The sequence below is a fragment of the Streptomyces sp. NPDC002573 genome, from assembly GCF_042889625.1.
Taxonomy (GTDB): domain Bacteria; phylum Actinomycetota; class Actinomycetes; order Streptomycetales; family Streptomycetaceae; genus Streptomyces; species Streptomyces gibsoniae.
The window spans coordinates 57,672-115,342 of sequence record NZ_JBIARC010000003.1 but is presented as its reverse complement, the minus strand read 5'-3'; the positions used below and the strand labels follow the sequence as shown (position 1 = coordinate 115,342).

Here is a 57,671-nt window from a genome sequence, read left to right as displayed (position 1 = left end):
TCCCGGCCGTCGCCGCCGCGGCGGCCCTCGGTATCGGCATGGCACAAGGAGCGCTGGCCGCGTCGTTCTTCATCTCGGACCAGAAGTTCCAGCTCGCCGCGGACCGGCTGGCCGGCCGTGGCGTGAGCATCTACCCCGTTGTCGACGTGACTCGGAGCGGCACGCTGGTGCCGGTGGTGGTCCTGGGGTTCAACCATGCGGACGTCAAGAGACTGTGTGTGTCCGCGGTGATTCCGATCCCGGTGCTGGGCCCCTACACCCTGATGCTCACCAGTTCCGACCAGCAGACCGTGGAGGCGTCGAACCTGTTCATCGACACGACCTCCGTGAGAGCCGATCAGGTGAATTCACGCGACATCGACCTCGGTGTGGCGGCGGGTGCCATCCGGAAGGGGCCGATCAATCCGGGCGACAGGAACTCGCGGTTCTTCGATCCCAACGTTTTCGCTTCGCAGGTGAACGCGGCCGTCCTGACGAACGTGCGGGTGATCTCGGTCGCGTCCACCGCCGGCACGCTGAGCGTCCCGGGCTTCTACCTGCAGATCGAGCAGGGCAGTCACCAGTGTTTCTGACCCGCCCCTTCCCACGGTCGGCGCACGCGCCGTGGCGCTCAACCGCCGTATGCCTCCGTGAGCCCTCACCACAGGGAGCGACGTGTTCCTGGAACCTATCCACAAACGCCTGACACGCCGCGTGACCGCTGCCGAAGCGTGGTACGGATTCGGCGAGTGGCGGGGGGAACGGCCCTTCTGGGCAGGGCTGTTCACGTTCGTGGCGGGGCTGCCCATCATGTACTTCCCCTATACGCATCTGAATCTGCAGGGCATCGCGCTGGCCCTGTCGACCACGTCGGGGGCGGCGTCCCTGATCATCGGGGTGCTGCTCGTGGTCCTGGGCGTCTCCCTGTGGTTCCAGCAGCATGTGCGCGTGTTCGCCGGGATCGCCGCCCTGCTGCTCTCCCTCGCCTCGTTCCCCCTCGCGAACTTCGGGGGCCTGTTCATCGGCCTGTCCTGCGGCCTGATCGGCGGATCCCTGGCCTGCGCCTGGATCCCGCCCGAGGACGCCGTCGAGCCGCTGTCCCGGGAGGACGTGCGTACCGGGGGATGACCTCGCGTTCGCCGGGCGCTCGTCTCAGGCGCCCGCCGCGACCGCCACGCCCGGCACGAGCAGGACGACGCCGGTGACCACCCCGAGCCCCCGGGCACGGCCGGCCTGGTCACCAGCGCGCGCCCCCGATGGACCAGCCAGGTGAACAGGAGATACCAGCAGGCGTTGACCAGCGCCCACACCCAGCCCAGAGCGGCGCTGGACAGAAAGACCGGGCCGGACGCCGTGACGAACTGCGGCAGTATCGACACGGCGAACACACCCGCCTTGGGGTTGCCGAGACTTGTGCCGAGCCCCATGACGAAGCCACCCGGAAAACCGGTGCGAGTCCTCCCCTCACCCGTCGGTGACTCGGCGTCCCCGGCGGCCGGGCCGGATGAGGCGGCCGGGCGTGCGGCCATCAGGGTCCGCACCCCGAGCGCCACCAGCACGACGCCGCCCAGGATCCGTACGGTGGCGTACGCCCGGGGACTCGCCAGCAGGACCGCCGACCGGCCGCCGCGGCCATGGACCGGAGCAGCAGCCCGGCCGCGTTGCCGGCGATCGTGCCGCGTGCCGTGCGCAGTCCGCCCGCCAGCACCTGACGGATCATGACGGCCTGGCCGGCGCCCGGGAGCATGGCCAGGAGCCAGGTGGTGACCAGGAACGCGGGCAGATGGCGGGGCACAGGGCGGCCCTCCGGGGGTGGGTTCGTCGGGAACCCCCTCAGACTCGCCCGATCAGATGATGTAAGAGAAGTTAAGGACTCAGGGTGCCGTATTAAGCTGATTTCATGCTGGTGGATCCCGCGCAATTGGGCCACCTCGCCCGACAGCAGTTCGACCGGGCCGCGAGCACGGCGGGGTTCACCCCCGACGTCCGCTTCGAGACCGAGTCCTACGACGTCGCCCAGGCCCTCGTGGGCGCGGGCAGCGGGGTGGCCCTGGTTTCGCGTCTGGCCCTGACGCATGTCCCGGGCACGACCCACCGCGAGTTGGTCGGGCCGGGGCTCCACCGCGACATCCACGCGGTGACCCGGGCCGATCCGGCGCTCACCCCGCTGGTGGAGGTGTTCCTCGGGCTGCTGCGCGACGTCGCGCGCGAACGGACCGCCACCTGGCAGGAGACTCCTGCGGACGGCTGACGCCCCGCCGTCCGAGGCGGGCGGCGCCCCGCTCGGGGCGGATGTCCCTGTTCCGTAAGGGGTTCGGGCATTCCGAGGTGGCGTCGCGGCGGCTGGGATGGGGGCATGGAACAGCGTTTCTCTCCACCCGTGTTCAGAGGCAGGCTGCACGACGCCCGCACGGCGACCGTGATCGGCCGGTGGCTGGGTCTGGCGTTCGCGGTGTGCTTCGTCACCGGCCTGGTCAGCCATGTCCTGCAGCATCCGCCGTCCTGGGCCGCCGACGAGCTGCCGAGCCGCCCGGCGTGGGGCTACCGGCTCACCCAGGGACTCCATGTCGCCTCCGGCATCGCCGCGATCCCGCTGCTGCTCGCCAAGTTGTGGACGGTGTATCCGCGCCTGTTCGCATGGCCGCCCGTACGGTCGCTCCGTCATGCGCTGGAGCGGCTGTCGGTGGGCGTGCTGGTCGCGGCGGCCGTGTTCGAGGTGGCCACCGGGCTGCTGAACACCGTGCAGTGGTACCCCTGGTCGTTCTCGTTCGTGCCGGTGCACTACGCGACGGCGTGGCTGATCATCGGGGCGCTGGTGCTGCACCTGGCGGTCAAGGCTCCGGAGATCCGGGCCCATTGGACCGGGCGGTCGCCCGGGACGCTGGCCCTGCCCGAGCAGGACGCCGTCGACCGGCGCTCGTTGCTGGCCGGCGTCGGTGCGGCGGTCGGTGCGGTCACACTGACTACGGTGGGCCAGTCCTTCACCCCGCTGAAGGATCTCGATCTGCTCGCGCCCCGTCATCCGGACCACGGCCCGCAGGGCCTGCCGGTCAACCGGACCGCCGCCGCGGCCGGGGTCGGCCGGGTCCCCGCCGAGCGCTACCGGCTGGTGGTCTCCGGCCCGCGCCCCTACGTCCTCACACTGGACGAGCTGCGGGCCCTGCCGCAGCACGAGGTGGAGTTGCCGATCGCCTGCGTGGAGGGCTGGAGCAGGTCGGCCCGCTGGACGGGCGTGCGGATCAGGGATCTGCTGGAGCTGGCGGGTGCCCCGCCGCACGCGCGGGTGCGGGTGGAGTCGCTGCAACTCCGGGGCGGCTACCGGGTGTCGGAGATGGGGCACGAGTACGCCCGTGACCCGCTGACCCTGCTCGCGCTGCGTCTGAACGGGCGGGAACTCACCCCCGACCACGGCTACCCGGCCCGTGTCATCGCCCCCGACCGGCCCGGTGTGCTCCAGACCAAGTGGGTCGGGCGGCTGGAGGTGCTGTCATGAAGGTGATGCGGATCCTGGCGGGCCTGGCGGGTGCGGCGCTCATGGGTGTCGGTGTGTCCCTGCTGTCGGACGCGGGCGACCTGACAGGGGTACTGCTCTGGCTCGGCGGAGCCCTGTTGCTCCATGACGCGGTGATCGCCCCACTGGTGCTGGTCGTCGGGCTGCTGCTGGTGCGCGGCGCCGGGCGGGGTCCGGTGCGCGGGGCGCTGGTGGTCGCGGGCGCGTTGACCGTGGTGGCGCTGCCGGTGCTGCTGCGTCCCGGCCCCACCGCAAACTCCTCCGTGCTGCCGCTGGATTACCCGCGCAACTGGCTGCTCGCCCTCGGGGCCGTGGCGACGGTGACGGCGCTGCTGACGGCCGCTCGTGGGTTTGTCCGTCGCCGACGGCCGCCCTCTCCTTGAAGTCCGTCGTGAGGGTCGTCGGTCAGGGCCGTGACGGGGAACGCCCCCGGGCGACGTCCTCGGCGAGCGGAAGGCTTACGAACCCCTGACGTCCGGGCGCCGAACGGTCCGCCGCCGGGTGTGCGGCTCTACGGTCGGTGACATGTTGATCCTGGTCACCGGAGGCGCGGGCTTCATCGGCTCGCACATCGTCAGTTCCCTCATGAGCGCCGGGCACACGGTGCGCGTCCTCGACGCCGTGCTGCCAGCCGCCCACCGCAGCGCGCCGTCCCTGCCCCCAGGGGCCGAATGGCGGCACGCGGACGTCCGTGACGCGCAGGCCGTGGCCGACGCCCTGCGCGGAGTGGACGCGGTGTGCCACCAGGCCGCCATGGTCGGACTGGGCAAGGACTTCGCCGACGCCCCCGACTATGTGAGCTGCAACGACCTGGGCACCGCGGTGCTCCTGGCCGGCATGGCGGCGGCCGGGGTGCGCCGACTGGGGCTGGCCGGCTCCATGGTGGTGTACGGCGAGGGGCGCTACACCTGCCCGGCCCACGGCCCGGTCCGGCCGGGGCCCCGCCGGGTGGCGGACCTGGACGCGGGACGTTTCGAACCACCCTGCCCGCACTGCGGTGAACCGCTCGCCGCCGGGCTGGTGGACGAGGAGGCGCCCGTCGACCCGCGCAACGTGTACGCCACCACCAAGCTCGCCCAGGAGCACCTTGCCGCCGCCTGGGCACGGGCCACGGGCGGGCGGGTGGCGGTGCTCCGCTACCACAACGTGTACGGGCCCGGAATGCCGCGCGACACCCCCTACGCGGGCGTCGCCTCGCTCTTCCGTTCCGCGCTGGAGCGCGGCGAGGCCCCGCGTGTCTTCGAGGACGGCGGCCAGCGGCGGGACTTCGTGCACGTACGGGACGTCGCCTCCGCCAACCTCGTGGCGCTGGACGCGGTGGACGGGCTGCCGGAGGGGACCCTGCGGGCGTACAACGTGGGCAGCGGTGAGCCCCACACGGTGGGGGAGATGGCAGCTGCGCTGGCCGGGGCGTACGGCGGACCGCCGCCGGTTGTCACGGGGGAGTACCGGCTCGGCGACGTCCGCCACATCACGGCCTCCGCGGACCGGCTCCGCGCCGAACTGGGCTGGAAGCCGCAGGTCGCCTTCGCTGAGGGAATGGCGGAGTTCGCGGGGGCGCCGCTGCGCGACGGCTGACGTTCCGCTGTCGCGTGCGACCCTCAGCTCGCCGCCGGCAGGCGGACCTCGAAGCGGCAGCCGCCCGGGACGTTGCGTACGGCGGCCTGGCCGCGGTGGGCCTCCACGATGCCGCGCACGATGGCCAGGCCGAGCCCGGCGCCGGCGGGCGGGGTACGGGCGTGGGTGCCGCGCCAGCCGGTGTCGAAGACGCGGGGCAGGTCCTCGGGCGGGATGCCGCCGCAGCCGTCGGTGACCGAGAGCACGACGCTGTCGGCATCCCGGCGCGCGGAGACGGCGACCGTGCTGTCGGCGGGAGTGCGACGGATGGCGTTGACGAGCAGATTGGCCAGGACACGGGACATCTCCCGGCCGTCGACCTCGACCGGCACGGGCTCGACCCCGTCGTCGACGAGCCGTACCTTGTGCTCCCTGGCCAGCGCGTCGGCGCCCGCTATGGCGTCGCCGACGAGGTCGTAGACCGACATCCGGGTGGGCGACAGGGCGAGGACGCCGGCCTGGATGCGGGAGAGCTCGAACAGATCGCTGACCATGTCGCTCATGCGTTCGACCTCGGCGCCGATACGCGTGTGGTAGACGGCGGGATCCTCGACCATGCCGTCCTCCAGGGCCTCGGTCATCGCCCGCAGCCCGGCCAGTGGGGTGCGCAGGTCGTGGGAGATCCAGGCGACCAGTTCACGGCGCGAGGCCTCCAGGGCCCGCTCCCGCTCCCGGGAGGCGGTGAGCTTGGCGCTGGTGGCGGCGAGCTGACGGCTCAGCTCGGCGAGTTCGGCGGTGGGGGCGGCGCTGGGCGGGGTGAAGCTCCCCTCGTCGCCGAGGGCCCGGGTGGCCTCGGCCAGGGCCCGGCTGCCCCTGACGACGCTGCGGCCCAGGACGAGCGCGACCACCAGGGAGACGACCGCCGCCATGGCGCACACGGTCGTCACGACCCACAGATCGTGGTCGGACAGGAGCATCGCCCAGGCCACCAGAAGGGTGCCGCCGAGCATCGCCGCGATCGTGACGGCCGCGACGACGGCCAGCGACAGCGCGACCGAGCGGCGGCGCAGCAGTCGCAGCACGACCGCGCCGCCCAGGCCGGCGGCCACCGCGCCGATCAACGCGTACAGGGCGATGAGCAGCGTGTCACCGAGCATGTCCGGCTCCGTTCTCGTCGGGGCCGTTCGGCCGGGGAGGGTCGAAGCGGTAGCCGACTCCCCACACGGTGCTGATCAGATGGGGGTGCGCCGGGTCGTCCTCGATCTTCTCGCGCAGACGCCGCACATGAACGGTGACGGTCGACAGGTCGCCGAACTCCCAGCCCCACACCTGGCGCATGAGGTCCTCGCGGGTCGTCGCCCGGCCCGGGTGGCGCAGGAAGAACTCCAGCAGATCGAACTCCCGGATGGTGAGGGCGAGTTCCGCCCCGTCGCGGGTGGCGCGCCGGGCGACGGGGTCCAGGGCGAGCGGGCCGGCCCGCAGCCAGGACTCCGCGGGTTCGGTACGGGCCGCCACCGGTGTTCCGGCGCGGCGCAGGACGGACTCCACGCGCAGCACGAGTTCGCGGGGGCTGAACGGCTTGGTGACGTAGTCGTCGGCGCCGACCTCCAGGCCGAGGATGCGGTCCTCCTCGTCGCCCCGCGCGGTCAGCATGATCACGGGCAGGGGGCCGTCCTCGCGGATGCGCCTGCAGACCTCCAGACCGTCCATGCCGGGCAGCATCAGATCCAGTACGACCAGGTCGGGCGGCCGGGCGACGGCGAGGGCCACGGCGGCGGGGCCGTCGGCTGCCAGCTCGACGGCGAAGCCCGCCCGGTCCAGATAGCCGGCGACGACCTCCGAGACGGTCGGGTCGTCGTCCACGACGAGTACGCGTTTCACGCCCCCGAGTCTCGCACCACCGTTCGGCCGGCCGTCGGGAGCCGCGGGCGACGTCAGAGATCCGTAAGACGGGGAGCGGGCGAGCGATCCGTGCGCAGGGCGGACGTCAGCGATCCGTAAGGTCGCCAATTCCCTTTTGCCCGTTGTGCGTTCGTAGGGTGAGTGGGGTGATCGAGACATCCCTCCCCTCTCCCTCCGTGCCTCCGCCGGTCGACGTCGTGCTGCCCTGCCTCGACGAGGCCGAGGCCCTGCCCTGGGTGCTGGACCGGATCCCGCCGGGCTGGCGCGCGATCGTCGTCGACAACGGCTCGACCGACGGCTCGGCGGACGTGGCCCGCTCCCTCGGGGCCCTTGTGGTCCGGGAGCCGCACCGCGGCTTCGGTGCCGCCTGCCACGCCGGGCTGGCCGCCGCCACGGCCGACGTGGTCTGCTTCTGCGACTGCGACGCCTCCCTCGACCCCGCGCTGCTGCCGGCCCTCACGGGGCCGGTCCTCGACGGCTCCGCCGACCTGGTCCTCGGCCGGCGGCGGCCCACCACCCTCGGCGCCTGGCCCCTGCACGCCCGGCTGGCCAACCTGGAGCTGGCCCGGCTGATCCGAAGGCGCACCGGACTGCGCCTGCGCGACCTCGGCCCGATGCGTGCCGGCCGCCGCGAGGCGCTGCTCGCCCTGGACCTGACCGACCGGCGGTCCGGCTATCCGTTGCAGATGGTGGTCCGCGCCGCCGACGCCGGCTGGCGCGTCCGGGAGACGGACGTGCCCTACCACCCGCGCACCGGCCGTTCCAAGGTGACCGGCACCTGGCGCGGCACCTGGCAGGCGGTACGGGACATGAGCGCCGTCCTCACCGAATCGCCCACCGCGGACGCGGCGCGGAGAACCACCGCCGGACCCGCGGACATCGCGCGCGTCACCGGCGCCACCGGAGCCGGACGATGAGCGCCCGGGGCACGGCCACAGGACCGGCCACGCTGCTGGTCATCGCCAAGGAGCCCGTACCCGGGCGGGTCAAGACCCGGCTCACCCCGCCGTACACGCCGCAGCAGGCGGCCGAGCTGGCCGAGGCCGCCCTCGCCGACACCCTCCACACGGTGCTCCGGACCGCCGCCAGGCGCCGTGTCCTCGTGCTGGACGGCGTTCCCGGCTCCTGGCTGCCCCCGGGGTTCGACGTCGTACCCCAGGCACCGGGCGGCCTGGACGAGCGGATCGCGGCCGCCTTCGCCCACTGCGCCGACGGTCCCGCGCTCCTGATCGGCATGGACACTCCCCAGCTGAATCCCGGTCTTCTCGCCGATGTCGGCCGGGACGGCCACGACGCCTGGTTCGGACCGGCCGCCGACGGCGGGTTCTGGGCGCTGGGCCTGGCCGATCCGGCACGGGCCGGGGCCCTGGTGCGGGGCGTGCCCATGTCCACCGACCGTACCGGCGCGATCCAGCGAGACCGTCTCACGGCGGCAGGGCTGTCGGTGGGCGATCTGCCGGTGCTGCGTGACGTGGACACCGCCGCCGACGCGGCCGAGGCCGCCGTCCGTTGCGCACCCGGCTCCCGCTTCGCAACCACTGTGGACCGCCTGACGGAGGTCGTACGGTGAGCGCCACGGCAACCGGCGCGGCGTCCCGCACGGAGTCCACCGCCGCCCAGTGGCCGGGGCCGGCCCCGGCGGGCCCCCTGACCCCCCGATCCCTGACTCCCCAACCCTTGATTCCGCAGCCCGCCCCGCCCCGCACAGCCACCCCCGACACCACCCGGCTCGCCCCGGTGCCGCCGGGTGAACCTTGGACGGACGACCCCTACGCCCACGCCCTGCGCACGGGCCGCGGCCCGCTGTATCTGCGCCGCATGTGCCAGGGCACGCGGCAGGAACTGCTGCTCCTGGACGTGGAGCGCTGGTGCACCGCGCCCGACGCCGCGGACACGAGCGTGCTCCGCCGCTGCACCGGCCCGGTGCTGGACGTCGGCTGCGGTCCCGGACGCCTGGTCGCCGCCCTGGCCGCCCGTGGCCTGCCGGCGCTGGGCGTGGACGTCAGCCCGGCCGCCGTCGCCCGGACCCGGAGCCTCGGCGGATCCGCGCTGCGGCGATCCGTCTTCGATCGCCTGCCGAAGGAGGGCCGGTGGGACACCGTCCTGCTGATGGACGGCAACGTCGGCATCGGCGGGGACCCGGCCGTGCTGCTGGCCCGGCTGCGTGATCTGGTCCGTCCCGGCGGGCGGCTGCTGGCCGAGGCGGCCCCGCAGGACGTGGACGAACGTCTCACCGTCCGCGTCGAGGACGCCCACGGCCGCCACGGCCGTCCCTTCGCCTGGGCCCGCCTCGGCACCACGGCGCTCGCGCGTGCCGCCGAGGCCACGGGCTGGATCCTCACCGGCCGCTGGACGGCCGACGGCCGCCCCTTCGTGGAACTCCACCGCCCCGGACCTGGCCACCCGGACGCAGGTCCCACGGCCGCGGAAGGGCCCGACCACCGATGAGCGACACCGCCCCCGCACTCCCGCGCGACGCCCTGACATCCGCGCGGCACCCGCTCCCCGGACCCGCCGCACCTTCGAACCGCGGGGCGGTCCGGATCCGTGTCGGCGTCACCGTGGTCCTCCTCGCCGCGCTCACCGCGGTGGTCGTCGGCACCCTCCGCGCCGGCGACAACATCGGCGCCCCCGGCCCCCTGCTCACCGGTTACGGCGTCGCCTGGACCCTGTTCGCCGCCGCGGTGTGGACCGTGCGGAAGGTTCCGGCACGTGCCGCGACCGGGCTCGTGCTGGCCGGTGCGGCAGCCGTGGTGCTCGCCGGGCTCGCCGCGCCGCCCCGCACCAGCGACGACATGTACCGCTACGCCTGGGACGGCCGGGTTCAGGCGGCCGGTGTCTCCCCCTACGCCCACCCGCCCGCGGCACCCGAACTGGCTCCGCTGCGCGACGACTGGCTGTTCCCCACCCGGGCGGCGTGCGAGGGCTGGGGACTCCATCGGACCGACAGCGGTCTGTGCGTCCGTATCAACCGTCCCACCGTCCCCACCATTTACCCCCCGGTCGCCGAGGGCTGGTTCCTCGCCGTCCATGCCGTCTCTCCGCCGGACAGTCGCCACAAGCCGCTTCAAGTCGGCGGCGCGGCACTCGCGTTCGGCACCACCGTGGCCCTGCTCGCGGTACAGCGCCGGCGCGGGGACCCGCAACGGGCCCCGGCCCGGGCCGCGTTGTGGGCCTGGTGCCCGGCTGTGCCCTTCGAAGCGGTCGACAACGCCCATGTCGACACCCTCGGCGTGCTGCTCACCGTCCTGGCGCTCGGCACCGCGACCGCCGGTGCCCGCCGTGGCGCGCTGCTGGGTGCCGCGATCGCCGTGAAGCTGCTGCCGGTCCTGGCGCTGCCCGGAGCCCTGTCCGGGCAGCGGGGCCCGGCACGGATCCTGCGGCTGGGTGCGGCTGCCGTCGTGGCGGTCGCCCTCACGTACGTGCCCTACGTGGCGATGTCGGGCACGGGCGTCCTCGGCTATCTGCCCGGCTACCTCCACGAGGAGGGCTACGAACCCGGGGACGTACGCCGCTTCGCGCTGCTGCGGCTCCTGCTGCCGGACGCCGCCGCCGAAGTGACGGCGGCCCTGCTGCTCGCGCTGGTCGCCCTGTACGTGTGGGGCCGCAGCGACCCGAACCGGCCCTGGAGCGGTGCCCTGCTGCTCACGGGCACCGCGCTGCTCCTGTTCTCGCCGAACTACCCCTGGTACTCCCTGCTCGTCATCGCCCTCGTGGCGCTGGACGGGCGCTGGGAATGGCTGACCGTCACCCTGGCCGGCACCGCCCTCTATCTCGCCGGCCGGCTGCTGCCCGGCTTCCCGCTCCAGGCTTGGGCATACGGGGTGGCCGCCGTGGCCGTCACGGCCGGTGCCTGTCTGCGCTCCGGCCGGGCCCGGCGCCTGCCGACGCCAGGCCGCGGCCAGCCTTGGCTCACGGCCCGGACGCAGGCCGCCGGGAGGCGGTCATGACTCGGGGGCCGCGGTGGTCACGGTGGCCTTGGCCGAGTGCAGTGCGCGCAGGATGCGGGCCAGATCGGCGGGCGCGGCGGCGAGGCGGACCGGCCGGCCCGCATCGTCGAGTTCGGCGATGTGCCAGCTCGTGGGGACGGTGTCGCCCTCGTCGCCCCGGGGGCGCCGCACCGTCCCGGCGGTGAGCCGCTCCGCCGGTATCCGTTTCGCCGCGAACCGGCCCGGGCCGGGGTGGGGCGTCACGGCGGGCGGCTCGCCGGCTCCGAGGACGATGTGGGTGCCGAAACGGCGCGGGTTGTAGTCGGTGTGCTCCAGGAAGCGGGCGGCGAGGAAGACCGCCGTCTCCTGATCGCCGGATCCACCCGTCGGTTCCGTCGCTCCGGTGTCCTCGGCCGCCTCGGGTGGACGGATCCGGGTGACGTGCCAGGCCCAGGCGAACAGGCCCAGCGTGACCAGTGCGCCCCCGGCCGCCCAGGTGATCGTCGCGGGGGAGGAGAGCAGGGTCGTGGGGTGCAGGTAGCAGAGCGGCAGCAGCCACAGCGCGGTACCGACGAGTGCGCCCGCGAACGGAAGGGCCGACGGGAGGACTTCGTCGTCGGGCGGCCGCCGTCCGCGCAGGCGCAGCAGGAGCAGGGCGCCGGGGTAGCCTGCGGCGAGTGCCGACACGGCCGCGATGACGGCCATCTCGCCGCCCGTGGTCATGTGCTCGTGCCATACATAATGCGCTCCGGCGACCTCCGTCACCTGACCGCGCCAGACGGTCAGTTCGGCCTTGTCACCCGCCTCGAACGCCTCGGCGGCCTCGTAGGAGACCTCGAGCCGCTCGATCGGGCGACGGTCGGCGAAGTACACCCAGCTCCTCTGCTTGGGCGGGCGGGCCCCGGTCCGGGCGATCACGGCCCGCAGGGTGGTCAGGCAGTCCTCCCCGGCCCCTCGGCTGCGCGCGGTTCGCTCGGCGGGCGCCCCGGTGGCACACGGGACGGCCGACCGCCACGCCTGCTCGTCCGACGCGGTGCTCGGCACGAACCACGCGGCGAGTCCCGCGCCCGCGAGCAGCAGCACGCACAGGACCGAGGACCCGGCCCAGCCACGCCCGGCGGTGCGCTCCGAGACGACCAGGACGCGGCCCGGCTCCGGAGCCCCGTGACGGCGGTGCAGCGCGCGCAGCGCCTCCAACTGCGCGTCGAAGTCCGGGTCGTCGGCCGACCGGCTCTTCGGCAGGGGCAGCAGCCGCTTGTGTCCGTCATGCAGCACCAGGACCACGCGACGGGTCTCCTGGGATCGGGAGGTGTGCGCGTACTTCAGGCGTACCCGCAGATCGGCGATGTCGTGCCACGGCACGCTCCGGCGGCCCAGCAGCGTCCGCACGCGCAGCCCGGAGCTGTCGGCGCTCACCTGGGCCGTGACCCCGTACAGCGACGCGAGGCCCCCGAGCGCGAGCAGCAGACCGAGGGCCGCCCCCGCGTCGAGGACCGTGCCCCGCTGGGCCACGCGCACCGCCGCCAGGATCGCACCTGCCGCCCCGAGTCCGGCGAAGAACCACCGGACGCGTCTCCCCCGGGGGCGGCAGACGACTTCCAGGACATCTCTCATGCGCGGAATCCTGTCACTGCGGTGGTTCCCGCATCCGTACGGGGTGTGACGGCTTCCCGGCCGGAATCGCCGTCGGACCATGGAGGACGAGGCGTGGGCCGCCGTCCGCGGTCCGGGGAGCGTTCCGGCCGCGTGGAGGTCGTCACACCGGGGACGAAGATGCATACGTGAGCGCCCATGGCGGGCAGATGATGGACCGGCCGGTCGCGGTCCGGGCGCGGGCCCGGTCCGGCGCCGGTGCAGAGACACCAACGCTCGCCAGGCGCCTGATCCGGCGCACCCATCAGAAGGGACCGTTGATGTTCCGCAAGGTACTTGTCGCGAACCGGGGTGAGATCGCCGTCCGTGCGTTCCGCGCGGCCTATGAACTGGGCGCCGGGACCGTGGCGGTGTTCCCGTACGAGGATCGCGGCTCGCTGCACCGGCTCAAGGCCGACGAGGCCTATGAGATCGGGCAGAAGGGCCACCCGGTGCGCGCCTATCTGTCGGTCGAGGAGATCGTGGCGGCGGCCCGCCGGGCGGGGGCGGACGCCGTGTATCCCGGGTACGGGTTTCTGTCGGAGAACCCGGATCTGGCCCGGGCCTGCGAGGAGGCCGGCATCACGTTCATCGGTCCGAGCGCCGATGTCCTGGAGCTGACCGGCAACAAGGCCCGCGCCGTCGCAGCGGCGCGTGCCGCCGGGGTGCCGGTGCTCGGCTCCTCGCGTCCCTCCACGGATGTCGGCGAACTGCTCGCGGCAGCCGAGGAGGTCGGGTTCCCGCTGTTCGTGAAGGCGGTCGCCGGCGGTGGCGGGCGCGGTATGCGACGGGTGGAGGAGCCCGAGAAGCTCCGGGAGGCCATCGAAGCGGCGTCCCGTGAGGCCGAGTCCGCGTTCGGGGACGCGACCGTGTTCCTGGAGAAGGCCGTTGTGGACCCGCGCCATATCGAGGTGCAGATCCTCGCCGACGGCCAGGGCGACGTCATCCACCTCTACGAGCGCGACTGCTCGGTACAGCGGCGGCACCAGAAGGTCGTCGAACTGGCCCCCGCTCCCGGCCTCGACCCGGTGCTGCGGGACCGCATCTGCGCCGACGCCGTCGCCTTCGCCCGCACCATCGGCTACCGCAACGCCGGCACCGTCGAGTTCCTGGTCGACCGTGACGGCCGGCATGTCTTCATCGAGATGAACCCGCGCATCCAGGTCGAGCACACGGTGACCGAGGAGGTCACCGATGTCGACCTGGTCCAGGCGCAGTTGCGCATCGCCTCGGGGCAGTCGCTGGCCGACCTCGGCCTGTCCCAGGACACGGTCTACGTCCGCGGCGCGGCCCTGCAGTGCCGGATCACGAGTGAGAACCCGGCCAACGGGTTCCGCCCCGACACGGGAACGATCAGCGCCTACCGCTCGCCCGGCGGCTCCGGCATCCGGCTCGACGGCGGCATCGCGTTCGTCGGCTCCGAGATCAGCGCCCACTTCGACTCGATGCTGGTGAAGCTGACCTGCCGGGGCCGTGACTTCGCCACCGCGGTGCACCGCGCCCGCCGCGCGGTCGCCGAGTTCCGGATCCGCGGTGTGGCCACCAACATCCCGTTCCTGCAGGCGGTGCTGGACGACCCCGACTTCCGGGAGGGCCGGGTCACCACCTCGTTCATCGAGGAACGCCCGCATCTGCTCACCGCCCGCCACTCCGCGGACCGGGGCACCCGGCTGCTGACCTATCTCGCCGACGTCACCGTCAACAAGCCGCACGGCGCGCGCCCCCGCCTGGTCGACCCCACGACCAAGCTGCCGCACGTCCCCTCCGGCACGCTCCCGCCCGTGGGTTCGAAGCAGCGGCTGACCGAACTCGGCCCGGAGGGGTTCGCCCGGGCGCTGCGTGAGTCGCCCACCGTCGCCGTCACCGACACCACCTTCCGCGACGCCCACCAGTCCCTGCTCGCCACGCGCGTGCGCACCAAGGACCTGCTGGCCGCCGCCCCCGTGGTGGCGCACACCCTCCCCGAGCTGCTGTCCCTGGAATGCTGGGGCGGCGCCACCTACGACGTGGCCCTGCGCTTCCTGGCCGAGGACCCCTGGGAGCGGCTGGCCCTGCTGCGTGAGGCGGTGCCCAACATCTGTCTGCAGATGCTGCTGCGCGGCCGCAACACCGTCGGCTACACCCCCTATCCGACCGAGGTCACCGACGCCTTCGTCGAGGAAGCCGCCCGCACCGGCATCGACGTCTTCCGCATCTTCGACGCGCTCAACGACGTCACGCAGATGCGTCCCGCGATCGACGCCGTACGGGCCACCGGCACGGCCGTGGCCGAGGTCGCCCTGTGCTACACCGCCGATCTGTCCGACCCGGCCGAGAAGCTCTACACCCTGGACTACTACCTCAAGCTCGCCGAGGAGATCGTCGAAGCGGGGGCGCACGTCCTGGCGATCAAGGACATGGCCGGGCTGCTGCGGGCGCCCGCGGCCGCACGACTGGTGACGGCGCTGCGCCGGGAGTTCGACCTGCCGGTCCATCTGCACACCCACGACACGGCCGGCGGGCAACTGGCCACCTATCTGGCCGCGATCGGCGCGGGCGCCGACGCCGTGGACGGGGCGGTCGCCTCCATGGCGGGCACGACCTCCCAGCCGTCCCTGTCCGCGATCATCGCCGCGACCGACCACTCCGAGCGGCCCACCGGGCTGAGCCTGCGGGCGGCCTGCGATCTGGAGCCGTACTGGGAGACCGTACGCCGTATCTACGCCCCCTTCGAGGCCGGTCTGGCCGCGCCCACCGGGCGGGTCTACGACCATGAGATCCCCGGCGGACAACTGTCCAACCTGCGTGTCCAGGCGCGTGAGTTGGGCCTTGGTGACCAGTTCGAGGAGATCGAGGCGATGTACGCGGCCGCCGACCGTATCCTCGGCCGTCTGGTGAAGGTCACCCCGTCGTCCAAGGTGGTCGGCGATCTCGCGCTGCACCTCGTCGGCGCGGGTGTCACCCCGGCCCAGTTCGCGGCGGAGCCGGGCGCGTACGACATCCCCGCCTCGGTGATCGGATTCCTGCGCGGCGAGCTGGGCGACCCGCCCGGCGGCTGGCCGGAGCCCTTCCGCGGCAAGGCCCTCAAGGGCCGGGCCGAGGCCAAGCCGGTCGCGGAACTGACCGAGGAGGACCGCGAGGGCCTGGAGAAGGACCGCAGGACCACGCTCAACCGGCTGCTGTTCCCCGGACCGGCCAAGGAGTTCGAGGCACACCGCGACGCCTACGGGGACACCGGTGTCCTGCCCAGCAAGGACTTCTTCTACGGGCTGCGGCCGGGCGAGGAGCACTCGGTCGACCTCGAACCCGGTGTGCGCCTGCTCATCGCCCTGGAGGCGATCGGTGAGGCGGACGAGCGCGGCATGCGCACGGTGATGGCCACGCTCAACGGCCAGCTCCGGCCGGTCCAGGTCCGTGACCGCTCGGTCGCCTCGGATCTGCCGCCCGCGGAGAAGGCCGACAAGTCCGACCCCCGGCATGTCGCCGCACCGTTCGCCGGGGTGGTCACCCTGGCCGTGCAGCCGGGCGCCCAGGTGGAGGCGGGCGCGACGGTGGCGACGATCGAGGCGATGAAGATGGAGGCCGCCATCACCGCGCCCGTCGCCGGAACGGTGGGCCGCCTGGCCGTCGACTCCGTACAGCAGGTGGAGGGCGGCGATCTGCTGATGGTCATCGGCTAGTCCGGCACGTCCCCGGTTCCCCGCCGGGCCAGGAAGGCCGCGCGGGGGACCGGCCCGTCCCTTCCGACCGCGGCGCCGGACGGCGCGGTCTCGCAGCCGCCGGTGGAAGCCCCCGCCGATGGGTGCCATCGTGGAACGCGAGCCGGAACCGGCTGGGCAGCGGGACCGGAGTGCTGTACCCGCAGTGGACAGTGCACTACGCGGAAGCGGTACGAACCAGATGATTGTCGCGGTCGTGTTCGCCGTGCTGGCCGCCTGCAGCAACGCGGTCGGAACGGTGCTGCAGCGACGTGCCGCGGTGGCGGCGCCCGACTCCACGGCGCGGTTCGGGCTCGTCCGGCAGTTGCTGCGCAGCCCGCTCTGGTTCGGGGGCATCCTGGGCGTCGTCTTCGCCGCGCTCTTCCAGGCCCTGGCCCTGAACGCGGGCAGTCTGGCCGCGGTCCAGCCCCTGTTCATCCTGGAGCTTCCGCTGGCTCTCGTGGCCGGCAACGCTCTGTTCCGGGTGCGGGTGTCAGGCAAGGCGTGGTTCTGCGTGCTGTGCATCTTCGTGGGCCTGGCCGTCAGCCTGTTCTCGGCCGCCCCCTCCGGCGGGCGCTCCCAGGTCCCCGGACTGTGGTGGGTGCCGGCCCTCGCCGTGGTGGGCGGGGCCGGGGTCCTGCTCGTCCTGGCCGGGTTGCGCCGCCCCCGCGGACTGGCGCGTGCGGCCTGCCTGGCCGCCGCGGCCGCGATCGGCAACGCGCTGACGGCGGCGCTCGTCAAGTCCGCCATGAACGTCATGTCCGAGCAGGGGGCGACGGGGTTCTTCCTGGCCTGGCAGACCTACGGCTTCGCGGCCGCCGGTTCACTCTCCATCCTGCTGCTCGGCTACGCCATGCAGGCGGGCCCGCTGATCGCGTCCCAGCCGGCCCTCACGCTCGGGGACGCGACCGTCAGCTTCTGCCTGGGCGTCGTCCTCTACGCCGAGTCGCCGCGCCATGGACTGTGGATGCTGCCCGCGTTCCTCGGCGTCGCCCTGCTCTGCTACGGCGTCTTCGCGCTCTCGCGCACCCCGTGCCTCGCGGGCTGCGTCAACCCGGAGCCCGAGGAGCCACGGCACGGAGCGCGGCCCGCCTCGGCCGGCCCTCACCCTGCGACGGCCGACTGAGACGGGACCGCGGCTCCCGCCGGTCCGGTTCGCTCAGGCGGCGAGGCGCTCGGCGAGGGCCTTGGCCTTGGCGGCTGCCTCCTGCAGGGCGCGCTCACGGGAGGCCTCGAAGAGCGGCACCAGCTCGGCCATGGCCGGGTTGTACGGGGCCATGGTCAGCTCGGGCACGATGAAGTCGAGGTCGAGGCCGAGCCCGTCGGCGAGGACTGCCGTCAGGTAGTTCTGCACGTACTCGAACGACTCCCGCGGCGTGCCCGGCGCGTAGGAGCCACCGCGGCTGGCGACCACGGTGACCGGGGTGCCCTTGGCGGAGGGGGTCTCGCCGGCGGTGCGGCCGATCAGGATCACGTTGTCCAGCCAGGCCTTGAGGGTCGACGGGATCGTGAAGTTGTACATCGGGGCGCCGATCAGCACGGCGTCCGCCTGCTCCAGCTCCTCGATCAGCCGCACGCGCTCGGCGAAGGCGGCCGCCTGCTCCGGGGTGTGGGTGGCGGGATCGGCGAACCCGGCCGAGTGGGCGTCGGCGGTGATGTGCGGCACGGGCTCGGCGGAGAGGTCACGGTAGATCACCGTGCCCTCCGGGTGCTGTTCCTCCCAGGCCTTGCGGAAGGTCTCCGTCACCGCCCGGGAGGCGGAGGCGGAGGTCGGGGACACGGACGAGTCGAGGTGCAGGAGGGTGGCCATCGGGGTCTCCAAAGAAGGGTGTCTGTGGGCGCCGCCGGGGAGACGGCCGCCCAGAGCTAAGTTTTCGTACTGGACTATAGATAACACAGGTACTTACTTTTTTTTACCTCCACACAGAGGCGCAGTATCCTGGGGGCATGACGGTCGAACAGAGCCACGACCCCGGCGCCTGCAAGCAGGTGGACGAGGGCATCACGCGGGTCTTCCAGTTGCTCGGCAAGCGCTGGACCGGCCCGATCGTGGCCGTACTCGTCGAGCAGCCGGCCAACTTCGCGGCCCTACGCCGCGCCATTCCCGGCCTCAGCGAGCGCATGCTCTCCGACCGCCTCACCGAACTCGGCGCCGCGGGACTCGTGGTACGCGAGGTCGACGAGGGCCCGCCGCTGCGGGTCTCCTACCGCCTCACCCAGGCGGGGGCCGCGCTGGAGCCCGCGCTGAAAGAACTCGGCCAGTGGGCGAGCGAGCATCTGCCGGGCAGCGGGCCCTGTTCGGAGCCGTGCGTGGAGTGACGGCTGAGACCGGCGCGGGGCGGCGGAAAGGGCCCCAGCCGGGCCCCGTCGTGGGTTTTCGCTGTTCGGCGGCACCGGACTCCGGGGGTGTGGGGCATATCTCGTCACGTTGACACATCCCCATGTCAGCGCACCGGAATTACTGCTTCCGGGCGCGCTGAACAGGCCCTCGAAGGGCGGACGGGCCCGTCCGTGTCCACCCTCGTACTAAGATTGTCCGCTTGTTTGGAGCTGGACCGGAAGATCCCCAGGCATCCCTGCGGCCCCCCAGCGCCCGGAGCGATCCGGGAACGACACGTGAGGACCCGATGGCAGCCCTCCAGCAAGGCCCCGCACTCGCGCTGTCCGATGCGGAGCTGCGCGCCGAGTTCGGCGACCGCGCGCGCTTCCTCGCCGCCCCCGCCGCATCGCCGCGCACCCTCGTGGACGTCTTCGACGCCGCGGTACGGGCGCACCCCGACGAGCCAGCCCTCGACGACGGCCGCCGCAGCCTGACCTACCGGGCCCTGGCCGCCGAGGTCGAAACCCTGCGACGCCGCCTCGCCGGCGCCGGAGTGGGCCGCGGCGACCGGGTCGGCGTACGCGTCCCGTCCGGCACCAACGACCTGTACGTGGCGATCCTGGCCGTGCTCGCGGCGGGAGCCGCCTATGTCCCGGTGGACGCCGAGGACCCGGACGAGCGGGCCGAGCTGGTGTTCGGCGAGGCTCAGGTGCGCGCGGTCATCGGCGCCGGGCACCGGATCACCGTCGACGAGCCGTCCGACGTCCCCGCCGCCCGCCCCGACGTCGAGCACGACGCCTGGATCATCTTCACCTCCGGTTCCACCGGCAAACCCAAGGGCGTCGCCGTCAGCCACCGCAGCGCCGCCGCGTTCGTGGACGCGGAGGCGGCGCTCTTCCTCCAGGAGGAGCCGATCGGGCCCGGCGACCGGGTCATGGCCGGCCTCTCCGTGGCCTTCGACGCCTCCTGCGAGGAGATGTGGCTGGCCTGGCGGTACGGGGCCTGCCTGGTGCCCGTGCCGCGCTCGCAGGTCAGAAGCGGCGCCGACCTCGGCCCCTGGCTGGTCGAGCAGGAGATCACCGTCGTCTCCACCGTGCCGACCCTGGCCGCGCTCTGGGAGCCCGAGACCCTCAACGACGTCCGCCTGCTGATCTTCGGCGGCGAGGCCTGCCCGCCCGAGCTGGTGCAGCGGCTGGTCACCGAGGGGCGGGAGGTCTGGAACACCTACGGTCCGACCGAGGCGACCGTGGTGGCCTGTGCCGCGCTGCTCACCGGCGAGGAGCCCATCCGGATCGGGCTGCCCCTGAACGGCTGGGAGCTGGTCGTCGTGGACGACGCCGGGCAGCCGGTCGCGATGGGCGAGAGCGGACAGCTGGTCATCGGCGGGGTCGGGCTCGCCCGGTATCTCGACCCCGAGAAGGACGCGGAGAAGTACGCGCCCCTGCCGTCCCTCGGCTGGGAGCGCGCCTACCGCAGCGGGGACCTCGTCCGGGCCGAGCCCGAAGGGCTGGTCTTCCTCGGGCGTGCCGACGAGCAGATCAAGCTGGGCGGACGACGGATCGAACTGGGCGAGGTGGACGCCGCACTCCAAGCGTTGCCCGGGGTGGCCGGTGCGGCCGCCGCGGTGCGCACCGCCCGCAGCGGCAACCAGCTCCTCGTCGGCTATGTCGTCACCCAGGAGGACTGGGACCAGGCGGCGGCCGTCGAGCGGCTGCGCGCTGAACTGCCCGCCGCCCTGGTCCCGCTGCTCGCGCCGGTCGACGACCTGCCGACCCGCACGTCCGGCAAGGTCGACCGCAATGCGCTGCCCTGGCCGCTGGAGGGCCTGGAAGGCCCCGCCGCGCAGCTCTACGGCACCGAGGCCTGGCTCGCCGAGCAGTGGACCGAGGTCCTCGGCATCCCAGTGGCCGACGCCTCCGACGACTTCTTCGCGATCGGCGGCGGCAGCCTGGCCGCCGCCCAGCTCACCACCCGGCTGCGCACCCGCTACCCCAGCGCGGCCGTCCTCGACATCTACCAGCAGCCGACACTGCGCAAGCTGGCCCGCCATCTGGAGGAGTCGGCCCAGGACGACGGCGCGGAGCGCGTGATCGCACCCGTCTCCAAGCGCGCCGGGGCGCTCCAGCTCCTCCTGCTCGTCCCCCTCTTCACGGTGCTCGGGCTGCGCTGGACCGTGGCGCTGGCCGCGCTCGGCAACGTGCTGCACTGGTTCGGTCCGTACCCGTGGGCGCCGGTCACCTCCTGGTGGGCCGTGGCCGCCGGGGCGGTGGTGTTCCACAGCCCGCCGGGGCGGCTCGCGATCGCGGCGGGCGGCGCCCGGCTGCTGCTGCGCGGGGTCACACCCGGCCGCTACGCGCGCGGGGGCGGCGTGCATCTGCGGCTGTGGACCGCGGAACGGCTCGCCGAGTACAGCGGGGCTGCCTCGCTGACGGGCTCCTGGCTCCAGCGGTACGCCCGGGCGCTGGGCGCCAAGATCGGCCCGGACGTGGATCTGCACTCGCTGCCGCCGGTGACCGGCATGCTCAAGCTCGGCCGGGGCGCGGCCGTAGAGTCCGAGGTGGACCTGTCGGGCTACTGGCTGGACGGCGACCGGCTGGAGGTCGGCACGGTCAAGGTGGGCGCGCACGCCGTGGTCGGCACGCGCAGCATGCTCTTTCCGGGCGCACGGGTCGGCAAGCGTGCCGAGGTGGCCCCCGGTTCGGCCGTCGCCGGACAGATCCCGACCGGTCAGCGCTGGGCGGGCGCGCCCGCCGTCAAGCTCGGCAAGGCCAAGCGCAACTGGCCCAAGGAGCGACCGGGGCGCGGCACCTGGTGGCGGACGATGTACGGCGTCAACGGGCTCGCGCTGACCGCCCTGCCGGTCCCGGCGGGTGTGGCCGCGCTGCTGGTCGCACACCCGTTCGTCGATCCGGCGGCCGGACTCGGCGCCGCCCTGCGAGGGGCCGCCCTGGCGCTCGTTCCCGCCACACTCGCCTACGGGCTGACGTACGCGATGGTGCTCCTGGTCGCCGTACGGCTGATGAGTCTCGGGCTGCGCGAGGGCACCTATCCGGCCCACAGCCGGACCGGCTGGCAGGCCTGGACGGTCACCCAGCTGATGGACCGCTCGCGCGAGACCCTGTTCCCGCTGTACGCCGGGCTGGTCACCCCGGTGTGGCTGCGGCTGCTCGGGATGCGGATCGGCCGGGGCGCCGAGGTGTCGACCGTCCTGGCACTGCCGAGTCTGACCACGGTCGGCGACGGGGCGTTCCTGGCCGACGACACGCTGACCGCGCCGTACGAACTGGGCGGCGGCTGGATGCGGATCGGGCGCGCGGAGATCGGGCGGCGGGCGTTCCTCGGGAACTCCGGGATGACCGCGCCGGGCCGCAGTGTGCCCGACGGCGGTCTGGTCGGCGTGCTCTCCGCGACCCCGAAGAAGGCGAAGAAGGGCAGCTCCTACCTGGGGCTGCCGCCGGTGAAGCTGCCGCGCACCGCCTCCGACAGCGACCAGAGCCGCACCTATGAGCCGCCGGCCCGGCTGCTTGTGGCGCGAGGGCTGGTGGAGCTGTGCCGGATCGTGCCCGTGTTCTGCTCGGCGGGGCTCGCCGTGCTGACGGTGGCGGCGCTCAGCGCGCTCGGCGTCTGGGCCTGGCTGCTGAACGGGCTGGTACTGCTCGCCGCGGGACTGGCGGGCGCCGCCCTGTCCGTCGTGGCGAAGTGGCTGCTCGTGGGCCGGCACCGCAGCGGCGAGCACCCGCTGTGGAGCTCTTTCGTCTGGCGCAACGAGCTGGCGGACACCTTTGTCGAGGTCGTGGCCGTGCCCTGGCTGGCCGGGGCGGTGCCGGGCACTCCGCTGATGACGCTGTGGCTGCGCGCACTCGGCGCCCGGATCGGCCGGGGCGTCTGGGTGGAGAGCTACTGGCTGCCGGAGACGGATCTGGTGACGCTGGAGGACGGCGCCACGGTCAATCGCGGCTGTGTGCTGCAGACCCACCTCTTCCACGACCGGATCTTGCGGACCGATACTGTGATCCTCCGTGCGGGCGCGACACTTGGCCCAGGCGGAATCGTCCTGCCCGGCAGCACGGTCGGGGCCCGCACCACGTTGGGTCCCGCCTCGCTCGTGATGGCGGGGGAGTCGGTGCCCGACGACACCCGCTGGCTGGGCAACCCGATCGAGGCATGGCGTCCCCGGAAGCGAACGACGTGACTCGGCCCGGGCCGGAGGACGGAGCACCGGCACGACGTACGAGCACAGCGCAGGGAGCAGACGCAGCAGTGAGCCCTCAGCAGAAGGTGGAAGCGGACCCCTACTTCCCGGACAACGGCGATCCCCGCTACCGGGTCAACCGCTACGAGCTCACGCTGGACTACCGTCCCGGCCCCAACCGGCTCGCCGGGACGGCCCGGCTGGGCGCCATAGCGGGCGGCGCGCCGCTCACCGAGTTCCAGCTCAACCTGGCCGACTTCCGGATCGGCCGGATCAAGGTCGACGACCGGGCGCCGCACTACACGCACCGCGGCGGCCGGCTGCGCATCCGCCCGTCGAAGCCGATCCGCGCGGGTGCCGCGTTCACCGTCGAGGTCCACTGGTCGGGCAATCCGAAGCCGGTCAGCAGCCCCTGGGGCGGGATCGGGTTCGAGGAGCTGGAGGACGGGGCACTGGTGGCGAGCCAGCCCATCGGGGCGCCGTCCTGGTACCCGTGCAACGACCGTCCGGCGGACAAGGCGTCGTACCAGATCTCGGTGACCACGCCCTCGGCGTACTCGGTGGTGGCGGGCGGGCGCCTGCTGACCCGTACGACGAAGGCGTCGACGACCACCTGGGTGTACGAGCAGTCGGTGCCGACCTCCAGCTATCTGGTGGGACTGGCGATCGGCAGGTACCACACGGTCCTGCTCGGCGACCCGGGCGAGGGCGGTGTGCCGCAGTACGGGCACCTTCCCGCGCGTCTGCTGCCGCAGTTCTCGCGGGACTTCGCGCGTCAGCCCGCCATGATGGAGCTGTTCCAGGAGCTGTTCGGCCCCTATCCGTTCGGCGAGTACGCGGTGGTGGTGACCGAGGAGGAGCTGGACGTCCCGGTGGAGGCACAGGGGTTGTCGCTCTTCGGCTCCAACCATGTGGACGGCGCCAGGGGTTCGGAGCGACTGGTGGCGCACGAGCTGGCGCACCAGTGGTTCGGCAACAGCGTGTCCGTCGCCGACTGGCGGCACATCTGGCTCAACGAGGGCTTCGCGAAGTACGCGGAATGGCTGTGGTCGGAACGGTCGGGCGGCCCCACGGCCGCCCAGCTGGCCGCGACGGCACACCGGAAGCTGTCCGCGCTGCCGCAGGACCTGCGGCTGTCGGACCCGGGCCGCAAGCGGATGTTCGACGACCGGCTCTACGAGCGTGGCGGCCTCGTGCTGCACGCGCTGCGCTGCGCGCTGGGCGACGAGGCCTTCCACCGGATGCTGCGCGGCTGGGCTGCCGTCCACCGGGGCGCGACCGTGACGACCGCCGCCTTCACCAAGCACGCCGCGCGCTACGCTGGCCGGCCCCTGGACGATCTGTTCACCGCCTGGGTGGACGAAGCGGCGCTGCCGCCGCTGCCGTCCCAGGTTGCCGTGGTGCCGATGCGCCCGCCGTATCCGCCCAGCAACGCCGGGTCCCTATGACCCGCCGGGGGCCGCGCCCGCCGGTCCGGATGAACGGACACCGGCCCGGGGAGCGCCCGGCTCCCCGAGTCAGCGGCACTCGTACGTCCGCGTCAGGATCTCCAGTACCTCGGCCTCGACCGGCAACCGCGGCGTGTTCTTGGTCACGGCGTCGGCCACCGCGCCGGCCGCGATGGCCGGCAGCAGTGCGCGGTCGGCGCCCAGCTCGCGCAGCGGCCGCTTGATGTCCAGCGCCCCGGAGATCTCCCGCACGGCCGCTACGGCGGCCCCGGCCCAGTCGCCGTCGGCGGGCGGTGCGAGGCGCATCGCCCGGGCCACCCGCTCGTACGCGCCCTGCGCGGCGGGTGCGCTGAACTCCATGACCTCCTCGAGAACGGCGGCGAGAGCCACTCCGTGCGGGGTGCCGGTGTGGGCGGTGATCGCGTGGCCGATGCCGTGCACGAGGCCGAGCCCGGAGAGGGTCAGGGCCTGCCCCGCCAGGTGTGCGCCCATCATCAGCGCGGCGCGTGCGTCGAGGTCCGAGCCGTCCCGGTACGCGACGGGCAGGGCGCGGCTCACCATGGCCACGGCCTGGGTGGCGTACGCGACGGAGAACGGGTTCGCGCCCCGCGAGGCGAGCGACTCGATGCCGTGGACCAGCGCGTCGAGGCCGGTAGCGGCGGTGGCCGGGGCGGGCAGGCCGAGCGTCAGCTCCGGATCCAGCAGGGCGATGCGCGGCTTGACCGAGGGATGACCGATATAGACCTTCCGGCAGGCCTCGGTGTCCTCGATCACGCCGAAGCCATTGGTCTCCGCGCCCGTGCCGGAGGTGGTGGGGACGGCGACGACCGGCAGTCCCTGCGCCGCCTCCCACAGGTGATCGGCGTCGGCGGCCACCGCGTCCGGGTTGCCGACCAGCAGGGAGATGCCCTTGGCCGCGTCCAGGACCGAGCCACCGCCGAGCGCGACGACCACGGCGGGGCCGAAGGCGCGGGCCCGCGCGGCGCCCGCGTCGACGTTGCCCGTGGACGGGTTGGGCGCCACCTCGTCGTGGACGGTGTACTCGATGCCTGCGCTGTCGAGGGTCTTGAGGACGCGTTCGACGACGCCGGCGGCGCGCAGCCCACGGTCCGTGACGACGAAGGCGCGGGCGTGGCCGGTCGTCGCGATCAGCTCGGGCAGCAGGGCGATGCGACCAGGCCCGAACTCGACCTGGCAGATGGGTTCGATGCTCAGCGAGGCCGTGGCGAGGCTGTCGCGCTGGGGAGGGGTCATGGGATGCGGCTCCTGAAGTGCTGCGTACCGGTTCAGACCGTGACTGCCGTGGTGTCCGGGGCAACTGCCGCCGGGGCGGGCAGGCGGAACTCCTGCCCCGCGAGGGCCTCATAGAGGCGGACCGGGCTCATCTCGCCCGCGAGGTCGCCGTGCTGGGCCTTGGCGCGGCGGTAGATCTGCTCGACGAGGGCGGACAACTCGGTGGACACGCCCAGTTCGCGGCCGAGGTCGACGGCGAGCCCGAGGTCCTTGCAGGCGAGGGCCATGGCGAAGGAGTCGTCGTAGTCACCGTCGGCGAGCACGCACATGATGTCGTGCTGCAGGAAGTGGGAGGCGGCCGGGCTCGCCAACAGCGCGTTGCGCAGCACCCCCAGGTCGACACCGGCCTTCACGCCCATGGCGAGGACCTCCGAGGTGGCGACCAGATGACTGAACCAGAGCAGATTGATCATCAGCTTGACGGTATAGCCCGCGCCGGGCGGCCCGACGTGCAGGATGCGCTGCGGGTCGCCCATCACCTCCAGGACGGGCAGGGCGAGGCGGAAGTCATCGTCCCGGCCGCCCACGAAGATCTGCAGGGTGCCGGCCTCGGCGCCCCGGGCCATGCCGCTGACCGGCGCGTCGAGCCGGCGCACGGCCCGGGCGTCCAGGACCTCGGCCGCGACCCGCTCCGCCGTCGCCGGCGTCGAGGTGGACATGTCGATCCACAGCGCGCCCGCGGGCAGGGCCTGGGCCGCCCCTCCGCGCAGCAGCACGTCCTCGACGATGCGCGGGGTGGGCAGCATGGTGATCAGGAACTCGGCGTCCCGTGCGCACTCGGCGGGGGAGCCGGCCCAGCGGGCGCCGAGTGCGAGATGGCCGGCGGCGGCCTCGGGCCGGGAGTCGTGCACGGTGACCTGGTGTCCCGCCTGGACCAGATGGCGGGCCATGGGGTGGCCCATGTTGCCCAGGCCGATGAAACCGATCCTCATCAGTGTCCTCGATGCTGTCGGAGATGAGACGAAGGGGGTGCCCGACCCGAACCGGTCGCGGATCAGGCGAGATTGATCCAGGTGGTCTTGAGCGCGGTGTAGGCGTCCAGCGCGTGCAGGGACTTGTCGCGGCCCGCGCCGGTGGCCTTGAAGCCGCCGAACGGCGTGATGACGTCGCTGGCGTCGAAAGTGTTGATCCAGACCGTGCCGGCCCGCAGTCGCCTCGCGGTGCGGTGGGCCACGGTCACGTCCCGGGTCCACACCGAGGCCACGAGACCGTAGTCGCTCTCGTTGGCGAGCCGTACGCCCTCGTCGACGTCTCCGTCGTAGGACACCACCGCCAGGACCGGCCCGAAGATCTCCTCCTGGCCGACGACGGAGGTGTTGTCGACTCCGTCGAGAATGGTGGGTTCGACATAGCTGCCACCGAGCTCGGCCAGTGTGCGGCCGCCGCCGAGCAGTACGGTCGCGCCGTCCTGCGTACCGCGCTCGACATAGCCGAGGATCTTGGCGAGCTGGGTCTCGTCGACGATCGGCCCCATCACGGTGGACGGGTCGAGGGGGTCGCCGACGCGGAAGGTCTCGGCGGTGATCCGGCGCACGGCGTCCAGCAGCCGGTCCTTGACACCTGCGTGCACGACGACGCGGGATCCCGCGTTGCAGGTCTGCCCCGCGTTGTAGAAGATGCCCCAGGCCACGGCCGCAGCGGCCGCCTCGATGTCCGCGTCGGCCAGGACGAGTTGCGGCGACTTGCCGCCCGCCTCGACGGCGACCTGCTTGCCGTTGGACTCGCCCGCGTACACCTGGAAGAGCCGGGCCACCGGCGCCGAGCCGGTGAAGGCGATCTTGTCGACGTCCGGATGGCGGCCGAGTGCCTGCCCGGCGACCTCCCCCCGTCCCGGGACCACGTTGAGGACACCCTCGGGCAGCCCCGCCTCGGTGGCGAGCGCGGCCAGCCGGAGCGCGGCGAGCGAGGTCTGCTCGGCCGGCTTCAGCACCACGCTGTTGCCGGTGGCGATCGCGGGCCCCAGTTTCCAACTGGCGATCAGCAGGGCGTAGTTCCAGGGCACGACCACGCCGACCACACCGAGGGGCTCGCGGGTGATCAGCGCGAGCGCGTCACCGGGGGTCGGTGCGACCTCGTCGTATGTCTTGTCGAGGGCCTCGGCGTACCAGGCTATGGTCTCCGCGGCCTTGGCCACGTCCACGCGCAGCGACTCCGTGATGGGCTTGCCCATCTCCAGTGTGTCGAGGAGGGCGAGTTCCTCGGCGTTCGCACGGATCAGCTCCGCCCAGCGCAGCAGGACGTGCTTGCGCTCCTTGGGCGCGAGGTCGCGCCAGCGTCCGTCCTCGAAGGCCGTACGGGCCGACCGGACGGCCCGGTCGACGTCCCCGGCGGACCCGGCCTGCACCTCGCACAGGACCGAGCCGTCGCGGGGCGACACGCTCGGGAAGCTCTCGCCGGAGGTGGCGTCGGTGAAGGTGCCGTCGATGTACGGGCGGGTCTCGAAGGTGAGTTTGCCGGCCGCGGCCCGCCATTCGTCGTGGGAGCGGGTCAGCAGTTCCTCGATGGTGTCGGTCACTCGACCCTCCAGCGGTCGATCGCGTCCTCGTCCAGTTCGATGCCGAGACCGGGTCTGTCCGGTACTTCGAGGCAGCCGTCGGCGTTCACCTGCACGGGCTCGGCGAGCATGAAGTCGCGGCGCTCGGGGGTCCAGCCGGGCGGATCGTAGGGGAACTCGAAGAACGGGCCGCCGCCGACGCCTGCCGCGACATGCAGATTGGCCAGCACGCCGATGCCGTTCGTCCAGCTGTGCGGGGTGAACTGGCGGTGCTTCAGCTGCGCGAGTTCGGCCAGGGTGCGGGCGCGGTGCATGCCGATCGCGAGCACCACGTCCATCTGGTAGATGTCGAGGGCGTCCTCTTCGAGGTAGCGCAGGAGCTCGGTGGGGGAGTGGTGCATCTCGCCGGCCGCGATCCGTACGCCCGGGTTCTCGGCCCGCAGCCGCTTGAAACCGTTCAGATCCGCGTACGGCAGCGGCTCCTCCACCCAGAACACATCGAGCTCGGCGAGCCGGGCGACGACCTTGCGGGTCTTGGCGAGGTCGGAGGCGTTCGCCGTGTCACCCGCCATCCGCCAGGACTGGTTGAGGTCGACCATGACCTCGAAGTCGTCGCCCAGTTCCTCGCGTACGGCGCGTACCGCCGCGATGCCCTCGTCGACGTGGTCCCGGTCGATGCGGATCTTCATGGCCCTGAAGCCCGCCTCGCGCGCCTTCAGGGCCGTTTCGACCCGCTCGCGCGGCGACTTCAGCTCCCCGGACGAGGCGTAGGCGGGCAGCTTCTTCGCCGCGTTGCCGAACAGCTCGGAGACCGGCCGGCCGTGCACCTTGCCGATGACGTCCCACAGGGCCGCCTCCAGCGGCCAGTAGGAGGCGCCGTGGAAGTTCGCGGTCTCGATCGCCCTGACATGCCGGGTGATGTCGAGCGGGTCCTCGCCGACGAACAGATGCTTGTAGGTGCCGAAGCCGTCCATGAGGTCGCCGGAGCCCAGGCCGGTGATCCCCTCGTCGGTGTGCACGCGGACGATCGTGGCGTCGAAGTGGCGGCGCGGCTCGGGGTCCCAGGCGGCGTGGAAGGGCGGATCCAGTTCCAGCCGGAGCCGGTCCAGGGTGATGTCGGTGATCTTCATCGGGTGGCCGCCTCGGGTGCCGATGCGGCGAGCACCTCGGGGGAGGGCGTGTAGAACGGGTTCGCCGGACCTTTCTCGGCGGCGGCCAGGGCGTCGAAGACCGTGGGCGTACCCGTCACGGCCGCGCGGATCGCGCCGTGCGCGGCGGCCCGCTGGTTGCGGAAGCAGGCGTCGAGGTCATGGACCGCCGGATTGACCCACACGGCGGCGATGATCAGCAGGTTGTCGGCTTCCGCGGCCGGGATCAGGTTCTGCGCCACCGCGTCCAGCACGCCCTGGGCCAGGCCCGCCTGGGCGCTCCCCCAGGTGGCGCGCTCATGCAGATCGCTGCCGACGACGGCCTTGTTCACGAACAGTGTCAGCGGCTTGACCGGCACCGACGGGCGTAGGACCGTCATGAACGGCACATGTCCGCCGCTCGGCGTGGCCAGCGCGGTGGCCCACGCGGTCTCGACCGGGCCGCCCTTGCGACCGATCACCACGTTCGTGTGGGCCGCATTGGCGCCGTCACCGACGAAGGACTCGCCGATCAGCGCCGCGGCGGCGTAGGGGGAGGGCATCGGAACTCCTGGACCGTTGGTGGCGGGAGGCTCCCTGGGGAACCCGGATGCGACGTGAGTACGGGATGAACCTCGCATTCGGTGCAGTTCATCCGTGCTGATGCGGCGAATCTAGGTCGGCCTTCACCCCCTCGCAAGGCGGTCACGGGAATCGAAACGCCGGTTGCTCTCCTGACAACTCGCGGGCTGACCTGGGGCTCCCTCCTGGTGTCGCGGGCCTAGGATGACGCGCGTGACGGACACCTCCTCGGCCTCGCGGGGGCATGGCCTGCGCCGGGACATCGACCTGCTGGAGGCCCTCGCCTCCGACGAGGCACAGACCGCCGGCGGCCTCGGCGTCGTACGGCTCGCCTGCCTGGTGGGACGCGAGAAGACCCAGGTCTCCCGCGCCCTGAAGGCCCTCGCCGCCGAGGGGATCGTCGAGCGTGACCCCGACACGCTGGAGTACCGCCTGGGCTGGCGCCTGTTCTCCCTCGTGGCCCGCACCTCGGAGAGCCGACTGGTGCGGGTGGCCGAGCCGCTGATGCACGCCCTGTCCGCGGACCTGGAGGAGACCAGCCATCTGTGCGTGCTGAGTGACCAGGAGGTCCTCACCCTGCTGTCGGTCTCCGGCCACTCCTTCCGCGTCCACGGCTGGGAGGGCCGCGGGGTACCCGCCTGGCAGACGTCCGCCGGCCGCGTCCTGTTGGCCGACGCCACCCCGGACGAGTTGTACGTCCGCTTCGGCACGACCGGTGACATGCCGGTGCCCGAGCTGTGGGGGCTCATCCAGGAGGCCAGGAAGCAGGGGTACGCGCGGGTCAGCGAGGAGTTCGAGGAGGGTCTTGTCGGGGTCTCCGCCCCGGTGCGCGACTTCCGGGGCCGGGTCGTCGCGGCCCTCAACATCTCCGCGCCCAAGAACCGGCTGGGCGGCCGCCTCGACGACGCGGGCCGTACGACGGCCCGCGCCGCGGCCCGCGTCTCGGCGCTGCTGGGCTGGGAACCCCGGCGCGCGCAACCGGCCAGGACCGGACTGACCTGAGCGACGCGGCAGCGCCCACCCCTGCCTCAGCAGGCGCGAGTGCACCGTCGGCCCGCACCGCGCCGCAGCGATCGTCGAGTTGCCCTCACAGCAACCCCCGTTGCGATCCGCCGACCTGGCCTTGTCCGCCGTATGCCGCGCTCGTACATTCACCGCCCATCGGACGAACCCCGGTCCGAACGGAGAAAAGAGCAGCTCATGAACCTCGTCGGCATCGACACCCTCGCCAAGGCCCCGCTCGCCGACGGCGATGTGTTCATCGGCGGCCGCTGGCTCCCGGCCGCCGACGGACGGACCTGTCCCGTGTACGACCCGGCGACCGGAGACCTCATACGCGAGGTGTCCGCGGCGGGTCCCGACGATGCCCGCGCCGCGGTCGAGGCGGCGGCGGCCGCCGCGGCCGGGTGGCGTGCGACGCCGCCCCGGCGCCGCTCCGAGATCCTGCACGACGCCTTCCGGCTGATGCGGGAACACTCCGACCAGCTCGCCGTCCTGATCGTGCGGGAGAACGGCAAGGCCTACCGGGACGCGGTGGCCGAGGTCGGTTACGCGGCCGAGTTCTTCCGCTGGTTCGCCGAGGAGGCCGTCCGCATCGGCTCCTCCTTCGGCGACGCCCCCGGCGGCGGCTTCCGGCACATCGTCCGCAGGCACCCGGTCGGCGTCACCGCATTCGTCACACCCTGGAACTTCCCGGCCGCCATGGCCACCCGCAAGATCGCCCCGGCACTCGCGGCCGGCTGCCCCGTCCTGCTCAAGCCGGCCCCGGAGACCCCGCTGACCGCGCTCGCGGTGGCCGCCCTGCTCACCGAGGCCGGACTGCCCGGCGGACTGCTCAACGTCCTGCCCACCGACCGAGCCCCAGAGGTCGTCTCGACCTGGCTCGGCGACGAGCGGATCCGCAAGTTCTCCTTCACCGGCTCCACCGAGACCGGCAAGCTGCTCCTCGCCCAGGCCGCGGCGAACGTCGTCAACGTGACGATGGAACTCGGCGGGAACGCGCCCTTCGTCGTCTGCGCCGACGCCGATGTCGACGCCGCCGTACAAGGCGCGATGGACGCCAAGATGCGCGGCGGCGGCGAGGTCTGCGTCGCCGCCAACCGGTTCTACGTCCACGCCGACGTCGCCGCCGAGTTCACCGCCAAGTTCGGCGCTGCCATGGCCGCCGTGCGCACGGGAGGGGGCATGGAGGAGGGCGTCACTCTCGGACCCATGATCAACCGGGCGGCGGTCCAGAAGATCCGCTCCCTGGTCGACGACGCGCTCGCCCGTGGCGCGAGGATCGCCGCACAGGGCACGGTCCCCGACGGACCCGGCCACTTCCACCCCGCCATGGTCCTCACCGACGTCCCCGACGACGCCCGCGTCCTCCACGAGGAGGTCTTCGGCCCCGTCGCCCCGCTCACCACCTTCACCGACGAGGACGAGGTCCTCGCGCGCGCCAACGCCACCGTCCACGGACTGGCCTCGTACGTCTACTCCCGCGATGTCGCCCGCGCGCTGCGCCTCGCCGAACGCCTGGAGACCGGCATGGTCGGCCTCAACCGGGGCCTGCTGTCCGACCCTGCCGCGCCCTTCGGCGGCGTCAAGCAGTCGGGCCTCGGCCGGGAAGGCGGCCGCGAAGGCATCGAGGCGTTCCTGGAGACGCAGTACATCGCCCTCGACTGGCCCCTGTGACCTCCTCGCCCCTTCGTACCTCCCCTACGCCCCCTCCTTGAGCCTTCCCCCGCCATGCCCTGGCCCGGGCCCCGAGCCCCGGCCCGGACACCGAACAGACAAGGACCGCTCATGGCAACGACGCCTGCGACCGCACCCCAGTCCGGCACTCCGCCGACCGCCGCCCTGCTGCGTGAACGCCGCCGCCTGCACACCAAGCTGAAGCTGGCCACCCAGATAGGCGAGGGCATCGACGGTTACATCATCGGCGGCATCGGCATGGCGATGGCCGCCCTGACCACCGACCTCCATCTGTCCACCGTGATGGAGGGACTGGTCGGAGCCTCCCCGCTCATCGGCATCTTCGTGGGCGGCCCGCTCTTCGGACGGCTCGCCGACCGGTTCGGCCGGCGCCCGGTGTTCCTCGCCGACATGCTCATCTTCCTGGTCGGCTCGGTGCTCCAGTTCTTCGTCACCGACGGGCTCCAGCTCTTCCTCATCCGGCTGGTGATGGGGGTGGCGATCGGCGGCGAGTACGCCATCGGCGCGCCGCTGCTGTCGGAGTACGCGCCGCGGCAGGGCCGGGGCAGACTGCTGGCCAGCCTCGAGATCAGCTGGTACGTCGGCTACGCGCTGGCCACGGTCGTCGGCGCTCTGTTCGCCGACGTCCAGGGCGGCTGGCGCTGGTCCCTGGCCAGCAGCTCGGTCATCGCCCTGGTGTGTGTGGCACTGCGTGGCGGCATTCCTGAGTCGGCCCGCTGGCTGCTGAGCAAGGGCCGCCACGAGCAGGCCGAGGAACTCATCGCGAAGTACGGCATCGAGATCGATGTGACCGCCGAGCTCGACGACCTCGCCGAGGCCGGGCAGGAGGGGTTCCGCGCCCTGTTCAGCCGCCGGCACCTGCGCAGCACGGTGTTCGCCGGTGTCTTCTGGGCCGCGCTCGTACTGCCGTACTTCGCGATCGGCACCTTCTGGACCCAGGTCTTCGACGCGCTCCACATGGGCGACAACGCGGTGGCGGCGCTGCTCGTCTACTCGTTCACCGCCGTCGCCGGTGTCACCGCGGGCTGTCTGGTCGTGGACCGCATCGGGCGCCGCAAGCTGCTGATCCCGCCGTTCTGGATCACGGCCGGCTGCCTCGCGCTGGTCGCCGTGTGGCCTTCCGTCACCCCGGTCATCGTGGGCGGCTTCCTCTTCTTCATCTTCCTCAACGCGGCCTCCAGCGCACTGACCGCGGTCTATCCGCTGGAGGTGTTCCCCACCTCGCTGCGCGCCACGGGCGTCGGCTTCGCGACCGCCATGAGCCGCGTCGGCGCCGCGATCGGCACTTTTCTGCTGCCGATGGGCCTCGACCGCTTCGGCGTCCGCTTCGTTCTCCTCGTGGGCGCGGGCGTGCTCGCCGCCGGCGGGCTGGTCTCGCACTTCCTGGCCCCCGAGACCACGGACCTGGATCTGGCCAGGGCGGCCCGGACGGCCCGCGAACCGGTCGCCTGAGCAGACGCCGCGGGCACGGGACCGCGGGGCGGCCCGACCGGGACCGGGCCGCCCCGCGGCGGAGTCCGGTGTCAGCCGTTGGCGTCGAACGGGATCCCGGACGGCATGGAGTGCGCCAGCGCGTACTGGAAGTCGCCGTCCTTGATCTTGATGGTGGCCGCGCCGAAGTCGGCGCTCAGGAGCTTGTCGCGGAAGCCGGCCGGGTAGCCGTTCCAGCCCACCAGACGCGGGTAGAACCAGCCCCCGGTGACGTTCTCCGGCGGTTCGTCGTTGTTGTTGGCGAAGCGGAAGTCGTGGGTCGAGATTCCGTCCTTGTGGTAGACGATCTTCGGGTGGGTCCCGTCGAAGCGCACCGACGACCGCGGGGCCACCTGGTAGCTCGTGTGCTGCGACACCGAGACGTACTGGACCTCGTTGTTGTTGATCCACACCACGACGTGCTCCCAGTCGTGGGTGTGACCGATGGCCGCGGGCCCGAGCGTGGCCTGGTCCTTCTCGAAGTAGCTGGCATACATGACGGCGCACCAGCCGTTGTTGCACTTCTCGCGCGAGTAGGTGTTCGCGTTGGCCAGCTGGGCGTAGTCGTGGCAGTGCCCGTTGACGTCGCCGCCCAGCTTCAGGCCGGGGTTGATGGTGCCGTCGCTGCCGATGGCGGCCGTGGCGTAGCAGCCGTCGCCGTCGTAGTCGTAGGCGGGGGAGAAGGACTGCTCCAGGCCGTCGGCGTTCTGGGGCAGCAACTGCAGAACGCTGGCATGGGCGTTGGCGGGCAGCGCCACCACGAGCGCGAGGGCCGCCAGGGCACTTGCGAGCGCGGAACGGCGCAGCCCCCGCCGGGGCCTCGGGCCGGACGCCGTGGTGGTGTGCGGTGCTGTGGGGGGTACCGGGTTGCGCACGTCAACTCCCTACGGACACATGACGACGGAGCGATTCCCGGGGTCCGCCGAGCGGGCGGACCGGGCGCCGAGATTCTTGCAAGGACTAGACCAGCAAGGCGAGTTGGGCGACTGAACATTGACCCAAAGGTGACTGAACGCTTCCGTTTTCCGGCCGGACTCAGGCACTGGTGAGGACGACGAGTTGCTGGGTCGCCCGGGTCATCGCGACATAACGGTCGACCGCGCCTTCGACGCCCTTGCCGAAGGCCTCCGGGTCGACGAGGACCACCAGGTCGAACTCGAGCCCCTTCGACAGCTCCGGGGCGAGCGACCGGACACGCGACGTCGCCCGGAAGGTGGGATCGCCGATGACGCAGGCGATCCCGTCGTCATGTGCGGCGAGCCAGGAGTCGAGGATCCCGTGCAGATCCGCCGTGGACCCGTGGACGACGGGAACGCCCCCGCTGCGGATGGAGGTCGGCACGTTGGCGTCCGGGAGCACGGCCCGGATGACCGGCTCGGCCTCCGCCATGATCTCCTCCGGCGTACGGTAGTTGACGCTCAGGGAGGCCATCTCGACCCGGTCGAGCCCGACTCGCCCGAGCCGTTCCTGCCATGACTCCGTGAACCCGTGCCGGGCCTGGGCGCGGTCCCCGACGACGGTGAAGCTCCGGGACGGGCACCGGAGCAGTAGCATCTGCCACTCCGCGTCGGTGAGTTCCTGCGCCTCGTCCACGACGACGTGCGCGAACGGCCCGGCGAGCAGGTCCGGTTCGGCGCCGGGCGGGGTCTCGTCGACCAGGGCGTCCCGCAGGTCCTGTCCGCGCAGCATCGTCACCGCCCCTTCGCCGTCGTCGTCGGCCTCCAGCAAGGCGTCGACGACCTTGGCCATGTGCTCGCGTTCGGCGGCGACAGCGACGCTGTGCCGACGCTTGCGGCGTGCGGTCTCCGGGTCGCCCAGCCGCTGGCGTGCCGCGTCCAGGAGCGGCAGATCGGACACCGTCCAGGCCTGGGCTTCCCCGCGCTGCAGTGTCCGGACCTCGTCGGAGCTGAGCCAGGGAGCGCACATCCGCAGATAGGCGGGGACCGTCCACAGGTCCCCGACGAGGTCGGCCGCTTCGAGCAGCGGCCACGCGCGATTGAAGGCCGTGCGCAACTCCCTGTTCTGCGTGAGCGACTTGCGCAGCAGGGCGGGCGAGGCGTCGCCGTCGTGCCTGTCCATGAGGATCGTGAGCAGTTCCTCCCAGACCTGTTCGCGCGCCTCGTTGTGCGCAGCACCGGGTTCCGCCGCCTCGAACGCCATGGCCCAGTCGTCGGCGGTCAGCGCGATGTCGGACCAGTGGGTGGTGACGGTCATCCCCTCGCTGGGCGGCTCCTCGTAGAACCTGACGGCCGTCTCGATCGCCTTCACCAGGTTCGCGGACGACTTCAGGCGCGCCACCTCCGGGTCGGTCTCGACCGCCGCTGTCGCGCCCTCGGCGACGAGGTCCCGCAGGGTGCAGATCTGCACGCCCTCCTCGCCGAGGCTGGGCAGGACGTCGGCGACATAGTTCAGGTAGGGGCGGTGCGGGCCGACGAACAGCACACCGCCGCGGCGGTGACCGAGGCGGGGGTCGGAGTAGAGGAGGTAGGCGGAGCGGTGCAGGGCGACGACGGTCTTGCCCGTACCCGGACCGCCGTCGACCACGAGGGCTCCGCGGGATCCCGCACGGATGATGGCGTCCTGGTCGGCCTGGATGGTGGCGAGCACATCACGCATCCGGTCCGACCGGTTGCCGCCCAGGGCGGCGATGAAGGCGGACTGGTCGTCGAGTGCGGCGTGCCCGACGATCCCGTCCGAGGTGAACACCTCGTCCCAGTAGTCGCTGATCCGGCCGCGGGTCCAGCGATATCTGCGGCGGCTGGTCAGCCCCATGGGGTTGGCGTGGGTGGCGCCGAAGAACGGCTCGGCCGCGGGGGAGCGCCAGTCGAGCAGCAGCCGGCGGCCCGCGCTGTCCGTCAGGCCGAGCCGTCCGACGTACACCGGCTCGGAGGCGTCCGCGCTCACCATGCGTCCCAGGCACAGATCCAGTCCGAAGCGACGCAGGGCGCGCAGACGCGCCGTCAGCCGGTAGATCTCGGCGTCCCGGTCCATCGCCTGCCGGCCTATGCCACCGGGCGCCCTGCGCTCGGCGTCCAGGCGGTCGGACAGTTCGGCGACCGACTGCTCCAGGCACTCCCCGATGGCGGCGAAGTGCCGTTCGTCGTCGGCGATCAGCAGCGCGTCGGCCTTGGGGGAGAGGCGGTCGGGAAGGTCGAACACGCCGGTGGTCGGGAGGTTCACGTCATCAGCTCCGAATAGAGGTCGCTTGCGACCAGGTGTGCGCAGGGCAAGGCGTCCGGACGGCAGGTTGTCGGGGTACGGGTTCCGGCTCGGCGATCCCGCGTGGGTCACGCTGGTACGGACGGCCGCGCGCCGCTGATCTCGTCGAGCAGCAGCTTCGCGGCCACCGTCGTCCCGTCGGCGCGGACCGTGGCGGCCACGGACCTCGCCCGTGCACCGGTCTCGGGGGCCAGGACCGTCTCCAGGGCGGCCGACAGGGACTCGACGGTCGGAGTCGGACCGTCGTGGGCCGCGCCGATGCCCAGGGCGGCCACGCGCCCCGCCCAGTAGGGCTGGTCCGTCGCCTGGGGGACCACCACCTGAGGCGCTCCGGCCCGGGTGGCCGTCGTCGTCGTGCCCGCGCCGCCGTGGTGCACGACCGCGGCCACCCGGCCGAACAGGGCCTGGTGGTTGACCTCACCGACGACGAAGCAGTCGTCCCGCTCGTCGGCGAGCGCCAGTTCGGCCCAGCCACGGGCCACGATCACGCGGCGGCCCTGCGCCCGGACCGCCTCGACGACCACCCGGCCGGCGTCCCCCGACGCGTGCAACGGCATGCTGCCGAAACCCACGTACACCGGTGGTGCGCCCGCGTCCAGGAACGCCACCAGCTCGGCCGGGAGCGGGCGGGTGTCGGGCAGGATCCACGCGCCGGTCTGGACGACGTCGAAGTCCGGTGTGTCCTGCCAGGGGTCCAGGACCGGGTCCGTCGCGAGCCACGGTCGGCCGCCGATGACGTAGTCACGCACGTGGTCCACCGGCGGCAGGCCGATCGACGCCCGGTTCGTGTTGAGCGCCGCACCGAACAGCTCGTCGATGCTCCGGGCGTCCAGGTCCCACAGCACCCGGTTGTCGGTCACCTCCGACGGGAACGGCCGCCCCGGATACGCCAGCGGCGGATGGTGCGGGGACGGCAGCGTGAGCTGCTGGAAGGTCACGGACACCGAGGGGATGCCCAGTTTCTCGGCCACCGACAGCGCCCCTGCCGCGGCCGGCAGCACCCCGGTCGCCACCAGCGCGTCGCACCCCTCGGCCGCCGCGACGAGCGTGTCGAACTGGCCGGCGATCAACTCGGCCGCGCGCTGAGGCAGCGATGTCGGCGCCGGTGCCGCGGTCGTCAGCGCGCGCGCCGACCGGCCGACCGGCACCAGCGACACACCGACACCGGCCAGCCGCCGCGCGAACTCCTCGTCCGGCGGCGCGCACACCCGCGCCTCCACACCGAGTTCCCGCAGTCGGACCGCGAGTCCCGCGAGCGGTTCGACATCTCCGCGCGACCCATACGTAGACAAAAGCACGCGCACTGCGCAAGTCTCCCGATTCCATCGGTTCTGGCTCAGGGCGACGATTCTGCGCCACGACCGGGGCCTTGCCGCAAGCCCCCCAGTGCGCTATACGTTGAGAGTGGAAAGGAGCGGGTACTCCCCTTTCCCTTCTTCGTCCTCTTCGGACGGACCACCTCCTCACGATACGCGGCGCGCCGCGTACGGCCGTATGCCGACGGCCGGCAGAACCCTGGCAAGCGGTCCTGCCGGCCGTCGCGCGCGTCACGAGCCGCTGTGCAGGACCGTCCGCAGGAATCCGCCGGCCTGCTCGACCGGGGCCTGGGCCGCTTTGGTCTTCGCGAGAGCGTTGAGCATGGCGAAGTCGTGGATCGTGCCCTCGTAGCGCACCGCAGTCACGTCGTTGCCCGCGGCGCGGAGTTTGGCGGCGTACGCCTCGCCCTCGTCGCGCAGCACATCGGCCTCGTCCGTGATGACCAGCGCCCTCGGCAGACCCTTGAGCTGGTTGAGGCCGGCGCGCAGCGGCGAGGCCGGCACCTGCTTCCGCGTCGCGGCATCGGGTGCGCAGGCGTCCCAGAACCACTGCATGGCCGTGCGGGTGAGCCAGGGGCCGTCGGCGAACTGCCGGTAGGAAGCGGTGTTGGAGCTCGCGTCGGTGACCGGGTGGAAGAGCGCCTGGCCGGCCAGACGGGGGCCGCCGCGCTCTTGGCCATCAGCGTCAAGGCGGCCGACATGTTGCCGCCGACACTGTCTCCCGCGACGGCGATGCGGGAGCCGTCGACGTCGATCTCGCTGCCGTGGCGCGCCACCCACTGGGTGGCGGCCTACGCCTGCTCGATGGCGACGGGGTAGCGAGCCTCGGGCGACGGGGTGTAGTCCACGAAGATCACCGCGGCGTGGGCGCGGCTCGCCATCTCACGGACCAGGCGGTCGTGCGTGTGCTCATCGCCCAGCACCCATCCGCCGCCGTGGATGTACATCACCGCGGGGAGCTTTCCGGTGACCCCCTTCGGGCGGACGATCCGCACGGTCACGCTGCCGGTGGGCCCGACGGGCAGGACCCGGTGCGCGACATCGGCCGGCGGCAGCGCGACGGGCCCCGACGGGGCGTCGTCGAGGGCCTTGCGGGCATCGCTGTAGGAGAGCGTGAGATGGGCGGGTTCTTGGCCGCTGGGGTGGCGAACTCCTGGGCGTCGTGTTTGAGCACCACCGGGTTGTGCCGGGCCGGGCTGTTCGCGTTGTCGGTACGGTCCGTGGGACCCGACAGCGCCTCGGCGGTGACCGCCGAGGCGACGATCAGGGTGGAGACAGCGGCGAGCGCGGACCAGCGCGCAGCCCGGTGCAGACGGCCGTGTGACATGTGCGTTCTCCTGAAGCGGTGGGATGCGCCGCGCATCCCACCGGCCGCGACCGACGAGGCCGGCGCTCCGGGGGAAGGCGCGGGAAGGCAGGAACGGGCACGCGAACCACCGGGCAGTCGTGTCGGCAGCCACGGGTGTCCGGATCGCGTTTCCTCAACGCTAGGAGCGGGCGGATCAGGTAGATGTCCGGCTGTGTACGGCTCCTTTCCTGCGCGCGCACTGCTGCCGCAGGCGAGCGGGCGACCATATCCACACACCGGTAGTCAGCCGAAGGACGTGACACACATGCCGGGGACACCAGCAATACCGGGAATGCGCCCCCCGCCCCGCTCCGAGACCGCACAGGCGACCGGCGCGTCCGTTCTCCGCCGCCCCGTGCGCTGGGGCATCCTCGCCACCGGTTCCGTCGCCCACAGCTTCGCCGAGGATCTGCGCCTCATCCCCGAGGACGCCGAACTGGTCGCCGTGGGCTCGCGCTCCGCCGAGGCGGCCCTGCGGTTCGCCGCACGGCACGGCATCGCCCGCGCCCACGGCTCCTGGCAGGACCTCGCCGCCGACCCCGAGGTGGACGTGGTGTACATCGCCACCCCGCACTCGGCCCACCACGCGGCGGCCGCCCTCTGTCTGGAGGCCGGCAAGGCGGTGTTGTGCGAGAAGCCGCTCACCCTCGACCTCGCGCGTGCCCGGGACCTCGTCACCATCGCCCGCACCCGGAACGTCTTCCTGATGGAGGCGATGTGGACCTACGTCAACCCCGCCGTGCTGCGGATGCGGGAGCTGATCGAGGACGGCGCGATCGGTGAGATCCGCTCGGTGCACGCCGACTTCGGCATCGCCGTGCCCTACGACGCCACCCACCGCCTGCACGACCCGCTGCAGGGCGGGGGAGCCCTGCTCGACCTCGGTGTGTACCCCGTCTCGTTCGCCCACCTGCTCCTCGGCGTTCCCGACACCGTCTCCGCCTGGGCCCATCTCACCCCGCAGGGCGTCGACGACAACACCGCCGTCCTGCTCGGCTACGACAGCGGAGCGGTCGCGGTCCTCTCCTGCTCCCTGGACACGCGGACGGCGCAGCGGGCATCGGTCAACGGCACCCTGGGACGCGTGGAGTTCGACCGTGACTTCTTCCACGCGGACGGTTTCGTCCTGCACCGGCAGGGCCGCGAACCGGAGGAGATCCGCCTGCCGGAATCCCCGGGCAACGGCTACACCCACGAGGCGCTGGAGGTGACCCGCTGTCTGCGCGCCGGAGCCGTCGAGTCACCATGGGTCCCACTGGCGGGCACCCTCGCGGTGATGGCGAGCCTGGACGCCGTCCGCGCCCGCATCGGGGTCCACTATCCGGGAGAGGGGAACGGCGCCCCGCAGGGCAGGGCCCAGCCGACCGCGGGCCGGCCCGGGTAGTCGCGCACGCTGCCCGCTCATCGCTTCGGAGCGGACCGCCGGGGCCCGCGTAGCCGCCGCGCCGTCCCCGGTTTCTGCCTGTCTTGTGCCTGGAGACCCTCGTACGACGCTGATTGGCTGTCGAGGGGGCCGGAACCGGCCCCCTCGCATCGAGTCAGTGAAGGAACAGTCACCTTGAACCGGGGCACGACGACCACCACGATCGCTGATCAGGACACCCTCGTCCCGTGGCGGAGAGCCGTCGCCGAGGCCCTCGTTCCCATGTCGGTCGTCCCACGGAACCCCGGGCCCTTCAGGGGCCGCGTCGCCACCGCCGGGCTGGGGTATCTGCGGATGGCCACCGTCGAGGCGGATCCCGCACGCCTCAGCCGCCCGGACTCCCCCGCCGAGGCGGCACCGGAGGCCCAGGTCGCGGTGGTGCTGCAACTGGAGGGCAGGGCCGCGCTCTCCCAGGACGGCAGACAGGCCCACCTCGGCCCCGGCGACCTGGTCCTGGTCGACACGGCCCGGCCGTACTGTCTCGACCTCCCCGAGCGCTCCGTCTTCCAGCTCTTCCGGGTGCCTCGCCGCGCCCTCGGTGCGGCCGAACGCGAACTGTGCGACGCGACCGCCACCGTCGTCGGCACCACCGAGGGCATCGGCGCGATCCTGCGCTCCTACCTGACCTCCGTGGCCGCCTCCGCCCCCAGCTACCCCTCCGCCGCGGCGACACGGCTCGCCGCCACCACCGCGGGCTTCCTCGCAACCCTCGTGACCGACCGGACAAGCCCGCGCGCCGACCCCGCGGACACCCCGGCCGGCTTCCTGCTGACCCGCATCCGCGACCACATCGACCGTGAGCTGGCCGATCCGCTGCTGTCGCCCACGACCATCGCACAGGCGCACGGTGTCTCGGTGCGCTATCTGCACCGCCTGTTCGAGGACGAGCCCACCACCGTCAGCCGGCTCATCCTGGAACGGCGGCTCGAGCTGTGTGCCCGGGAACTCACCCGCATCGGCGAAGCCGCACCCACCGTCGCCTCCGTGGCCAGACGCTGGGGATTCGCGAGTCCCAACCATTTCAGCCGCGCCTTCCGCGCGGTGTACGGCTGCTCACCCAGCCAGTGGCGGCGCCTGCACACCGTCCCGGAGCGCGCGTACGCCGACGCCGCGGCCTGAGGACGGGGCCCTGTGCGACCGGCGCCACGGGACTCAAGGGGCGGCATCGAGGCGGGAGAGCCGCAGCCGGGCCTCGGTGATCGTCCGCGGGTCGGCGTCGGCGCCGAGACCGACGCAGCGGGTGTAGGCGGCACGGGCGTCCCGGCGCCGCCCCGCACCTTCCAGGGCCGTGCCGAGATGGACCAGACAGCGGCTCTCCACGCCCGTGTTCCCGCCGGCGCGGCTGAGGTCGATGGCCGCGTCGAGGGACGCGACGGCCTCCGCCCACCGCTCCAGCCGGATATGGGCCTGACCGGCGGTGGCGTTGAGATTCGTACGGGCGAACTCGGCGATGTGCGGCTCGACGCGCTCGCCGTGCTCCTCCAGGAAGGCGAGGGTGTGACGGACAGCGTCGACCGCGTCCTCGTGGCGGCCCTCGTCCAGGAACAGCAACGCCCGGAAATGCAGGGCCTGCAGAGCGCCGTGGAGATCACCGGCGGCCTCGAACAGCTGGGCGGCCGCTCGGCTGTGCTCCCCGGCGGGGCCGAGGTCACCGAGGGTCCGGAAGGCCCAGGCCCGGTAGATCTGCGCCCACGCCTCCTGGGCCGGGCTGCCGGCTGCGCGGGCCGCTTCCAGGGCCAGGGCGGCACGGTCGAGGCTGTCGTGCGGGCGGCCCTCGCACAGCAGCAGGGCCCAGGCGTGGTAGTTGAGCTGGGTGGCCTCGACGAGCGGATCGCCCAGGGCCTGGGCGGAAGCCGTGGCCAGGGAGAAGACCTCGGGCCAGTGGCCCCAGAAGATCCACTGGTCGGAGAACCAGTGCAGAGCCTCCGCGACCTCCACGACGGTGGCGTGCTCGCCCGCCACCGCCGCGGCGCGCAGCGCGGCGAGCCAGTGGGCGGCCTCGGCCTGCAGCCACTGCCGGGCCCTGGCGGCGGTGGAGAGGTCGACGGTGCCCTGCCAGTTGGCGGGCGGCGCGCCGTGTCCGGGCTCGTACCAGCGGCCGGCGACCACCGCCGTCTCCAGCAGCCAGCGCTGCATCCCGGTCCGCGCCCGAGCCGTGTCCTCGGCACTCTCCTCCTCGGCGAGCCGTTCGCGCGCGTACAGGCGCAGCAGGTCGTGCCGGCCGAAACGGTCTCCCTCCGCGCTCAGCAGCCCGGCCCCGACGAGCTCCTCCAGGATGTCCTCGGTGTCGGCCACCTCTCGCCCGGTGAGCCGGGCCGCACACGCGGCACCCACGTCCGGACCCTCGACGAGGGCCAGCAGCCGGTACAGACGGGCGGCCTCCGGGGTGAGCCGACGGTAGGACAGATCGAACGCGGCCGTCACCCGCACATCCCCGGCCACCAGGGCGTCCAGGCGCCGCCCCTCGTCGGCCAGACGGTCCGCGAGGCGGCGCACGCTCCATCCGGTGCGTGTGGCCAGCCAGTTGCCCGCCACCCGCAGCGCCAGCGGAAGATGCCCGCACCGCTCGGCCACCTCGGCCAGCGCGGCGGGATCCGCGTCCGCCCGTTCCGTGCCGACCAGCTGGGTCAGGAACCGGACTGCCTCCTCGGCGCTGAACTCCTCCAGCGGGAGGCGGTGGACCTCCTCCAGACCCGTCAGCGAGCCGCGACTGGTGACCACCACCGTGGCCGGTCCGGCTTCGGGCAGCAACGCGCGCACCTCCTCCTCGTCGCGGGCGTTGTCCAGGACGAGCAGCAGCCGGCGCCCGGCCAGCAGTTGCCGGTACAGCGCTGCACGGCCACCGGGCCCGGCGGCGGCCAGATCCCGGTCGGCCGTGCCGAGGGCCTTGAGCACGCGCAGCATCAGCTCGTCCGACGAGGGTGGGGCCTCCTCCGTCCCGCGCAGGTCCAGCACCATCTGCCCGTCCGGATACCCATCGGCCAGATGGCGGGCCGCGTGCACGGCGAACGTGGTCTTGCCCGTTCCGGGTGGTCCGGAGACCACCACGACCTGGGGCGGACCGGACCCCACGGGCTCGGGCGACTGTGCCACGAGAGCTGCCAGCCGCGTCAGTTCGTGCCATCGGCCCACGAAGTCGTCGATGCCCCGGGGCAACGCCCGTACGTCCGCAGGGCTTTGGTGGGTGTCGCGGACGCCCCGGGCGGCGGCCAGCAGCCCGTTGCGCTGTGTCTCGTCCAGCCGCAGGCCCTCCGCCAGCGCGGCCACCGTGCGCCGCTGCGGGGCCGCACGGCGCCCCCGCTCCAGATCCCCGATGCCCCGGACACTCACACCGGAGGCCTCCGCCAGGGCCTCGATCGTCAGCGAGGCCTCCATCCGCAGCCGGCGCAGCAACGCCCCGAAGTCCGAGTCCTGCCCCACCACGTACCCATCTGCCTGTTGCTTCGGAACCCGGCGCGGCTCCGGGCCGATCGGTCGGCCACATGGATCGTAAAGCCTGGTCGCGGCTCCCTCCGGGCCGAGGACCACGACGATTCCGGGGTATCGTCCCGCTGTGCGGGTCCTCGGAAGACGTCCGGGCAGGGCGTGCTCCCGGTCTCCTCCACCGCGGCGGGCATCGGTGCTCCCTGTGGCGGACGTCGCCTCGGAGCCGCCCGGACCCGAGGGCCGCTCCTTCGGTGCCCGACCGCCCAGTGATCGACCCCGTCAGGAGCCGATGTGTCAGGACCCCGCATACGCGGCGGCAAGTTCTCCCGCTCGGAGACCACGCGTGCCGAGGCCTTCAGCGACGGCGTGTTCGCCATCGCCGTGACCCTTCTGGTCCTCGGCCTCCATGACCCGGCGCACCGGCCGGGCGGCCTGGGCCACGCCCTGATCGTGCAATGGCCCTCCTACCTCGGCTACTTCGCCTCCTTCAGCTATGTGGCGGTCATCTGGCTCAACCACCACCAGGCCTTCGTCCGGATATCCGGCATGGACCGCGGTCTGCACGCGGCCAACCTCTTCCTGCTGTTCACCACCGGGGCGTTGTCCTTCCCCACGGCCGTGGTCGCCGACGCGCTGCGGGCCGACACCGAGGGCACCGACGCGCGGGTCGCCGTGGCCCTCTACGCGGGCCTCGCCGCCGCGATGTGCCTGAGCTGGGTCGCCTTCTACCAGTGGCTCGCCCGGCGTCCCGCACTGCTGGCCCACGACGTGGAGCCCACCTATGTCCGCCACGGCCTGCTGCGCTCCTGGGCCGGAGCGCTGGCCTACGTTCTCGCGGGAGCGCTCGGGGTGCTGGTCACCCCGTTGCTGGCCCTCGCGGTGTTCGGCATCCTCCCGGTGTTCTACTTCGTGACGAGCGAGGGTCTGCCCACCGCGAAGGCCGCGCACGACCGGCACGTCCACCACGTCCACCACGGCCACCACGACTGAGCACCCGTAGGGCGCGCCCCGATCGCCCTCGTCGTCCGCCCCGGTGCCCGCACGCACAGGGCCGGGCGTGGAAGGCGGCGAGAGCATTCCGGACAACCGCCTACAATTCGGTGGGGAGTCCCGGCCGGGCCGGGACTCCCGCGGTGCGGATGAGGAGTGAGTGAAGGGCGGGCGGGAGCCGGGATGGCCGACCAGGCGGAGAACTTCGGTGCGGTGCTCCGTCGGCTGCGGCTCGCGGCGTCGCTGACCATCGAGGAACTGTCCGAGGCGTCTGGCGTCAGCGTACGGGGCATCGGGGAGCTGGAACGCGGCCGCCGTGGGGCTCCGCAGCGGCGTACCGTGGCCGCGCTCGCCGACGGTCTCGCGCCCACCGACGCCGACCGGGAACGGCTGCTGGCGGCGGCCCGCGCCGGACGCACCCCCGGGTACAGCCCGGTCGGAGTGCGTACCTCTCCCCGGGGCATCGACGACTTCGTCGGCAGGGAACAGGAACTCGCACAGCTCACGGCGCTCGCTCGGGAACACGGACAACTCACCGTTGAACAGGGCGAGATGGAGGGCGACGGCCCCCCGCGGGACTCGGCGCCGCCCCGCCGCGACCCCGTGCCGGACCCGGCACCCCTCGGCCTCGGTGCCGTGCCGGGCACCGGCCCCGGGCAGCCGGTGGTGGTGGCGGTCTCGGGATCACCGGGGACCGGAAAGACCACGCTCGCATTGCAGGCCGCCCGGCAGCTCACCGACCGGTTCCCGGACGGGCAACTGGTTGTGGACCTGCGCGGTATGGACGAGGACCCGCCGACCCCCGCCGAGCTGACGCTGCGCGTGCTCAAGGCCCTCGGTGTGTCCGACCGGGACCTGGCGAGGACGGGACCGGGCGGTCATCCGGGACTGTACCGGCAGGTACTGGCCGGCCGTCGCTGTCTGCTGGTGCTGGACAACGCCCGCGACGAGGCCCAGGTGCGCCCGCTACTGCCCGGCACCGGATCGGGCATGGTGATCGTGACCAGCCGGCGCATGCTCACCGGACTGGAGAGTGTGCACCGCATCGCGCTCGGAGAGCTGCCCCCGAGCGAGGCTGCCGCGCTGCTGACCACCCTGGTCGGGCCGGAGCGGGCCGAGGCCGAACCGGCCGCCCTTGCCGAGGTCGCCCAGCGGTGCGCCCACCTGCCCCTGGCTCTGCGAGTCGCGGGCAACTGGCTTGCCGTGCACACCGGTTGGACCGTACGCCTGCTCGCTGACCGCCTCGCACAGGAGGAACAGCGTCTGGACGCGCTGGAGACCGGCGAGATACGCGTGGCGGCCGCCTTCGATCTGTCCTATCGGCAGCTCACCCCGGAGGCCGCCCGGATGTTCCGTCGCCTCTGTCTGGTAGAGGGGCCGACCGCCGCCGCGGGCGCCGCCCGGCTCACCGGACAGCCGGTCTTCGACGCCGAGGACACCCTGGAGGAACTCGTCGAGACCGGGCTGCTCGGCACCGACCAGGACCGCTATGCGCTCCACGACCTGCTGCGGCTGTTCGCCCGTTCCCGTCTGGAGGGCGAGGAGAGCCCGCAGGACGCCGCCAGGGCCCGTGCGGCACTGCACGAGTGGCTGCTGGAGACGGCCGTCGTGGCCGGCCGCTGGTACGAGCCGGACCATGGCGCCCCACCGCCCACCTGGCAGGGCACGGTCGATCTGTCCTCCGCCGACGCGGCGCGCCGATGGCTGCAGGCGGAGGGCGCCAACTGGCTGGCCGCGCTGCGCACCGCCGCTGCGACCGGGCGGCACCGGACCGTGGTGGACGTGGCCGAGGCCCTGCACTGGTTCTCCGACCAGTGGATCTTCTGGGGTCACTGGCCCGAGGTGTTCGGTACGGCCGCCGCGAGCGCCGAGGCGCTGGACGATCCTGTCGTGGCGGCCACTCAGCTGAACTACCACGCCTGGGCCCTGCTGCTGTGCGAGGGCCGTCCGCGGGACAGCCTCGTTCCCTCGGCCAGGGCGCTCGAAGCCGCCGAGCGCGCCGGGGACACGGTCCAGCAGGCCTGGGCCCACCACTACGGCTCCTGGGCGCTGCGTCTGCTCGGGGAGTACACGGAGGCCGCCGGACGCAACGCCGAGGCCGCCCGGCTGTTCGAGGCCGCCGGTGATCTGCACGGCGCGCTGCAGGCCAGGATCGGCCGCGGCAGCACCCTGCTGGACGCGGGCCTGGTCGAGGAGGCGCTCACGTCGGACCGCGACACGCTCGCCTTCCTCGACGGCGCCGGAGACCGGATCAAGCCGCACATCGCGCTGATGGGCCGGCTCACGCTGCACATGGTGGTGGGGCGGGCGTACTCCGGCCTGGGGCGCCTCGACGAGGCCGTCACCCATCTGGGCACCGCCATCGAGCTCGGCCAGGAGAGTGGCAACACCGGCCTGGAGAGCCGCTGCCTCACCTATCTGGGGACCGCGCTGGTCACGCACGGGCGGCCGGACGAGGCACGCGCCGCGTTCACCCGTTGCATCGCACTGGGCGCGGGCGCCGATCCGCAACGGATCGCGCAGGCACGGGAACAGCTCGCACTCCTGAACGCCGACGGCCGCCCCCCGGAGGGGACGGCCGGCACCGGCGCACTGGCCTCAGCGGTCGAGGAGCCGTGACGGGTCCAGGACGACGGGCAGTTTCTCCAGGCCCCGGAACGCGGGGAACGGGACCTTGAGCCACTCCGCCTCGTGCGCGGGAGCCACGAGATCGACGTCCGGGAACTTCTCGAACAGGGTGGTCAGCGCGATCCGCATCTCCATCCTGGCCAGCGGCGCACCGAGGCAGTAGTGCGAACCGCTGCCGAAGCCGAGATGCGCGCTCTGCAGCCCCTGGCGTTTGACGTCGAAGGTGTCCGGCGCCTCGAACCTCTCCGGATCCCGGTTCGCGGACGCCACCGCGATCTGGACCAGAGCGCCCTTGGGGATGACCGTGTCCCTGATGGTGATGTCCTCGAGCGCATGGCGGAACGTGGCGTTCTCCACCGAGCCCTCGTAGCGGATGACCTCCTCGATCGCGTTCGGCAGCAGCTCGGGATCGGCCAGCACCTCCCGCAACTGGTCGCGATGGGTGAGCAGGTTGAAGACGGCGTTGCCGATGAGGTACGCGGTCGTCTTGTGCCCGGCGAAGAGCAGCACCCACAGTGTCGACAGCAACTCGCCGTCGTTCATGGCCCCTTGCTCGTCCTGCGTGCGGATCAGCGCGCCGAGGAGGTCGTCGGTCGCCTCCCGGCGCTTTCGCGCGATGAGGTCGACGAAATAGTCCCGCAGTGCCCCTTCGGCCACTGCCAGCCTTTCCTTGTCCTCTTTGCTGAACCCGGTACGCGCCACCACGGCGCACCATTTCTGGACGTCCGACCGCTCCTCCTCGGGAATTCCGATGAGTTCACAGATCACGATGAGCGGAAGCGGGAATGCGAAGGTCGTCAGCAGGTCGACGGGCGCATCGGTGGAACAGCGGTCCAGCAGTTCGTCGGTGATCTCCTGAATGCGGGGACGCAGGGACTCGATACGACGCGGGGTAAATGCGCTGTTGACGATGCGGCGCAGTCGGGTGTGCTTGGGCGGGTCCGAGAAGAGCATGTTGTCGTCGAGCGCGACGGACGAGTCACCGAAAATGGTGTGGTACGCGTCGATGGCCGCGTACATGTCCTTGCTGATGCGCGGGTCCGTCAGGGCGGCCTTGGCGTCGTCGAACCGGGTGATCAGATAGGTGTCCACCCCGTGCGGCGGGGAAAGGGGGCACACGGGCGCCGATTCGCGCAGGCGGGCGTAGACCGGGTAGGGGTCGGCGCGGTACGCGGCCGCGCCGCGCGATGCCGCCGCGATGGCCTCGGCGGTGGCGTCCGTGGTGTCCCGTTCATCGAGCTGAGTCATTCTCTCGGCCTTTCTGAAGGCTCCCGCCCCGGCCACGGGACAGCAGGTCTACGAGTATCGGGTGAACCATTCCCCGGTCGGCTCCGGGCCGTAAACGAGATTCGCCCGTCTGGCCACGTGCCCGGCGTCCGACGGAAGTTCCTGCCGCTGTACGAGTGATTACTGCGTATCGCTCACCATGGCGTGGCAAAAGAACAGGGCGCGAGCCACGGAAGCCCTCGGCCGCCGTGTTACGGAGATGCTGACCGCAGAGGAGAAGACGCGATGGAAGATCGCGGGAACGATTACGTGCCCGTTCTGGTCGTCGGGGGATCGCTCGTCGGTCTGTCCGCTTCCGTTTTTCTCGGACGCCTCGGCATTCGGCATCGGGTCGTCGAACGTCATACGGCCACGTCCGCGCATCCGCGCGGCCGAGGCAACAACATGCGGACTATGGAGCTGTTCCGGACCGCGGGTCTCGAACCGGAGATCCGCAAAGCCGCGGCCACCCTGTCGAGGAACCACGGAATCCTTCAGGTGGACACGCTGCACAGCGGCAACCAGCGGTGGCTCTCGGCGCGGATCACGGGCAGGCCGCCGGAGGCCGACGTGTGCTCCACGGTCCGCTGCGCCTGCAGCCAGAACGACCTGGAACCGGCGCTGCTGGAGGGTGCCCTGAACCTCGGCGGGGACGTGCGCTTCAGCACGGAACTGCTGTCCTTCACGCAGGACGACGACGGGGTGCGGGCCGTCGTGCAGGACCGGACGTCAGGTGAGACCCACACGGTGCACACGGACTATCTGCTGGCCGCCGACGGTCCCCGCAGCCCCGTGCGCCAGCGGCTCGGCATCGAACACTCCGGCTCCGGCGACCTGTTCCACAACATCAGCGTCACCTTCCGCAGCAAGAAGCTGCGCGAGGTGGCGGGGGAGCAGCTCTTCGTGGTGTGTTACGTGACCGATCCCGCGGGCGAGGGAGTGCTGCTGCCCGTGGACAACGAGGAGCAGTGGGTGTTCCACGTGCCCTGGTTCCCCGAGCGCGGACAGACCATGGAGTACTTCACCGACGACCGGTGCATCGAGCACATCCGGGCCGCGGCCGGAGTGCGTGACCTGGACGTCGAGATCACGGGCAGGGCGCCCTGGCACGCGGCGGACCGCGTGGCGAACAGCTACCGGGAGGGACGCGTCTTCCTCATGGGTGACGCCGTCCACGAGATGCCGCCGACCGGAGCGTTCGGCTCCAACACCGGCATCCAGGACGCCCACAACATCGCCTGGAAGATCGCCGCGGTACTGCGCGGCTGGGCGGGTCCCGCACTGCTGGACAGCTACGAGGCCGAACGCCGGCCGGTCGCCCAGGTCACCAGCGCACGGGCCACCCAACAGGCGGCCCGCGAGCAGCACCCCGGCTACTCCGCGAGGACCGCGTCGACCGAGGCCGCCGACCTGATGACCACGGCGCTCGGATACCGGTACGTCTCCGGCGCGGTGGTCGGTGCGTCGACGGACGAGCCGCTCATCCCGGACACCCTGTGCCTGCGCGCCGACCCCGGTACCCGCTCCCCGCACATGTGGGTCACCCGCGACGGGGAGACGGTCTCCACCATCGACATGTACGAGCGCTCCTTCGTCCTGCTCTGCGGACACCCGGACTGGCGCGAGGCCGCCCGCACGGTGGGCAGGCTGCTCAGCGTACCGCTCGAGGCGTACACCGTCGGCCGGGGCGCGGAGTTCGACCTGGACACCGGCGAGGGCGCCGACTGGGCCACGGTGCACGGCACGACATCGGACGGCGCCGTCCTCGTACGGCCGGACGGCTTCGTGGCCTGGCGGGCCGACGCCCGGCCCGCGCACGGCGAGGAGACGCTGGCCGACGTCCTCCGCCGGGTCCTCGGGCGCTGAACGCCCCCCACCGCTCGTAGACGCAACCCTTCTGACGCGACCACAGGAACGGGGCCCCGCCCATGACACCACCGCACACGGCCACCGGCACGGCGCCGGTGGCCGGCGTGGACGACGGCACGCCGGCGGACGCCGACGCGCGCCGGGCCCGGGTGGACGTGCACCACCACTACACCGCGCCGGAGTGGATCGACTGGGCGGAGAAGAACGACGTCGTCCGGCGCGAAAACCTGCCCCCGTGGACCCGATGGGACCTCGCGAGCGCCCTCGCCCTGATGGACGGGGCGGGCATCCGGACCAGCGTGCTCACGGTCGCCATGCTGGGTCGCCTCCAGGAGCCGAAGATCCGCAAGGAGAGCGCGCGCGTCGCCCTGCAGTCCGCGAGCGACCTCTGCCGGGCCCACCCCGACCGCTTCGCGTTCTACGCCCCCGTCTTCCTCGACAGCCCGGAGCTCTCGCTCTGGTCGGCCCGGCACGGCATGGACGACCTCGGGGCGGTCGGGGTCAGTGCGCGCACCAGCGTGCGAGGGGTGTACCTCGGGCATCCGTCCCAGGACGCGATCCTCGCGGAACTCGACGAACGCTCGGCCGTGATCAGCACCCATCCCATGGAGGTCCCCGGGGGGAACGCGGAACTGGAAGGCGTGCCGCCGTTCCTGTGCGACTTCCTGATGGACACCACCCGGGCGGCCGTCAGCCTCATCGTCAACGGAACACTGGACCGCTACCCGAATCTCACCTTCATCCTGCCGCACGGGGGCGGTTTCCTGCCCTACATCGCGGACCGTGTGGAGCTGTTCAGCCACTGTCTGTCACCGAAGGTGGAAGCGGCCCGGGTGCGCGACTACCTCCAGCGCTTCTACTACGACACCGCCGGCCCCATGTCACCGTCCGCGACGCCGACCCTGCTGTCCGCGGTCGGCCCGTCCCGGATCCTGTACGGCAGCGACTGGCCCCCCACGCCCTCCCATCTGGTCACGGGGATCACCGCGCCCGCGCTCGACCACGACCAGGCACTCGACGACGATCAGCGCCGCCGCATCAACCGCGACAACGCCCACCGTCTGCTGCCGGCGCTCGCGACGGGCAGCCCCCGGAGCTCCTGAGTACCGCACCCGCCGCCCTCACCCGGCGGGTACCTCCGCCCAGCGGCAGGTACCGCCCGGGTGCATCTGGACACCGCACCGCGCCGACAGCATGGTGACGATGCCGAGACCCCGGCCGTGCTCGTCCGGGTCGACGGGCCGGCCCGGGGCGGCGGGCCCGTTGTCGGTCACCTCGACGCGTACGACGCCGCGCCCCTCCACCAGCACCGAGGTGAGCCGCAGCGTGGCCGGCGGCAATGCGTGCACCAAGGCGTTGGTGAGCAGCTCGGACACCACCAGCAGCACATTGTCGGCGGCGTCGGCGGGCAGGCCCAGGGTGGCGAGAACCGCGCCCACGCGTCGCCGCACGGCAGAGACGGCCCTGGGGGCGTATGGCAGCGGGAACACGTATTCGACGCCTGCGCGTGACGCGACGTCGAGCTGCGTTACTGTCATGTGCCCTCCTCTCCCAGAAGCGAGGCCGGCCGAAAACCGGACGTCAGCGCACGTTATGGAGACAAGCGCCCCACGTCAATGAACTGCGGTCGTCATTACCGAACGGCATGTGGATCGTGGCAAACCGGACTATGATCGCTCCATGGCCGGCCCGGTCCAATCCATAGAACGGGCAGCGGCGATTCTGCGCCTGCTCGCCGGCGGTCCCGGACGCCTGGGACTCGGTGAGGTCGCGGCATCCCTCGGACTGGCCAAGGGCACCGCCCACGGCATTCTGCGCACCCTCCAGCACGTGGACTTCGTGGAACAGGACGAGGCCACCGGAAAGTACCAACTCGGGGCCGCACTGCTGCACCTCGGCACCAGCTACCTCGACGTCAACGAACTGCGGTCCCGCTCCATCAACTGGGCCGACGCCCTGGCCGCCCGCAGCGGGGAGGCCGTCCGGCTGGGCACGCCCCTCGAGGGCAGGGTGCTCGTCGTCCACCACGTCTTCCGTCCGGACGACACCCTCCAGACCTTGGACGTCGGAACACTGCTGCCCCTGCACGCCTCCTCTCTCGGCAAGGTCCTGCTGGCCTTCGGGGCCGCCCCCGTCGACCCGCTGCTGGAGGCCGACCTGGAGGCGTACACCCGGCACACCGTGGCCTCTCCCACCGACCTCACCGACTCGCTCGCCGAGATCCGGGAGCTCGGCTGGGGCGCGGAGGTGCAGGAGATGAGCATGGGCGAGGCCGGCGTCGCCGCGCCGATCCGGGGACAGGGCGGCCTCGTCGTCGGAGCGATCGGCGTGTCGGGGCCGGTCGAGCGGATCTGCGACACCCAGGGCCGGCCTCAGCCCGCCCTCATCACCTTGCTCAGGGAGGCCTCACGGGCGATCTCCAGAGATCTCGGCGCGGCCCGCTGGTAGGTCCCGCACCGCCACGACGCATGGGAAGGCAGGCCCGATCATGGTTGAACGGTATGTGATGTCCATCGACCAGGGCACCACATCCACGCGCTGCATCCTGTTCGACCACCGGGGCCGCTTGGTGTCGGTCGCCCAGCGGGAGCACCAGCAGTTCTTCCCCCGGCCCGGCTGGGTCGAGCACGACGCCGTGGAGATCTGGCGCAATCTGCAGCGCATCGTCCCGGAGGCGCTGTCGAACGCCGACATCGACGCCGCCCAGATCGCCGCCATCGGCATCGCCAACCAGCGCGAGACCACCGTCCTGTGGGACCGGCAGACCGGGCTTCCGCTCGGCAAGGCCATCGTCTGGCAGGACATCCGCACCGCTCCGATGGTCGACGAACTGAGAGAGCGGCCCGGGGACGAGTTCTTCGTCGAACGCTGCTGTCTGCCTCCCTCGACCTACTTCTCCGCGCCCCGGATCCGCTGGCTGTTCGACCACGTCGACGGCCTGGAACGCCGCGCCCGGGCCGGAGAGGTGATGTTCGGCACCATGGAGACCTGGCTGATCTGGAACCTCACCGGCGGCGCGGACGGCGGCCTGCACATCACCGACGCCACCAACGCCAGCCGCACCATGCTCATCAACATCCAGACACTGACCTGGGACCCGGAGCTGCTGGACTTCTTCGGGGTGCCGCGCGAGATGCTGCCGGAGATCAGATCGTCGGCCGAGGTCTACGGCGAGGCCCGCTCGGTGCTTCCGGGCGTGCGCATCTCGGCCGCCCTGGGCGACCAGCAGGCGGCCCTGTTCGGACAGACCTGCTTCTCGCCCGGCGAGGCGAAGTGCACCTACGGGACCGGCAGCTTCCTGCTGATGAACACCGGGACCGAGGTCGTTCACTCCCGGCACGGGCTGCTCACCACCGTCGCGTACAAGATCGATAAACAGCCCACGGTCTACGCGCTGGAGGGCCCCATCGCGGTCACCGGCTCACTGGTCCAGTGGTTCCGCGACCGGCTCGGCCTGATCAACAGCGCACCCGAGATAGAGACCCTGGCGCGCACCGTCGAGGACAACGGCGGCTGCTACATCGTCCCCGCGTTCTCGGGTCTGTTCGCACCGCACTGGCGCAGCGACGCCCGCGGCGTCATCGTCGGCCTCACCTCCTACATCACCAAGGGCCATCTGGCCCGGGCGGTGCTGGAGGCCACCGGCTGGCAGACACGTGAGGTCGTCGACGCCATGAACGCCGACTCCGCGCTCGCGCTGCGGCAGCTGAAGGTGGACGGGGGCATGACGGCCAACAATCTGCTGATGCAGTTCCTGGCCGACGTCCTCGACGTGCCCGTGGTCCGGCCGATGGTCGCCGAGACGGTCTCCCTCGGCGCGGCGTACGCCGCCGGGCTCGCGGCCACCTACTGGCCGGACCTGGAGGTGCTGCGGCGCAACTGGCACATGGCCGCCAAGTGGGTGCCCGACATGGACCCCGAACGGCGGGAGTGGGAGTACGAGAACTGGCAGCGGGCCGTCGAGCGCTCCCTGGGCTGGGTCCGGCCCCCGAAGCACCCCTGAGACGCCCGCCGGGCGCCGAGGCGGCCTGACGGCCGGGCGCGCCCCGCCTAGCATGCAGGAAGAGGAACTCTCCGCGAAGTGAGCGCAGCGGATGGGCACAGGCGAGGATCTGCGGACCGCCACCGTCCAGGACCTGCTGGATCACATGCTGGCCCGGACGGTGGACAGCCTGGGCGCGCACGCCGGGGCGATCGTCCTGCTCGACCCCGGTGCGGAGGTCCTGGCCGCGGACGTGAGCGTCGGGCTGCCCTGGGAGTTCGTGGGGCCCTCGCGCCGTATCGGGGTGACCGACGGCCCCGGGGACCCCGTGGTCGAGGCGATCCAACTGCGGCAACCGGTGTGGACCGGGACCGGGGCCGGGGCCGGACCGGACTGCGGCCACCTGCTGGACGCCGATCTCTCCCCGTATCCACGCGGCACCGCGGTGACCCCGCTTCTCACCCCGTCCGCCGTCTGGGGCGCCCTCCTGGTGCTGATGCCGAAGAACGGTCCCGGACCCGACGAGGAAGCCCGGCGGCGGCTCACCACCGCGGCCCGTTGTATCGCCTGGGTCCTGCAAGGAGCCGCCCTCGCCGGGCACCGCCTCGTCCCGGGACCCGAGCCGCGCTTCCTGCCCCTGCCGACCGCCGAACCCGTGGCGCCGGGCGAGGCCCGAGCCGCCGCCGACCTCGTCGCCGCCCTGCCCGAAGGGGGCTGCCGGCTCGACCCCCGCGGCCGGATCACCTTCGTCGACCCCACCGCGGCCGACCTGCTGGGCGTGAGCGCCACGCAACTGCTGGGCAACCGGCCCTGGGAGGCGGTGCCCTGGCTGGACATCGCCGTCCACGAACACCGGCACCGGATCGCGGTCGCCGAACGGCTGCCGACCACCTTCACGGCGCAGCGGCCGTTCGGCGGGCGGCTGCTGTTCCAGCTCTACCCGGACCGCACGGGCGTGAGCGTGCGCATCCGCCTCGTGGACGAGCTGTTCGCGCCCAGGAGCCCGGATCCCGCCGAGGCGGGCGCGTCGGCCGGCGCCGTGCGTCCGGACGCGCTCTCCCATCTGATGTGCCTGTCCGGTGCCCTGGCCGAGGCGGCCTCCGTGCGTCAGATTGTCGACCTGGTGGCCGACCACCTCATGCTCTCCCTGCGCGCGCAGGCCTTCGCCCTGCTCGTCTCGGAGGCGGGGCGGGTACGGATCGTGGGCCACCGGGGCTTCAACCCGAACGTGATGGACCTCATCGACCACGTCCCCCTCGTCCCGAACGTCGCCGTGCCGGGGCTGACCACCGGTGCGCAGTCGCTGGAGCTGAACCAGGGCGTGCCGGCCTTCTTCTCCGACCGGCAGGAGCTGCGGACGGCGCATCCCGAGACCGCCGACATCGACGACGGCATGGGCGCGTGGGCGTTGCTGCCGCTCATGGTCTCCGGACGGGCCGTCGGCCTCTGCGTCGTCGGCTACGAGCGCCCGCACACGTTCACCCTCCAGGAGCGTACGACCCTGACCTCCATCGGCGCCCTGATCGCCCAGGCCCTGGACCGAGCCCGGCAGTACGACGCCGCCCAGGAACTGGCGGAGGGCCTCCAGGCCCGACTGCTGCCCCGCACCCTGCCCCGCATACCGGGACTCCAGATGGCCGCCCGCTATCTTCCCGCCAGCCACGGCATGGACGTCGGCGGCGACTTCTACGACCTCATCCGGCTCTCCGAGACGGAGGCCGCCGCCGTCATCGGCGACGTCCAGGGCCATGACGTCAGCGCCGCCGGTCTGATGGGGCAGGTCCGCACGGCCGTGCACGCCTACGCCGTCGCGGGCGCCGCCCCGGGCGAAGTGCTCGCCCGCACCAACCGCCTGCTCACCGACCTCGACCCGGACCTGCTCACCAGCTGTCTGTACGCGCACATCGACATCGCCGGCCACTGCGGACTACTGGCGACCGCCGGCCATGTCCCGCCCCTGCTGCGTCCCCCGGGGCGGCCCAGCGACGTGCTCGACCTGCCGCCGGGTCCCCTGCTCGGCGTCGACCCCACGGCGGACTACCCCACGACACAGGTCGACCTGTGTCCCGGCACCCTGCTGGCCGTGTACACCGACGGACTCGTCGAGACCCACGACAGGGACCACGACGCCAACATCGCGGAACTCGCGGCCGTGCTCTCCGACGCCTGCGGCCCGCTGGACGGCATCGCGGACGCGCTGCTCGCGCAGGCCCAGCCCTCGGGCGACCGCACCGACGACACCGCCCTGCTCCTGCTGAACGTCGAAGCACAGGCCACGGCCGAGACCGTGACCTGACCGACCCGACCGACCTGAGGGACCTGACGGCAGAACCTCGCCCGGCCGGGCATCAGACTCTGTCGTGCGTGGCGACCGGCGAAGGACCGGTCCCGGGC

Annotated in this window: 45 protein-coding genes and 2 pseudogenes (2 of these 47 cut by a window edge); 27 read left to right on the top strand and 20 right to left on the bottom strand. The window is 72.4% G+C overall.

Annotation, left to right across the window (positions count from 1 at the left end; translation table 11 throughout):
- Positions 1-572: the 3' portion of a DUF6230 family protein gene (locus tag ACFYX0_RS04180; protein WP_388966110.1), read on the top strand. The gene continues 52 nt to the left of window position 1, outside the view; only the last 572 of its 624 coding nucleotides appear in the window; its start codon lies off the left edge, out of view; its stop codon occupies positions 570-572.
- A 121-nt stretch (positions 573-693) separates the two neighbouring features.
- Positions 694-1,107, top strand: coding sequence for a DUF6114 domain-containing protein (locus ACFYX0_RS04175; RefSeq protein WP_388966107.1), 414 nt, complete (start codon positions 694-696; stop codon positions 1,105-1,107).
- A 176-nt stretch (positions 1,108-1,283) separates the two neighbouring features.
- Here the strand turns inward: ACFYX0_RS04175 and ACFYX0_RS04170 are convergent.
- Together ACFYX0_RS04170 and ACFYX0_RS04165 are read right to left on the bottom strand one after the other, a co-directional pair.
- Positions 1,284-1,538 (bottom strand): annotated as a pseudogene (locus tag ACFYX0_RS04170) (LysE family translocator); the annotation flags it as partial.
- Entirely contained in the window at positions 1,508-1,774 is a 267-nt protein-coding gene (locus tag ACFYX0_RS04165; protein ID WP_388966105.1) for a hypothetical protein, read from the bottom strand. The pseudogene ACFYX0_RS04170 and the gene ACFYX0_RS04165, both read right to left, overlap by 31 nt.
- Before the next feature lie 105 nt (positions 1,775-1,879).
- On the opposite strand from ACFYX0_RS04165, the gene ACFYX0_RS04160 reads away from it, so the two are divergent.
- The 4 genes from ACFYX0_RS04160 (at position 1,880) to ACFYX0_RS04145 (ending at position 5,068) form a co-directional block, all read left to right on the top strand.
- Positions 1,880-2,230 (top strand): LysR substrate-binding domain-containing protein, encoded by a 351-nt coding sequence (locus ACFYX0_RS04160; RefSeq protein WP_388966103.1) that lies wholly within the window; start codon positions 1,880-1,882, stop codon positions 2,228-2,230.
- A gap of 105 nt (positions 2,231-2,335) precedes the next feature.
- Positions 2,336-3,472, top strand: a complete 1,137-nt coding sequence (locus ACFYX0_RS04155; RefSeq protein WP_388966101.1) for a molybdopterin-dependent oxidoreductase — start codon at positions 2,336-2,338, stop codon at positions 3,470-3,472.
- A complete protein-coding gene (locus ACFYX0_RS04150) occupies positions 3,469-3,873 on the top strand; it encodes a hypothetical protein (protein WP_388966098.1) in 405 nt (134 codons plus the stop codon). Before ACFYX0_RS04155 ends, ACFYX0_RS04150 begins: the two co-directional genes overlap by 4 nt.
- Positions 3,874-4,015: 142 nt before the next feature.
- Positions 4,016-5,068 (top strand): NAD-dependent epimerase/dehydratase family protein, encoded by a 1,053-nt coding sequence (locus ACFYX0_RS04145; protein WP_311700314.1) that lies wholly within the window; start codon positions 4,016-4,018, stop codon positions 5,066-5,068.
- Positions 5,069-5,091: 23 nt separating this feature from the next.
- On the opposite strand, the gene ACFYX0_RS04140 is transcribed toward ACFYX0_RS04145, so the two are convergent.
- On the bottom strand, positions 5,092-6,204 hold the full coding sequence (locus ACFYX0_RS04140; RefSeq protein WP_311700313.1) for a HAMP domain-containing sensor histidine kinase: 1,113 nt from the start codon (positions 6,202-6,204) through the stop codon (positions 5,092-5,094).
- Complete coding sequence (locus ACFYX0_RS04135) at positions 6,194-6,928, bottom strand: response regulator transcription factor (protein ID WP_311700312.1); 735 nt, start codon at positions 6,926-6,928, stop codon at positions 6,194-6,196. Before ACFYX0_RS04135 ends, ACFYX0_RS04140 begins: the two co-directional genes overlap by 11 nt.
- 167 nt (positions 6,929-7,095) lie before the next feature.
- On the opposite strand from ACFYX0_RS04135, the gene ACFYX0_RS04130 reads away from it, so the two are divergent.
- The 4 genes from ACFYX0_RS04130 (at position 7,096) to ACFYX0_RS04115 (ending at position 10,899) form a co-directional block, all read left to right on the top strand.
- Positions 7,096-7,866: a glycosyltransferase family 2 protein gene (locus ACFYX0_RS04130; protein WP_388966097.1), complete on the top strand. Its 771-nt coding sequence runs from the start codon at positions 7,096-7,098 to the stop codon at positions 7,864-7,866.
- Entirely contained in the window at positions 7,863-8,519 is a 657-nt protein-coding gene (locus ACFYX0_RS04125) for a DUF2064 domain-containing protein (RefSeq protein ID WP_311700310.1), read from the top strand. The genes ACFYX0_RS04130 and ACFYX0_RS04125 overlap by 4 nt, the downstream gene beginning before the upstream one ends.
- A 107-nt stretch (positions 8,520-8,626) precedes the next feature.
- Entirely contained in the window at positions 8,627-9,397 is a 771-nt protein-coding gene (locus ACFYX0_RS04120; protein ID WP_388966502.1) for a class I SAM-dependent methyltransferase, read from the top strand.
- Positions 9,394-10,899 carry a glycosyltransferase 87 family protein gene (locus tag ACFYX0_RS04115; protein ID WP_388966094.1) on the top strand — a complete coding sequence of 502 codons (1,506 nt, stop codon included), beginning with the start codon at positions 9,394-9,396 and terminating at the stop codon, positions 10,897-10,899. Before ACFYX0_RS04120 ends, ACFYX0_RS04115 begins: the two co-directional genes overlap by 4 nt.
- On the opposite strand, the gene ACFYX0_RS04110 is transcribed toward ACFYX0_RS04115, so the two are convergent.
- Positions 10,894-12,492, bottom strand: a complete 1,599-nt coding sequence (locus tag ACFYX0_RS04110) for a PH domain-containing protein (protein ID WP_388966091.1) — start codon at positions 12,490-12,492, stop codon at positions 10,894-10,896. The two genes, ACFYX0_RS04115 and ACFYX0_RS04110, sit on opposite strands and share 6 nt — an antisense overlap.
- 299 nt (positions 12,493-12,791) lie before the next feature.
- Here ACFYX0_RS04110 and ACFYX0_RS04105 point away from each other — a divergent pair, with 299 nt between their 5' ends.
- Positions 12,792-16,169 (top strand): pyruvate carboxylase, encoded by a 3,378-nt coding sequence (locus ACFYX0_RS04105; protein ID WP_311700307.1) that lies wholly within the window; start codon positions 12,792-12,794, stop codon positions 16,167-16,169.
- 220 nt (positions 16,170-16,389) lie between these two features.
- A complete protein-coding gene (locus ACFYX0_RS04100; protein ID WP_388966088.1) occupies positions 16,390-17,313 on the top strand; it encodes a DMT family transporter in 924 nt (307 codons plus the stop codon).
- Between the two features lie 33 nt (positions 17,314-17,346).
- Here ACFYX0_RS04100 and ACFYX0_RS04095 read toward each other — a convergent pair whose 3' ends face one another.
- Positions 17,347-17,997, bottom strand: a complete 651-nt coding sequence (locus ACFYX0_RS04095; RefSeq protein WP_388966085.1) for an FMN-dependent NADH-azoreductase — start codon at positions 17,995-17,997, stop codon at positions 17,347-17,349.
- 137 nt (positions 17,998-18,134) lie between these two features.
- Here ACFYX0_RS04095 and ACFYX0_RS04090 point away from each other — a divergent pair, with 137 nt between their 5' ends.
- The 3 genes from ACFYX0_RS04090 (at position 18,135) to ACFYX0_RS04080 (ending at position 24,147) form a co-directional block, all read left to right on the top strand.
- A complete protein-coding gene (locus ACFYX0_RS04090) occupies positions 18,135-18,506 on the top strand; it encodes a winged helix-turn-helix transcriptional regulator (RefSeq protein ID WP_388966083.1) in 372 nt (123 codons plus the stop codon).
- Between the two features lie 308 nt (positions 18,507-18,814).
- Entirely contained in the window at positions 18,815-22,699 is a 3,885-nt protein-coding gene (locus tag ACFYX0_RS04085) for a Pls/PosA family non-ribosomal peptide synthetase (protein ID WP_388966081.1), read from the top strand.
- A 68-nt stretch (positions 22,700-22,767) separates the two neighbouring features.
- The gene (locus ACFYX0_RS04080) at positions 22,768-24,147 is read left to right on the top strand and encodes a M1 family metallopeptidase (RefSeq protein ID WP_388966079.1); all 1,380 of its coding nucleotides are present in this window, start codon (positions 22,768-22,770) and stop codon (positions 24,145-24,147) included.
- A 69-nt stretch (positions 24,148-24,216) separates the two neighbouring features.
- Here ACFYX0_RS04080 and ACFYX0_RS04075 read toward each other — a convergent pair whose 3' ends face one another.
- The 5 genes from ACFYX0_RS04075 to fae all read right to left on the bottom strand — a co-directional run bounded on the left by ACFYX0_RS04075 (position 24,217) and on the right by fae (position 29,624).
- Complete coding sequence (locus ACFYX0_RS04075) at positions 24,217-25,401, bottom strand: iron-containing alcohol dehydrogenase family protein (protein WP_388966075.1); 1,185 nt, start codon at positions 25,399-25,401, stop codon at positions 24,217-24,219.
- A gap of 32 nt (positions 25,402-25,433) precedes the next feature.
- The gene (locus ACFYX0_RS04070) at positions 25,434-26,372 is read right to left on the bottom strand and encodes an NAD(P)-dependent oxidoreductase (RefSeq protein ID WP_388966072.1); all 939 of its coding nucleotides are present in this window, start codon (positions 26,370-26,372) and stop codon (positions 25,434-25,436) included.
- A 62-nt stretch (positions 26,373-26,434) separates the two neighbouring features.
- Positions 26,435-27,955, bottom strand: a complete 1,521-nt coding sequence (locus ACFYX0_RS04065) for an aldehyde dehydrogenase family protein (RefSeq protein ID WP_388966069.1) — start codon at positions 27,953-27,955, stop codon at positions 26,435-26,437.
- Positions 27,952-29,064: a mandelate racemase/muconate lactonizing enzyme family protein gene (locus tag ACFYX0_RS04060; RefSeq protein WP_388966067.1), complete on the bottom strand. Its 1,113-nt coding sequence runs from the start codon at positions 29,062-29,064 to the stop codon at positions 27,952-27,954. The genes ACFYX0_RS04065 and ACFYX0_RS04060 overlap by 4 nt, the downstream gene beginning before the upstream one ends.
- The gene (gene fae / locus ACFYX0_RS04055; protein WP_388966064.1) at positions 29,061-29,624 is read right to left on the bottom strand and encodes a formaldehyde-activating enzyme; all 564 of its coding nucleotides are present in this window, start codon (positions 29,622-29,624) and stop codon (positions 29,061-29,063) included. Before fae ends, ACFYX0_RS04060 begins: the two co-directional genes overlap by 4 nt.
- Positions 29,625-29,847: 223 nt before the next feature.
- Between fae and ACFYX0_RS04050 the strand changes: the two genes are divergently transcribed.
- The 3 genes from ACFYX0_RS04050 to ACFYX0_RS04040 all read left to right on the top strand — a co-directional run bounded on the left by ACFYX0_RS04050 (position 29,848) and on the right by ACFYX0_RS04040 (position 33,792).
- Positions 29,848-30,645 (top strand): IclR family transcriptional regulator, encoded by a 798-nt coding sequence (locus ACFYX0_RS04050; RefSeq protein ID WP_388966062.1) that lies wholly within the window; start codon positions 29,848-29,850, stop codon positions 30,643-30,645.
- A gap of 198 nt (positions 30,646-30,843) precedes the next feature.
- Positions 30,844-32,319: an NAD-dependent succinate-semialdehyde dehydrogenase gene (locus ACFYX0_RS04045; RefSeq protein WP_388966059.1), complete on the top strand. Its 1,476-nt coding sequence runs from the start codon at positions 30,844-30,846 to the stop codon at positions 32,317-32,319.
- Between the two features lie 111 nt (positions 32,320-32,430).
- Positions 32,431-33,792 carry an MFS transporter gene (locus tag ACFYX0_RS04040; RefSeq protein ID WP_388966056.1) on the top strand — a complete coding sequence of 454 codons (1,362 nt, stop codon included), beginning with the start codon at positions 32,431-32,433 and terminating at the stop codon, positions 33,790-33,792.
- A gap of 71 nt (positions 33,793-33,863) precedes the next feature.
- Here the strand turns inward: ACFYX0_RS04040 and ACFYX0_RS04035 are convergent, their stop codons facing one another.
- The 4 genes and pseudogenes from ACFYX0_RS04035 to ACFYX0_RS04020 form a co-directional block, all read right to left on the bottom strand.
- Positions 33,864-34,616: an NPP1 family protein gene (locus tag ACFYX0_RS04035; RefSeq protein ID WP_388966500.1), complete on the bottom strand. Its 753-nt coding sequence runs from the start codon at positions 34,614-34,616 to the stop codon at positions 33,864-33,866.
- A gap of 229 nt (positions 34,617-34,845) precedes the next feature.
- On the bottom strand, positions 34,846-36,990 hold the full coding sequence (helR, locus tag ACFYX0_RS04030) for an RNA polymerase recycling motor ATPase HelR (RefSeq protein WP_388966053.1): 2,145 nt from the start codon (positions 36,988-36,990) through the stop codon (positions 34,846-34,848).
- A gap of 107 nt (positions 36,991-37,097) precedes the next feature.
- Entirely contained in the window at positions 37,098-38,333 is a 1,236-nt protein-coding gene (locus ACFYX0_RS04025) for a glycosyltransferase (protein WP_388966050.1), read from the bottom strand.
- A 243-nt stretch (positions 38,334-38,576) separates the two neighbouring features.
- A pseudogene (locus tag ACFYX0_RS04020) lies at positions 38,577-39,519 on the bottom strand (alpha/beta hydrolase).
- Positions 39,520-39,985: 466 nt separating this feature from the next.
- Between ACFYX0_RS04020 and ACFYX0_RS04015 the strand changes: the two are divergent.
- Both ACFYX0_RS04015 and ACFYX0_RS04010 read left to right on the top strand, forming a co-directional pair.
- Positions 39,986-41,077 (top strand): Gfo/Idh/MocA family protein, encoded by a 1,092-nt coding sequence (locus ACFYX0_RS04015; protein ID WP_388966048.1) that lies wholly within the window; start codon positions 39,986-39,988, stop codon positions 41,075-41,077.
- A 174-nt stretch (positions 41,078-41,251) separates the two neighbouring features.
- Entirely contained in the window at positions 41,252-42,235 is a 984-nt protein-coding gene (locus ACFYX0_RS04010) for a helix-turn-helix domain-containing protein (protein WP_388966045.1), read from the top strand.
- Positions 42,236-42,268: 33 nt separating this feature from the next.
- Here ACFYX0_RS04010 and ACFYX0_RS04005 read toward each other — a convergent pair whose 3' ends face one another.
- The gene (locus ACFYX0_RS04005) at positions 42,269-44,539 is read right to left on the bottom strand and encodes an ATP-binding protein (protein ID WP_388966042.1); all 2,271 of its coding nucleotides are present in this window, start codon (positions 44,537-44,539) and stop codon (positions 42,269-42,271) included.
- 294 nt (positions 44,540-44,833) lie between these two features.
- Between ACFYX0_RS04005 and ACFYX0_RS04000 the strand changes: the two genes are divergently transcribed.
- Positions 44,834-45,532: a TMEM175 family protein gene (locus ACFYX0_RS04000; protein WP_388966039.1), complete on the top strand. Its 699-nt coding sequence runs from the start codon at positions 44,834-44,836 to the stop codon at positions 45,530-45,532.
- Between the two features lie 183 nt (positions 45,533-45,715).
- Positions 45,716-48,151: an ATP-binding protein gene (locus ACFYX0_RS03995; RefSeq protein WP_388966036.1), complete on the top strand. Its 2,436-nt coding sequence runs from the start codon at positions 45,716-45,718 to the stop codon at positions 48,149-48,151.
- Here the strand turns inward: ACFYX0_RS03995 and ACFYX0_RS03990 are convergent.
- A complete protein-coding gene (locus ACFYX0_RS03990; protein ID WP_355905357.1) occupies positions 48,131-49,408 on the bottom strand; it encodes a cytochrome P450 in 1,278 nt (425 codons plus the stop codon). The genes ACFYX0_RS03995 and ACFYX0_RS03990 overlap by 21 nt on opposite strands.
- Before the next feature lie 159 nt (positions 49,409-49,567).
- Positions 49,568-49,792 carry a hypothetical protein gene (locus ACFYX0_RS03985; protein WP_355905835.1) on the bottom strand — a complete coding sequence of 75 codons (225 nt, stop codon included), beginning with the start codon at positions 49,790-49,792 and terminating at the stop codon, positions 49,568-49,570.
- Between ACFYX0_RS03985 and ACFYX0_RS03980 the strand changes: the two genes are divergently transcribed.
- Both ACFYX0_RS03980 and ACFYX0_RS03975 read left to right on the top strand, forming a co-directional pair.
- A complete protein-coding gene (locus ACFYX0_RS03980) occupies positions 49,706-51,292 on the top strand; it encodes an FAD-dependent oxidoreductase (RefSeq protein ID WP_388966497.1) in 1,587 nt (528 codons plus the stop codon). The genes ACFYX0_RS03985 and ACFYX0_RS03980 overlap by 87 nt on opposite strands.
- 62 nt (positions 51,293-51,354) lie before the next feature.
- A complete protein-coding gene (locus ACFYX0_RS03975; RefSeq protein ID WP_388966033.1) occupies positions 51,355-52,398 on the top strand; it encodes an amidohydrolase family protein in 1,044 nt (347 codons plus the stop codon).
- Between the two features lie 18 nt (positions 52,399-52,416).
- Here the strand turns inward: ACFYX0_RS03975 and ACFYX0_RS03970 are convergent, their stop codons facing one another.
- Positions 52,417-52,833, bottom strand: coding sequence for an ATP-binding protein (locus ACFYX0_RS03970; protein ID WP_388966030.1), 417 nt, complete (start codon positions 52,831-52,833; stop codon positions 52,417-52,419).
- 142 nt (positions 52,834-52,975) lie between these two features.
- On the opposite strand from ACFYX0_RS03970, the gene ACFYX0_RS03965 reads away from it, so the two are divergent.
- The 3 genes from ACFYX0_RS03965 to ACFYX0_RS03955 all read left to right on the top strand — a co-directional run bounded on the left by ACFYX0_RS03965 (position 52,976) and on the right by ACFYX0_RS03955 (position 57,573).
- Complete coding sequence (locus ACFYX0_RS03965) at positions 52,976-53,743, top strand: IclR family transcriptional regulator (RefSeq protein ID WP_388966027.1); 768 nt, start codon at positions 52,976-52,978, stop codon at positions 53,741-53,743.
- 40 nt (positions 53,744-53,783) lie between these two features.
- Positions 53,784-55,298, top strand: coding sequence for a glycerol kinase GlpK (glpK, locus tag ACFYX0_RS03960; RefSeq protein ID WP_388966025.1), 1,515 nt, complete (start codon positions 53,784-53,786; stop codon positions 55,296-55,298).
- A gap of 91 nt (positions 55,299-55,389) precedes the next feature.
- On the top strand, positions 55,390-57,573 hold the full coding sequence (locus tag ACFYX0_RS03955) for a SpoIIE family protein phosphatase (RefSeq protein WP_388966023.1): 2,184 nt from the start codon (positions 55,390-55,392) through the stop codon (positions 57,571-57,573).
- A gap of 52 nt (positions 57,574-57,625) precedes the next feature.
- On the opposite strand, the gene ACFYX0_RS03950 is transcribed toward ACFYX0_RS03955, so the two are convergent.
- A protein-coding gene (locus ACFYX0_RS03950; protein WP_355905340.1) for a hypothetical protein crosses the window boundary here: on the bottom strand, positions 57,626-57,671 show its 3' portion. It continues 185 nt past the right edge of the window; the window shows 46 of its 231 coding nt (coding positions 186-231); its start codon lies beyond the right edge, outside the window; it ends in the stop codon at positions 57,626-57,628.

Bases quoted from the DNA above. Each gene is read 5' to 3' on its own strand.
- ACFYX0_RS04160 (WP_388966103.1), top strand. From the start codon at position 1,880: ATGCTGGTGGATCCCGCGCAATTGGGCCACCTCGCCCGACAGCAGTTC.
- ACFYX0_RS04155 (WP_388966101.1), top strand. From the start codon at position 2,336: ATGGAACAGCGTTTCTCTCCACCCGTGTTCAGAGGCAGGCTGCACGAC.
- ACFYX0_RS04150 (WP_388966098.1), top strand. From the start codon at position 3,469: ATGAAGGTGATGCGGATCCTGGCGGGCCTGGCGGGTGCGGCGCTCATG.
- ACFYX0_RS04145 (WP_311700314.1), top strand. From the start codon at position 4,016: ATGTTGATCCTGGTCACCGGAGGCGCGGGCTTCATCGGCTCGCACATC.
- ACFYX0_RS04140 (WP_311700313.1), bottom strand. From the start codon at position 6,204: ATGCTCGGTGACACGCTGCTCATCGCCCTGTACGCGTTGATCGGCGCG.
- ACFYX0_RS04125 (WP_311700310.1), top strand. From the start codon at position 7,863: ATGAGCGCCCGGGGCACGGCCACAGGACCGGCCACGCTGCTGGTCATC.
- ACFYX0_RS04115 (WP_388966094.1), top strand. From the start codon at position 9,394: ATGAGCGACACCGCCCCCGCACTCCCGCGCGACGCCCTGACATCCGCG.
- ACFYX0_RS04110 (WP_388966091.1), bottom strand. From the start codon at position 12,492: ATGAGAGATGTCCTGGAAGTCGTCTGCCGCCCCCGGGGGAGACGCGTC.
- ACFYX0_RS04105 (WP_311700307.1), top strand. From the start codon at position 12,792: ATGTTCCGCAAGGTACTTGTCGCGAACCGGGGTGAGATCGCCGTCCGT.
- ACFYX0_RS04100 (WP_388966088.1), top strand. From the start codon at position 16,390: ATGATTGTCGCGGTCGTGTTCGCCGTGCTGGCCGCCTGCAGCAACGCG.
- ACFYX0_RS04095 (WP_388966085.1), bottom strand. From the start codon at position 17,997: ATGGCCACCCTCCTGCACCTCGACTCGTCCGTGTCCCCGACCTCCGCC.
- ACFYX0_RS04090 (WP_388966083.1), top strand. From the start codon at position 18,135: ATGACGGTCGAACAGAGCCACGACCCCGGCGCCTGCAAGCAGGTGGAC.
- ACFYX0_RS04085 (WP_388966081.1), top strand. From the start codon at position 18,815: ATGGCAGCCCTCCAGCAAGGCCCCGCACTCGCGCTGTCCGATGCGGAG.
- ACFYX0_RS04075 (WP_388966075.1), bottom strand. From the start codon at position 25,401: ATGACCCCTCCCCAGCGCGACAGCCTCGCCACGGCCTCGCTGAGCATC.
- ACFYX0_RS04070 (WP_388966072.1), bottom strand. From the start codon at position 26,372: ATGAGGATCGGTTTCATCGGCCTGGGCAACATGGGCCACCCCATGGCC.
- ACFYX0_RS04060 (WP_388966067.1), bottom strand. From the start codon at position 29,064: ATGAAGATCACCGACATCACCCTGGACCGGCTCCGGCTGGAACTGGAT.
- fae (WP_388966064.1), bottom strand. From the start codon at position 29,624: ATGCCCTCCCCCTACGCCGCCGCGGCGCTGATCGGCGAGTCCTTCGTC.
- ACFYX0_RS04050 (WP_388966062.1), top strand. From the start codon at position 29,848: ATGACGCGCGTGACGGACACCTCCTCGGCCTCGCGGGGGCATGGCCTG.
- ACFYX0_RS04045 (WP_388966059.1), top strand. From the start codon at position 30,844: ATGAACCTCGTCGGCATCGACACCCTCGCCAAGGCCCCGCTCGCCGAC.
- ACFYX0_RS04040 (WP_388966056.1), top strand. From the start codon at position 32,431: ATGGCAACGACGCCTGCGACCGCACCCCAGTCCGGCACTCCGCCGACC.
- ACFYX0_RS04015 (WP_388966048.1), top strand. From the start codon at position 39,986: ATGCGCCCCCCGCCCCGCTCCGAGACCGCACAGGCGACCGGCGCGTCC.
- ACFYX0_RS03995 (WP_388966036.1), top strand. From the start codon at position 45,716: ATGGCCGACCAGGCGGAGAACTTCGGTGCGGTGCTCCGTCGGCTGCGG.
- ACFYX0_RS03990 (WP_355905357.1), bottom strand. From the start codon at position 49,408: ATGACTCAGCTCGATGAACGGGACACCACGGACGCCACCGCCGAGGCC.
- ACFYX0_RS03985 (WP_355905835.1), bottom strand. From the start codon at position 49,792: ATGACGTTCGACGACCCGATGCCGAATGCCGAGGCGTCCGAGAAAAAC.
- ACFYX0_RS03975 (WP_388966033.1), top strand. From the start codon at position 51,355: ATGACACCACCGCACACGGCCACCGGCACGGCGCCGGTGGCCGGCGTG.
- ACFYX0_RS03970 (WP_388966030.1), bottom strand. From the start codon at position 52,833: ATGACAGTAACGCAGCTCGACGTCGCGTCACGCGCAGGCGTCGAATAC.
- ACFYX0_RS03965 (WP_388966027.1), top strand. From the start codon at position 52,976: ATGGCCGGCCCGGTCCAATCCATAGAACGGGCAGCGGCGATTCTGCGC.
- glpK (WP_388966025.1), top strand. From the start codon at position 53,784: ATGGTTGAACGGTATGTGATGTCCATCGACCAGGGCACCACATCCACG.
- ACFYX0_RS03955 (WP_388966023.1), top strand. From the start codon at position 55,390: ATGGGCACAGGCGAGGATCTGCGGACCGCCACCGTCCAGGACCTGCTG.